The organism is Streptomyces sp. NPDC104761 (genome assembly GCF_055583445.1).
Window position 1 is genome coordinate 96,638 of sequence record NZ_JBVJNZ010000004.1, and the last position, 51,518, is coordinate 148,155.

42 protein-coding genes and 2 tRNA genes are annotated in these 51,518 nt (G+C 71.1%); 21 read left to right on the top strand and 23 right to left on the bottom strand.

What is annotated here, in order from left to right:
- Positions 1–107: 107 nt before the first annotated feature.
- Positions 108–707, bottom strand: a complete 600-nt coding sequence (locus tag ACZ63F_RS13340) for a TetR/AcrR family transcriptional regulator (protein WP_469710678.1) — start codon at positions 705–707, stop codon at positions 108–110.
- 210 nt (positions 708–917) lie between these two features.
- Between ACZ63F_RS13340 and ACZ63F_RS13345 the strand changes: the two genes are divergently transcribed.
- Positions 918–2,360 (top strand): FAD-dependent monooxygenase, encoded by a 1,443-nt coding sequence (locus ACZ63F_RS13345; protein WP_469710681.1) that lies wholly within the window; start codon positions 918–920, stop codon positions 2,358–2,360.
- Between the two features lie 37 nt (positions 2,361–2,397).
- Here ACZ63F_RS13345 and ACZ63F_RS13350 read toward each other — a convergent pair whose 3' ends face one another.
- From ACZ63F_RS13350 to ACZ63F_RS13365, 4 genes are all read right to left on the bottom strand, one after another.
- Positions 2,398–2,856 carry a DUF5707 domain-containing protein gene (locus ACZ63F_RS13350; protein ID WP_469710683.1) on the bottom strand — a complete coding sequence of 153 codons (459 nt, stop codon included), beginning with the start codon at positions 2,854–2,856 and terminating at the stop codon, positions 2,398–2,400.
- 210 nt (positions 2,857–3,066) lie between these two features.
- Entirely contained in the window at positions 3,067–5,640 is a 2,574-nt protein-coding gene (gene pepN, locus ACZ63F_RS13355) for an aminopeptidase N (protein ID WP_469710685.1), read from the bottom strand.
- A gap of 100 nt (positions 5,641–5,740) precedes the next feature.
- Positions 5,741–6,529 carry an SDR family NAD(P)-dependent oxidoreductase gene (locus ACZ63F_RS13360; protein ID WP_469710687.1) on the bottom strand — a complete coding sequence of 263 codons (789 nt, stop codon included), beginning with the start codon at positions 6,527–6,529 and terminating at the stop codon, positions 5,741–5,743.
- Between the two features lie 159 nt (positions 6,530–6,688).
- Positions 6,689–7,705, bottom strand: coding sequence for an aspartate-semialdehyde dehydrogenase (locus ACZ63F_RS13365; RefSeq protein ID WP_469710690.1), 1,017 nt, complete (start codon positions 7,703–7,705; stop codon positions 6,689–6,691).
- 318 nt (positions 7,706–8,023) lie between these two features.
- Here ACZ63F_RS13365 and ACZ63F_RS13370 point away from each other — a divergent pair, with 318 nt between their 5' ends.
- Entirely contained in the window at positions 8,024–8,551 is a 528-nt protein-coding gene (locus ACZ63F_RS13370) for an RNA polymerase sigma factor (protein ID WP_093502985.1), read from the top strand.
- A gap of 2 nt (positions 8,552–8,553) precedes the next feature.
- Positions 8,554–9,336, top strand: coding sequence for a hypothetical protein (locus ACZ63F_RS13375; protein ID WP_469710691.1), 783 nt, complete (start codon positions 8,554–8,556; stop codon positions 9,334–9,336).
- Positions 9,337–9,426: 90 nt separating this feature from the next.
- Here ACZ63F_RS13375 and ACZ63F_RS13380 read toward each other — a convergent pair whose 3' ends face one another.
- Positions 9,427–12,744, bottom strand: a complete 3,318-nt coding sequence (locus tag ACZ63F_RS13380; RefSeq protein ID WP_469710693.1) for a S8 family serine peptidase — start codon at positions 12,742–12,744, stop codon at positions 9,427–9,429.
- Positions 12,745–12,955: 211 nt separating this feature from the next.
- Between ACZ63F_RS13380 and ACZ63F_RS13385 the strand changes: the two genes are divergently transcribed.
- The 4 genes from ACZ63F_RS13385 to ACZ63F_RS13400 all read left to right on the top strand — a co-directional run bounded on the left by ACZ63F_RS13385 (position 12,956) and on the right by ACZ63F_RS13400 (position 17,238).
- Positions 12,956–13,420: an NUDIX hydrolase gene (locus ACZ63F_RS13385; RefSeq protein WP_469710696.1), complete on the top strand. Its 465-nt coding sequence runs from the start codon at positions 12,956–12,958 to the stop codon at positions 13,418–13,420.
- A gap of 244 nt (positions 13,421–13,664) precedes the next feature.
- Complete coding sequence (locus tag ACZ63F_RS13390; RefSeq protein ID WP_469710698.1) at positions 13,665–15,440, top strand: TIGR03767 family metallophosphoesterase; 1,776 nt, start codon at positions 13,665–13,667, stop codon at positions 15,438–15,440.
- A 29-nt stretch (positions 15,441–15,469) separates the two neighbouring features.
- Complete coding sequence (locus ACZ63F_RS13395) at positions 15,470–15,715, top strand: hypothetical protein (RefSeq protein ID WP_469710699.1); 246 nt, start codon at positions 15,470–15,472, stop codon at positions 15,713–15,715.
- Positions 15,716–16,026: 311 nt separating this feature from the next.
- The gene (locus tag ACZ63F_RS13400; RefSeq protein ID WP_469711373.1) at positions 16,027–17,238 is read left to right on the top strand and encodes a glycosyltransferase; all 1,212 of its coding nucleotides are present in this window, start codon (positions 16,027–16,029) and stop codon (positions 17,236–17,238) included.
- A 224-nt stretch (positions 17,239–17,462) separates the two neighbouring features.
- Here the strand turns inward: ACZ63F_RS13400 and ACZ63F_RS13405 are convergent, their stop codons facing one another.
- Both ACZ63F_RS13405 and pepN (ACZ63F_RS13410) read right to left on the bottom strand, forming a co-directional pair.
- Complete coding sequence (locus ACZ63F_RS13405) at positions 17,463–18,500, bottom strand: hypothetical protein (RefSeq protein ID WP_469710701.1); 1,038 nt, start codon at positions 18,498–18,500, stop codon at positions 17,463–17,465.
- Between the two features lie 207 nt (positions 18,501–18,707).
- Positions 18,708–21,293: an aminopeptidase N gene (pepN, locus tag ACZ63F_RS13410; protein ID WP_469710704.1), complete on the bottom strand. Its 2,586-nt coding sequence runs from the start codon at positions 21,291–21,293 to the stop codon at positions 18,708–18,710.
- A gap of 147 nt (positions 21,294–21,440) precedes the next feature.
- Here pepN (ACZ63F_RS13410) and ACZ63F_RS13415 point away from each other — a divergent pair, with 147 nt between their 5' ends.
- Positions 21,441–22,103 carry a mycothiol-dependent nitroreductase Rv2466c family protein gene (locus tag ACZ63F_RS13415; protein ID WP_469710706.1) on the top strand — a complete coding sequence of 221 codons (663 nt, stop codon included), beginning with the start codon at positions 21,441–21,443 and terminating at the stop codon, positions 22,101–22,103.
- A gap of 6 nt (positions 22,104–22,109) precedes the next feature.
- Here the strand turns inward: ACZ63F_RS13415 and ACZ63F_RS13420 are convergent, their stop codons facing one another.
- The 8 genes from ACZ63F_RS13420 to ACZ63F_RS13455 form a co-directional block, all read right to left on the bottom strand.
- Complete coding sequence (locus tag ACZ63F_RS13420; RefSeq protein ID WP_391374782.1) at positions 22,110–22,334, bottom strand: hypothetical protein; 225 nt, start codon at positions 22,332–22,334, stop codon at positions 22,110–22,112.
- Positions 22,335–22,635: 301 nt separating this feature from the next.
- On the bottom strand, positions 22,636–23,283 hold the full coding sequence (locus tag ACZ63F_RS13425; RefSeq protein WP_469710709.1) for a superoxide dismutase: 648 nt from the start codon (positions 23,281–23,283) through the stop codon (positions 22,636–22,638).
- Between the two features lie 148 nt (positions 23,284–23,431).
- Entirely contained in the window at positions 23,432–24,322 is an 891-nt protein-coding gene (locus ACZ63F_RS13430) for a TauD/TfdA dioxygenase family protein (RefSeq protein ID WP_351959197.1), read from the bottom strand.
- Positions 24,323–24,361: 39 nt separating this feature from the next.
- On the bottom strand, positions 24,362–25,702 hold the full coding sequence (locus ACZ63F_RS13435) for an LLM class flavin-dependent oxidoreductase (protein WP_469710711.1): 1,341 nt from the start codon (positions 25,700–25,702) through the stop codon (positions 24,362–24,364).
- 112 nt (positions 25,703–25,814) lie between these two features.
- Positions 25,815–26,528 carry an ABC transporter ATP-binding protein gene (locus tag ACZ63F_RS13440; protein WP_469710713.1) on the bottom strand — a complete coding sequence of 238 codons (714 nt, stop codon included), beginning with the start codon at positions 26,526–26,528 and terminating at the stop codon, positions 25,815–25,817.
- Entirely contained in the window at positions 26,504–27,349 is an 846-nt protein-coding gene (locus ACZ63F_RS13445; protein WP_469710715.1) for an ABC transporter permease, read from the bottom strand. The genes ACZ63F_RS13440 and ACZ63F_RS13445 overlap by 25 nt, the downstream gene beginning before the upstream one ends.
- Positions 27,346–28,413 carry an ABC transporter substrate-binding protein gene (locus ACZ63F_RS13450; RefSeq protein WP_469710717.1) on the bottom strand — a complete coding sequence of 356 codons (1,068 nt, stop codon included), beginning with the start codon at positions 28,411–28,413 and terminating at the stop codon, positions 27,346–27,348. The genes ACZ63F_RS13445 and ACZ63F_RS13450 overlap by 4 nt, the downstream gene beginning before the upstream one ends.
- A gap of 195 nt (positions 28,414–28,608) precedes the next feature.
- A complete protein-coding gene (locus ACZ63F_RS13455) occupies positions 28,609–29,817 on the bottom strand; it encodes an ROK family protein (protein WP_469710719.1) in 1,209 nt (402 codons plus the stop codon).
- Positions 29,818–30,252: 435 nt separating this feature from the next.
- On the opposite strand from ACZ63F_RS13455, the gene ACZ63F_RS13460 reads away from it, so the two are divergent.
- Entirely contained in the window at positions 30,253–30,837 is a 585-nt protein-coding gene (locus ACZ63F_RS13460) for a biotin transporter BioY (RefSeq protein WP_469710721.1), read from the top strand.
- A gap of 66 nt (positions 30,838–30,903) precedes the next feature.
- Here ACZ63F_RS13460 and ACZ63F_RS13465 read toward each other — a convergent pair whose 3' ends face one another.
- Positions 30,904–31,635 carry an LPXTG cell wall anchor domain-containing protein gene (locus tag ACZ63F_RS13465; protein WP_469710723.1) on the bottom strand — a complete coding sequence of 244 codons (732 nt, stop codon included), beginning with the start codon at positions 31,633–31,635 and terminating at the stop codon, positions 30,904–30,906.
- 306 nt (positions 31,636–31,941) lie between these two features.
- Between ACZ63F_RS13465 and ACZ63F_RS13470 the strand changes: the two genes are divergently transcribed.
- Entirely contained in the window at positions 31,942–33,579 is a 1,638-nt protein-coding gene (locus ACZ63F_RS13470; RefSeq protein WP_469711375.1) for a protein kinase domain-containing protein, read from the top strand.
- A gap of 3 nt (positions 33,580–33,582) precedes the next feature.
- On the opposite strand, the gene ACZ63F_RS13475 is transcribed toward ACZ63F_RS13470, so the two are convergent.
- The gene (locus tag ACZ63F_RS13475; RefSeq protein WP_352361028.1) at positions 33,583–35,028 is read right to left on the bottom strand and encodes an amino acid permease; all 1,446 of its coding nucleotides are present in this window, start codon (positions 35,026–35,028) and stop codon (positions 33,583–33,585) included.
- A 217-nt stretch (positions 35,029–35,245) separates the two neighbouring features.
- Here ACZ63F_RS13475 and ACZ63F_RS13480 point away from each other — a divergent pair, with 217 nt between their 5' ends.
- Together ACZ63F_RS13480 and ACZ63F_RS13485 are read left to right on the top strand one after the other, a co-directional pair.
- Positions 35,246–35,731, top strand: a complete 486-nt coding sequence (locus tag ACZ63F_RS13480) for a ribose-5-phosphate isomerase (RefSeq protein WP_469710725.1) — start codon at positions 35,246–35,248, stop codon at positions 35,729–35,731.
- A 320-nt stretch (positions 35,732–36,051) separates the two neighbouring features.
- Entirely contained in the window at positions 36,052–36,855 is an 804-nt protein-coding gene (locus ACZ63F_RS13485; RefSeq protein ID WP_469710727.1) for an Fpg/Nei family DNA glycosylase, read from the top strand.
- 7 nt (positions 36,856–36,862) lie between these two features.
- On the opposite strand, the gene ACZ63F_RS13490 is transcribed toward ACZ63F_RS13485, so the two are convergent.
- Positions 36,863–38,104, bottom strand: a complete 1,242-nt coding sequence (locus ACZ63F_RS13490) for a GNAT family N-acetyltransferase (RefSeq protein ID WP_469710730.1) — start codon at positions 38,102–38,104, stop codon at positions 36,863–36,865.
- A gap of 174 nt (positions 38,105–38,278) precedes the next feature.
- Between ACZ63F_RS13490 and ACZ63F_RS13495 the strand changes: the two genes are divergently transcribed.
- Together ACZ63F_RS13495 and ACZ63F_RS13500 are read left to right on the top strand one after the other, a co-directional pair.
- Positions 38,279–39,442 (top strand): PP2C family protein-serine/threonine phosphatase, encoded by a 1,164-nt coding sequence (locus ACZ63F_RS13495; protein ID WP_352361020.1) that lies wholly within the window; start codon positions 38,279–38,281, stop codon positions 39,440–39,442.
- A gap of 377 nt (positions 39,443–39,819) precedes the next feature.
- Positions 39,820–40,272 carry an HD domain-containing protein gene (locus ACZ63F_RS13500; protein ID WP_469710732.1) on the top strand — a complete coding sequence of 151 codons (453 nt, stop codon included), beginning with the start codon at positions 39,820–39,822 and terminating at the stop codon, positions 40,270–40,272.
- Positions 40,273–40,285: 13 nt separating this feature from the next.
- Here the strand turns inward: ACZ63F_RS13500 and ACZ63F_RS13505 are convergent, their stop codons facing one another.
- Complete coding sequence (locus ACZ63F_RS13505; RefSeq protein ID WP_469710734.1) at positions 40,286–41,404, bottom strand: acyltransferase family protein; 1,119 nt, start codon at positions 41,402–41,404, stop codon at positions 40,286–40,288.
- 458 nt (positions 41,405–41,862) lie between these two features.
- Between ACZ63F_RS13505 and ACZ63F_RS13510 the strand changes: the two genes are divergently transcribed.
- Positions 41,863–42,057 (top strand): hypothetical protein, encoded by a 195-nt coding sequence (locus tag ACZ63F_RS13510; RefSeq protein WP_089107496.1) that lies wholly within the window; start codon positions 41,863–41,865, stop codon positions 42,055–42,057.
- Positions 42,058–42,153: 96 nt separating this feature from the next.
- Here the strand turns inward: ACZ63F_RS13510 and ACZ63F_RS13515 are convergent, their stop codons facing one another.
- Both ACZ63F_RS13515 and ACZ63F_RS13520 read right to left on the bottom strand, forming a co-directional pair.
- Positions 42,154–42,366 carry a hypothetical protein gene (locus ACZ63F_RS13515; RefSeq protein WP_352361015.1) on the bottom strand — a complete coding sequence of 71 codons (213 nt, stop codon included), beginning with the start codon at positions 42,364–42,366 and terminating at the stop codon, positions 42,154–42,156.
- 96 nt (positions 42,367–42,462) lie between these two features.
- A tRNA-Gly gene (locus ACZ63F_RS13520) sits at positions 42,463–42,533 on the bottom strand.
- 176 nt (positions 42,534–42,709) lie between these two features.
- On the opposite strand from ACZ63F_RS13520, the gene ACZ63F_RS13525 reads away from it, so the two are divergent.
- The 5 genes from ACZ63F_RS13525 (at position 42,710) to clpX (ending at position 47,547) form a co-directional block, all read left to right on the top strand.
- Positions 42,710–42,786: transfer RNA gene (locus tag ACZ63F_RS13525), tRNA-Pro, on the top strand.
- Between the two features lie 186 nt (positions 42,787–42,972).
- Positions 42,973–44,367 (top strand): trigger factor, encoded by a 1,395-nt coding sequence (tig, locus tag ACZ63F_RS13530; RefSeq protein ID WP_469710737.1) that lies wholly within the window; start codon positions 42,973–42,975, stop codon positions 44,365–44,367.
- A 346-nt stretch (positions 44,368–44,713) separates the two neighbouring features.
- Positions 44,714–45,319, top strand: a complete 606-nt coding sequence (locus tag ACZ63F_RS13535) for an ATP-dependent Clp protease proteolytic subunit (RefSeq protein ID WP_093503033.1) — start codon at positions 44,714–44,716, stop codon at positions 45,317–45,319.
- A gap of 73 nt (positions 45,320–45,392) precedes the next feature.
- Positions 45,393–46,058, top strand: a complete 666-nt coding sequence (locus ACZ63F_RS13540) for an ATP-dependent Clp protease proteolytic subunit (RefSeq protein WP_351959215.1) — start codon at positions 45,393–45,395, stop codon at positions 46,056–46,058.
- A gap of 202 nt (positions 46,059–46,260) precedes the next feature.
- Positions 46,261–47,547: an ATP-dependent Clp protease ATP-binding subunit ClpX gene (gene clpX, locus ACZ63F_RS13545; RefSeq protein ID WP_093503035.1), complete on the top strand. Its 1,287-nt coding sequence runs from the start codon at positions 46,261–46,263 to the stop codon at positions 47,545–47,547.
- A gap of 97 nt (positions 47,548–47,644) precedes the next feature.
- Here the strand turns inward: clpX and ACZ63F_RS13550 are convergent, their stop codons facing one another.
- Complete coding sequence (locus ACZ63F_RS13550; protein ID WP_469710739.1) at positions 47,645–48,625, bottom strand: hypothetical protein; 981 nt, start codon at positions 48,623–48,625, stop codon at positions 47,645–47,647.
- A gap of 137 nt (positions 48,626–48,762) precedes the next feature.
- On the opposite strand from ACZ63F_RS13550, the gene ACZ63F_RS13555 reads away from it, so the two are divergent.
- A complete protein-coding gene (locus ACZ63F_RS13555; protein WP_469710741.1) occupies positions 48,763–51,393 on the top strand; it encodes a valine--tRNA ligase in 2,631 nt (876 codons plus the stop codon).
- Positions 51,394–51,518: the final 125 nt, after the last annotated feature.

Below are 51,518 nucleotides of genomic sequence, written 5' to 3' on the forward strand. Positions count from 1 at the left end.
CGTCCCCCCCCCCCCCCCCCCCCCCCCCCCCCCCCCCCCCCCCCCCCCCCCCCCCCCCCCCCCCCCCCCCCCCCCCCCCCCCCCCCCCCCCCCCCTCGGCGCGTTCCTCAGGGGCTCGGCGCGGTCAGATACCGCTGCACGGTCGGCCCGAGCCACGCCACGATCTCCTCCCGGGCCAACGCCGCGACCGGCGGCAGCCGCACCACGTAACGGGTCAGGGCGAGCCCCATCAGCTGTGCCGCGCACAGCCCCGCCCGCGCCGCCACCTGCTCCGGATCCGGGCACACCCGCTGCGCCACCGGCACCACCTGCTCCCGGAAGATGCCCTGCAGGCGTTCGGCCCCCGCCGTGTTGGTGACGGCGACCCGCAGCACCGCGGTGAGTTCCTCGTTCGCCTCCCAGACGTCCAGGAAGTGGTTCGTCAGTGCCCGCCCCACCTCGGAGTGCGGCACCTGGGACAGGTCGGGCATCCGCAGGTCCAGCGCGACGGCCGCCGCGAAGAGGCCGTCCTTGCTCCCGAAGTAGCGCATGACCATCGAGGGGTCGATGCGGGCGTCCTTGGCGATGGCGCGGATGGTGGCGCGTTCGTAGCCGTCGGCCGCGAAGCGTTCGCGGGCGGCGGCCAGGATGGCGGAGCGGCTGGCGTCGGAGCGGCGTGCCGTCGGGCCGTGCGCAGGAGCTGTGCTCCTACTGGGGGTGCCGGTCATGCCAACGAGCGTAGGCCAACAAATGTGGGCCAACAAGTGTTGACCGCGGAATCGCCCTGACCTAGGCTTGCCGACGAGCGTTGGTCAACGGCTGTTGGCCAACAAGCGTTGGTCAACAAGCGTTGGTCAATATGTGTTGGTCAATATGCGTTGGATATGTGTTTGTCGGCAGATGTTGGCAAACCAGCGCGCCGGCACCAGGAGGCCCCCATGAACGGCACGACTGGCACCCCCGAGAACTCCCGAGTGATCGTCGTGGGCTCCGGCCCCACCGGCCTGCTCCTCGCCGGTGACCTCGCCGCCGCCGGCGTCCCGGTCACGCTCCTCGAAAAGCGCCCCCACAAGATCAGCAACCTCTCCCGCGCCTTCGTCCTGCACGCGCGCGCCCTGGAGCAGCTCGACGCCCGGGGTCTCGCCGACGACCTGGAGGCCGTCGGCCGGCCCATCACCAGGATGAACCTCTTCGACGGGCTCACCCTGGACCTCGGCGTCCTTCCCTCCCGCTTCAACCACGTCCTCGTCCTCCCGCAGTACGAGGTGGAGAAGGTGCTGGAGCGCCGGGCCGCCGAGGCGGGTGTCGACTTCCGCCACGACTGCGAGGTGACCGGCCTGACCCAGGACGCGGACGGCGTGACCGTGCGCGTCAAGGGCCGGGAGGACGTGCGCGCCGCGTACGTCGTCGGCACCGACGGCATGCGCAGTGTGGTGCGGGAGGCGGTCGGGCTGCCGTTCCCCGGAAGGTCGGCGATCCGGTCCGTGGTCCTCGCCGACGTGCTGCTCGGCGAGCAGCCCGAAACGCTGCTGACGGCCGCCGCGGTCGGCGACGCGTTCGCGTTCCTGGCGCCGTTCGGCGACGGCTACCACCGGGTCATCTGCTGGCACCGCGGCCGTGACGTCCCCGACCACGAGCCGGTGGACCTCGACGAGATCAAGGAGATCACCCGCCTCGCCCTGGGCCGGGACTACGGGATGCACGACGCCCGCTGGATGTCCCGCTTCCACAGCGACGAGCGCCAGGCGCCCAGCTACCGGGTCGGCCGGGTCTTTCTGGCCGGCGACGCGGCGCACGTGCACACCCCGGCCGGCGGCCAGGGCATGAACACCGGTCTCCAGGACGCGGCCAACCTGAGCTGGAAGCTCGCCGCCGTGCTGCACGGCCACGCCGGCCCGGACCTGCTCGACACCTACCAGAGCGAACGGCACCCCGTCGGCCGGACGGTCCTGCGCAGCAGCGGCGCGATCGTCCGCCTCGCGATGGCCAAGGGCTGGCAGCTGCCCGTGCGGGCCGCGCTCGCCACCGCGCTCGACCACCTGGCCCCGGCCCGCCGTAAGGCGGTCGGCCAGGTCACCGGCATCGGCTACCGGTACCCCGCCCCCAGGGGCGCGCACCGCCTCACCGGCGCCCGCGTCCCGGACCTCGCCCTGGCCGGCGGCGGCCGCCTCTACGAGGCCCTGCGCGGGGGCCGGTTCGTGCTCGTCGCCCCGGGCCCGTACGACCCGGGTACGGAACGCGCCGACCGCCTGACCGCGGCCCGCTGGGCGAGCGACCGGCGCACGACCCTGCTGGTACGCCCCGACGGATACGTGGCCTGGGCCGGCGAGGACGCCCAGGCGCCGGACGTCGAGAAGGCGCTGGCCACCCACGTCGGCTGAGCGCCGGGTGGGCGCCGGCTGAGCGCCGGGCGACGGTTCACGCGAGGGTGAAGTCCGCCGCCTCGGTGTCGAGGGTGGTGTGCCCGTCCTTCGCCGTGGCCAGCACGGCGATGTGCCAGGCGCCGTGCGCGGACGACGCGACGTCGGCGGCGGACACCGCCTCCCCGTACCCGCACCGGACGGTGTGACCGCCGGCCGGCGTGCAGGTCGCCGACTCCACCGAGGCCATGTCCTTGGCGGTCAGCGGCTTGCCGGCGAACTCGGACCGCTCGGGCCACGCCAGCACCTTCAGGCTCCGCACACCGGAGGGCGCGGTGACCTCGGTGGTGAAGGAGAGCGAGCCCTTGTGACCGGCCCCGGGGGCGGTGTAGCGGACGGTGCTGTGCGCCAGGGCGGGCGCCGGGTCCTGCTCGCCGGCGTAGGCGAGGGCGAAGGCCCCGGCACCTCCGAGCACGACGACACCGGCCACCACGGACAGGGCGATACGACGGGACATGGCGAGTTCTCCATAGCTGGCTTGGGCCGGCTCGGGCTGCCCGAGCCGGACGGACCGGCGCCGACTGCCGCGCCGTTGCGTCGATCCTCGCAACGCGCGACCGCCCCGGGCGTGAGCACGGATACTCAACTCGCCCTGGGTGATGGGTACCTCGTACACAGGGCGGGGCGCCCGGCGGAGATCCCACCGGGCGCCCCGACGCGGTACCGCTTACTGGGCCGCCGCGTCCGCCGCCTGGGCCTTCAGGGCGCGCTCGACGCCCGCGCGGGACTCCGAGACGAGCCGGGCCAGGGCCGCGTTCGGCTGGGCCGCGGCCAGCCAGGTGTCCGTCTTGGCCAGGGTCTCCTCGGAGACCTGGAGGGACGGGTAGAGGCCGACCGCGATCTGCTGGGCGATCTCGTGCGAGCGGGAGTCCCACACCGACTTCAGGACCTCGAAGTACCTGTCGGTGTACGGCGCCAGCAGCTCACGCTGGTCGGTCTGGACGAAGCCGCCGATCACCGCCTCCTGCACGGCGTTGGGCAGCTTGTCGGAGTCGATGACCGACGCCCAGGCCTCCGCCTTCGCCTCCTCGGTCGGGCGGGCGGCGCGGGCGGTGGCCGCGTGCCGCTCACCGGCGGCGGTCCTGTCCCGCTCGTACTCGCCCGCGATCTCCGCCTCGTCGAAGCGGCCGACCGCGGCCAGCCGCTCCACGAACGCCCAGCGCAGCTCGGTGTCGACGGCCAGGCCCTCGATGGTGTGGGTGCCCTCCAGCAGGCCGTCCAGGAGGTCCAGCTGCTCCGGGGTGCGGGCGGTGGCCGCGAAGGCGCGCGCCCAGGCCAGCTGGTGGTCGCTGCCCGGCGTGGCGGACCGCAGGTGGGCCAGCGTGGCGTCGGTCCAGCGGGTGAGCAGGGCCTCGCGGGCGGTCGGGTCGGCATACAGCTCGATGGCGAGCTTCACCTGGCGGTGCAGCGACTGCACGACACCGATGTCGGACTCCTTGCCGATGCCCGACAGCACGAGGGACAGGTACTCCCGGGTGGGGAGTTCCGCGTCCCGGGTCATGTCCCAGGCCGAGGCCCAGCACAGCGCGCGCGGCAGCGAGGACTCGAAGTCGCCGAGGTGCTCCGTGACGACGTGCAGGGACTCCTCGTCCAGGCGGACCTTGGCGTACGACAGGTCGTCGTCGTTGAGCAGGAACACCGCGGGGCGGCGGCGGCCGGACAGCTGCGGTACGGCGGTCAGCGCGCCGTCCACGTCCAGCTCGATCCGGTCGGTGCGGACCAGCTTGCCGGTCGCCTCGTCGAGGTCGTACAGGCCGATCGCGATCCGGTGCGGGCGCAGCGTGGGCTCGCCCTTGGCGCCGGCCGGCAGCGCCGGGGCCTCCTGGCGGATGGCGAAGGAGGTGACGACACCGTCGGCGTCGGTCTCCACCTCCGGGCGCAGGACGTTGATGCCGGCCGTCTGCAGCCACTTCTGCGACCAGGTGCCCAGGTCACGCCCGGAGGTCTCCTCCAGGGCGCCCAGCAGGTCGGACAGGCGCGTGTTGCCGAACGCGTGCCGCTTGAAGTACGCCTGCACGCCCTTGAAGAACTCGTCCATGCCGACGTACGCGACCAGCTGCTTCAGGACGCTCGCGCCCTTGGCGTACGTGATGCCGTCGAAGTTGACGAGCACGTCGTCGAGATCCCGGATCTCGGCCATGATCGGGTGCGTGGAGGGCAGCTGGTCCTGCCGGTACGCCCAGGTCTTCATGGAGTTCGCGAACGTCGTCCACGAGTGCGGCCAGCGCGAGCCGGGAGCGTACGCCTGGCAGGCGATGGAGGTGTAGGTGGCGAACGACTCGTTCAGCCACAGGTCGTTCCACCACTCCATGGTGACCAGGTCGCCGAACCACATGTGGGCCAGCTCGTGCAGGATGGTCTCGGCCCGCGTCTCGTACGCCGCGTCGGTCACCTTGGACCGGAAGACGTACTGGTCGCGGATGGTCACCGCGCCCGCGTTCTCCATCGCGCCCGCGTTGAACTCCGGCACGAACAGCTGGTCGTACTTGGTGAACGGGTACGCGTAGTCGAACTTCTCCTGGAACCAGTCGAAGCCCTGCCGGGTCACCTCGAAGATCGCGTCCGAGTCGAGGAACTCGGCGAGCGAGGGCCGGCAGTAGATGCCGAGCGGCACGCTCTGGCCGTCCTTCTCGTACACGCTGTGCACCGAGTGGTACGGGCCGACGATCAGGGCGGTGATGTACGACGAGATGCGGGGCGTCGGCTCGAAGACCCAGACGTCGTCCTTGGGCTCGGGCGTCGGCGAGTTCGAGACGACCGTCCAGCCGCTCGGCGCCTTCACCGTGAACTGGAAGGTCGCCTTGAGGTCCGGCTGCTCGAAGCTGGCGAAGACCCGGCGGGCGTCCGGCACCTCGAACTGGGTGTAGAGGTAGGCCTGCTCGTCGACCGGGTCGACGAACCGGTGCAGACCCTCACCCGTGTTGGTGTACGCGCAGTCGGCCACGACCCGCAGGACGTTGCGGCCCTCCAGCAGCCCCGGCAGCGCGATCCGGGAGTCCGCGAAGACCTCGGCGGGGTCGAGGGCGTCACCGTTCAGGGTGACCTCGTGGACCGCGGGGGCCACCAGGTCGATGAAGGACGCGGCGCCGGATTCGGCGACGTCGAAGCGCACCGTGGTCACGGACCGGTAGGTACCGCCCTCCTGCGCGCCGGAGAGGTCGAGATCGATCTCGTACGAGTCAACGGTGAGCAGCTTCGCCCGCTGCTGCGCCTCTTCGCGAGTCAGGTTTGTGCCAGGCACGCGGTCATCTCCTCGTTATGTGTGGGTTGCGCCATCCTTCCACGGGACCGGGGAGGAGGGCGACGAGGGAAAACCCCAGAGATCGCGCGGGCCGCTGCCGTCAGGCCGCCGTCGTGCCGCCGTCGACCGGCACCGCCGCGCCGGTGACGAAGGAGGCGCGGTCGCTGCACAGCCAGAGCGCGGCCTCGGCGACCTCGTCGGGTCCCGCCATGCGCTTCTGGAGCGTCTCGTCCTCGAACCGCTCCCGCAGCTCCGGCATGGTCCGCACGGCCCGGTCCATCATCTCGGTGCGGGTGCTGCCCACCACCAGTGCGTTGACGCGGATGCCGCGCTGCGCGTACTCGGCCGCGGCGGCCCGGGTGAGCCCGAGGACCGCGTGCTTGGCCGCCACGTACGCCGCCGACGCCCCGGTGGCCCGCTGCCCCGCGACACTCGACGTGTTGACGATCGTGCCGCCGCCGGCCCCCAGCATCTCGGGGATCTGGAAGCGCAGACAGTTCCACACCCCGCGCACGTTGACGTCCATGGTCTGCTCGTAGACGTCCTGGCCGGTCTCGTGCAGCTCGGTGCCGGCGGTGCCGAACCCGGCGTTGTTGAAGGCGCAGTCCAGGCGTCCGAAGGCGTCGACGGCCGACCGGACGACCCGCTCGACGTCCTCGGCCGAGGCCACGTCCGCCGGCACGGCCAGCGCCCGACCGCCGCCGGCGGAGATCTCCTCGGCGAGCGCCCGCAGCCGCTCCGCCCGTCGCGCCGTCACCACCACGGCCGCCCCCTCCCGCGCGAACAACCGCGCGGCAGCCGCCCCGATCCCGCTGGAGGCCCCGGTGATCATGGCGACCTTGCCGTCGAGGACGCGTGAGCTGCCGCAGGCAGACCGGGTTTCGCTCATATGTGAATCCCCTGGAGAACGAACGTTGGCATCAGCGCCCCTGAAAGGGGCGCTGGGGGCACCCCCGGCCGAAGGCTGGGGGAGGAACTGCGCGACCAGCCAGGACGGCGCAGCACCCGCCCGACGACGGAACGCGGCTCCCCCCGAGGCGCCCGGCCCCTAAGAAGCCAGCTCCTCCGCCACCAGCTCAGCGATCTGCACGGCGTTCAGCGCAGCCCCCTTGCGGAGGTTGTCGTTGGAGACGAACAACGCGATCCCGTTCTCCACCGTCTCGTCGCGCCGGATCCGGCCGACGTACGACGGGTCGCGCCCGGCCGCCTGCAGCGGGGTCGGGATGTCGGACAGCTCGACACCCGGGGCGTCCGCGAGCAGCTCGGTCGCCCGCTCCGGGGAGATCGGCCGGGCGAACCGGGCGTTGATCTGGAGGGAGTGCCCGGAGAACACCGGGACGCGCACGCAGGTGCCGGAGACCTTCAGCTCGGGGAGCTCCAGGATCTTCCGGGACTCGTTGCGCAGCTTCTGCTCCTCGTCGGTCTCGTTCAGCCCGTCGTCGACGAGGTTGCCGGCGAACGGCAGCACGTTGAAGGCGATGGGCCGCTTGTAGACCTGCGGCTCGGGGAAGTCGACCGCGGTGCCGTCGTGGGTGAGCTTCTCCGCGTCGGCGGCGACCTTCTGCACCTGGCCGTGCAGCTCCGCGACGCCCGCCAGACCTGACCCGGACACCGCCTGGTAGGTGGTGGCGACCAGCGCCTGAAGACCGGCCTCCCGGTCCAGCACCTTCAGGACCGGCATTGCGGCCATGGTCGTGCAGTTCGGGTTGGCGATGATGCCCTTGGGGCGGTCGGCGATCGCGTGCGGGTTCACCTCGGAGACGACCAGCGGGACCTCGGGGTCCTTGCGCCATGCGGAGGAGTTGTCGATCACGACGGCACCCTGGGCGGCGACCTTCTCCGCGAGCGCCTTCGAGGTGGCCCCGCCCGCCGAGAACAGCACGATGTCCAGGCCCGTGTAGTCGGCGGTCGCCGCGTCCTCCACGGTCACACCGTCGAGCACGGTCCCGGCCGAGCGGGCCGAGGCGAACAGGCGCAGTTCCGTGGTCGGGAAGTTCCGCTCCGCGAGGATCCTGCGCATGACCGTGCCGACCTGACCGGTGGCTCCGACGATTCCGACCCTCACAGCGACTCCCTCTGCATACGTTGACGTGTGTCTACGGCCTTTCCATCATGCGGCCGACCAGGGCCAGCCTGTCCAATTCTTTGCGCGCCATGCCCGCCGACCGGACCAGCCGGCCCGCGGAACTCCCGCCCGCACCCCCGCTGAGCTGCAGAAATTACCTCCGCCCGGCCGTCGTACCGCAAGCTGTGCTGCGCCGCCCGCCGGTGTGACGTACGCCTCGGGAGTCCCCCGGGACACCGCGCGGAAGATTTCCGGGAACCGGGCGAACGTTTCCGGGGGCTGCGGCGTCGTAGGAGAAACGCGGTGAGGGGGTGGGTTGTGCTGCGCAGAAAGGCCCGCCGCGACCGGGGGGACCAGCACGGTGATCCCCTGGACGCGGACCAGGAGCGCCGGGTGCGGGCGGTGCTCGCGCTGGGCGGCGTACCGCAGGCGGACCTGCCGGACGGGGTACAGCAGGTACGTCTGCGGTTGCTGGAGCGGGCCGCGAGCGGCCAGGAGGCGCCGCGGGACGTGTCGGCGTGGGCGGCGGTCGTCGCCTCCCGGCTCGCCATGGACTGGCACCGTGCCAAGCGCCGCCAGGAACGCCTCGGCGAACGGCTGGCCTCCCTCCGCCAGCCCGACCACGCCGTCGGCGAGGACAGCAGGCTGCTCTCCGTCGCCGTCGCCCGCGGTCTGGACGAGCTGCCGGACGCCCAGCGCCAGATCCTCGTCCTGCGCTTCTACGCCGACCTGCCGGTACGCGACATAGCCGGGGAGCTGGGCATCCCCGAGGGCACGGTGAAGAGCCGGCTGCACACGGCGGTACGGGCCCTGCGCGCCCGCCTGCACGAGGACGAGGTGGTGTGACCATGCCCGCCGACCACATGCCCGCCGGACACGGCGGCGATCCGGGTGAGCCGGACGGCACCGACGCCCTGTTCGCGGTGCTCGCGGACGAGCCGCTCACCGCCGAGCAGCGCGCCGACCCCGCCTTCATGGCCGAGCACCGGGCGGCCGCCGCCGATGTCGCGCTCCTGCGCGAGCACCTCGGGATCATCGGGGACACCCTGGCCGCGCCACCCCCGCGCCCGGAGCCCCGGCCCCGGCCGGCCGGACGCCGCCGCCCCTGGCAGCACCCCGGCGTCCGCGCCCTCGGTCTCGCCGGCGCCCTCGCGGCCGCGTTCGCGGGGGCCGTGTTCGGCATCGGATGGCTCGCGGCGAACGGCGGTTCCGGCTCCCTGTCGGGCAGTGCCAGTTCCGACAAGGCCGCGAGCAGCGCGGCCGGCTCGGCCGGTCAGGGCGGCAAGGAGCAGGCCGGCGGCCCCGGCTACCTCGCCTGCGCCCGGCTGGTCGTCGAGGGCACGGTCACCGGGGTGCGGCAGCTCCCCGACTCCGGCCGGGAACGGGTCACCCTGCGCGTGACCCGCGCCTACAAACCGGCGAAGACCGCCGACGAGGTGGAGTTCCTCCTCGACTCCGGCACCGACGCCCGGATCCGCACCGGCGCCCGCCTCCTGGTGGGCGTCAGGGCCGGGCAGCAGGTGCCCGACCGGTACGCGGTCGGGGAGGCCCGGATCGCCGCGGAGCGGTCCTGGATCGTCCGCGACCTGCCCGCATCGCGGACCATGACGTGCCCGGACAGCGGATCATGACGTGCGCGGACAGCGGATCATGACGTGCCCGGACAGCTGAAAGGGCGGGCGCCCCGCAGGACGCCCGCCCTTCCCGTGCGTGTCACCCCGTTACGGCGTGACCTTCTCGATCTGCACGCTGCCGGTGCCCGCGACCGTGCCGCGCGCGTTGACCAGCTGCACCCGGCCGAAGAACTCACGTCCCTCGGGGGCCGCCGCGGCCGCCGTGACCTGCCCGGTCACCGTGGCCGAGGCACCCGTGCCGAGCTTGACCGGCGTCGAGTCGGCGACCGTGACGGAGCCGAGCGCGGCGGAGAAGAACACGTCCCGGTAGTCGTAGTCGGTGGAACCTGCCGGGACCGAGTAGCCGACGACCTTGATCGTGTAGGTCCCCGCGGCCGGCGAGGCGATCGAGACCGCCTCCTCCGAGTCGCCGTCGGCGGACTGCGCGACCTGCTTGCCGGACGCGTCGTACACGGTCAGGTCCAGGTCGGCCGAGGTGTCCGACACGTTGCCGATCGCCACGTCCAGGGAGTTCGCGCCCGCCGGCACGGTCACCGTCGTGGTCTGGGTCTCGCCCTCCTTGATGGCCGGGCGGGTCGTCTTCGACGAGCCGAGCGGGCCGCCGACCAGCGTGCCGTCGAGGGCGGCGAACTTGTTGGTGACCTTCCAGGAGGCGGTGACCGGGGTGCCGACCTTCGCCTCGGGCAGGGTCACGGTCGCCGGGTCGAAGGCCGCGCCGAGCACGGTGACGCCCAGCTGGTACGGGTTGTCGAGCAGCGGCGAGGTGCGGCGCGCCTCGACCTCGATCTCCCAGACCCCGGCCTGCGGGTCGGCGTACGAACGGACGTCGGGCGTGCAGCCGTTGCCGTTCAGGTAGTTGTTGTAGCAGTACGGGGTACCGGTGTTGTCGACCGGAGTGCCGTACGGGTGGATGGCGATGAACCGCGTCTGGCTCTTGTCGGCGAGCCCGCTCATCGCGACCTCGAGGGAGGTGGCGCCCTCGGGCACGGTCACGAAGTACGAGGTGGAGCTGTTGCGCTGCACCGAACCCGACGCCGAGTAGGTGTAGTGGACCGGGTCCGACACCACGACCGTGGTCAGGATCTGCTTGTCGACGCCTTCGGTCCGCGGGTCGTCGACCTCGAGGATCGCGGACTTGATGCCCGAACTCTTCGGCTTGGCCTGCACCTTGACCGTCACCGGCTGGTTCAGCGGCAGCGTCACCTCGTCGGAGCCGAGGATCTTGAAGGTGTGCCCGGCGTTGTTCGCCAGGTGCAGCTCGTGCCGGACCGCCTTGTCCGCGCCGGAGGTACGGGTGATCGTGACGTCGTACGTCTTCTTCTGCCCGGCCTTCAGGCCGCCTTCACGGTCGTACAGGCCGGTGCCGTAGCCCGGGGTCTTCAGCGCGTAGTCGATCGCGGTGTCGACGGGCGCCTTCACGGTGTAGTCGTGCGCGGTGGCGTGGTGGCGGATGGACTCCCACGCGTCGACGATGTCGATGCGGCCCGCGCCCTCCTCGTACGCCTGGACACCCTTGATGTGGTGGGCGGTCGAGGTCAGCGCGGTGCGCAGGTCGGCGGGGGAGAGGGCGATGCCCTTCTCCTTGGCCGCGCTCAGCAGCAGCGCGCTCGCGCCCGCCGCCTGCGGGGACGCCATCGAGGTGCCCTGGAGCATCGAGTAGCCGGCCGGGAGGGAGTAGCCCGCCTCGGCGACCGGGGAGCCGGGCAGCCAGGTCTGGGTGGAGTTGATCGCGGCGCCGGGCGCGACCAGCGTCGGCGTGAAGCCGCCGTCCTCGCGCGGACCGCGCGAGGAGAAGGGCAGCAGCTGGTACTTGGTCGTCACCTGGGAGCCGTAGTTGGCGGCCCAGGTGTCCTTGGAGATGGCCGCTCCGACCGAGATGACCTTGTCGGCCAGCCCCGGGTCGCCGATGGTGTTCGCACCCGGGCCGGAGTTGCCGGCCGAGATCACCAGCTGCACGCCGTAGGTGTCGATGAGCCGCGTGTACAGCTCGGCGCGGGCGTTGTTGCCGTCGTTCAGCGCCGGGAGGCCGCCGATCGACATGTTGACGATGTCGACGCCCCGGTTGGCGACCATGTCGATCATGCCCTCGGTGAGGGCGACGTTGGTGCAGCCGCCGGTCCAGGTGCAGGCCCGGGAGGAGACGATCTTCGCGCCGGGGGCCGCGCCGTTCATCTTCCCGCCGAACAGGCCGTTGGCGGCGGTGATGCCGGCGACGTGGGTGCCGTGCTCGGACTCGATGACGCCGATGTTGACGAAGTCCGCCTTCTTGCCGACCCAGTCCCCGCCGTACGGGTCCATGGGGACGTCCTTGCGGATCTGCACGACGAACGGCTGCCGCTCGACGACGTCGGTCGCCGGGTTGTCGGTGCCGAAGTAGCCGATCTGGTAGCCGTCCTTGTACGGCTTCATCGGCGTGTCGTCGGAGAAGTCGTTGTTGTTGTTCAGGTCGACGGTGACCGTGCCGGCCGCCGGGTCGTAGAGCACGCCCCAGCTGTCGGTGGTGTCCCCGTCGCGGTTGGCGTCACCGGCCGCGTCGCCGCCGGTGGTGTACGACTCCTTGAAGGTGCTGATCTCGTACGACCCGGCGGGCGCCGTCCAGGTCTTGCCCCCGTAGGTGAAGCTCGGCCCGGACACGGCCGTGACCATCGGACGCCAGGTCTGGTCGCTGTCGACGATGGGGTCGGTCGAGGTCACCCAGTCGACGATCTTCCGCTCGCCGGTGGTGGTCTTCTGCAGCGCCGGGTGGCCGAGGTCCACGCCGGAGTCGAGGATGCCGATGGTGATGCCCCGGCCGTCCGCCTTCGGGTGCTCCTTGACGAAGTCGACGGCGCCCGTCTCGAAGGACGGGTTGTACGGGTTCTCGGCGGGGGTGTTCTTGTCCGGCCCCGCGTAAGGGGAACCGGACTTGCCGGACTTGGCTGCCGTGGCGCCGGTCCCGCTCACCGCCGGGTCGTCGAGCTGGATCTCCTGGCGCAGGTCGATCGCGTGCACCGAGGACAGCTTCGCGGCGGCGGCGATCGCCGCGTCCGCCCGCCCGGTGGGGACGGTCGCCCGGACGTAGCCGAGCCTGTCGTACGTACGGCCCACCGAGCCGCCCTTGACCGCGTCCAGCTCCTCGGCGACCTGGCCGGTCTGCCCCGGCGCGGTCGCGATCATCATCGTGACGTTCTTGGCGCCTGCGGCCTTGGCCTCGGCGAGCAGTTCGGCGTCGTCCGAACCGAGCTTGTCGTGGGCCGACTTGGTGCCGGGGTCGGCGGTGCCGGCGGACGCGGCGGCCGGGGTCGCGGCGGCGGCCAGGGGTATCGGCCCGGCGGCGGCGAGCGCGGCCACGACGCCGACGGCGAGGGCCATGCGGCCCAGGCGTCTGTGGCCCGGTATCGGGTCGTGCTGGGGGCTGAGGGTCATCTGCATCCCTTGTAGGTAAAGGAACGAGCATGGAGCGGCCGGAACTTGGTCAAGAACCGGCGTGTAGGCGCACAGCTTTACCCAAGGGAACGGCTTTTTGGGAACGTTGACCGAATCGAAATGAACGTATGGGGAAAACCCCCTATCTGTGTCCTTGCTGTGAAAGGAAATCCCGTTGGCCGCGGGCCGTCGTCGGCCCTACCGTGCCGACGTGCGCGAGAAGCTCAGGGTGGCGGCCTACGCCGTGTGTGTCCGTGACGGTCAGATCCTGCTCGCCCGGTCACCGGCCGACGACGGCACACCCGAGTGGGTGCTGCCCGGCGGCGGCATGGAGCACGGCGAGGACCCCTACGACACCGTCCGCCGCGAACTCCTGGAGGAGACCGGCTACCGCATCGAGGTCACCGGCCTGCTCGGCATCGACTCCAACCGCGTCCGCTTCCCCCGCGCGGGTCTGCGGCGCCCCGCCACCGACCACCACGGGGTGCGGATCGTCTACACCGGAGAGATCGTCGGCGGCGAGCTCAGGAACGAGGTCGGCGGCTCGACCGACATGGCCGCCTGGCAGCACCTCGACGCCGTACCGTCCCTCAGGCGCGTCCCGCTGATCGACACCGCCCTGCGGCTGTGGCGGGAGCGGCCGGCCGCCGGACGGTTTGCACAAGAGCAGTCGTAAGCGCCGGAGACCCTCCCCTACCCCGGCAGATGAACGCGGAGTAGCCGGGCCCCGGCGGCCCGCAATCCGCTCCATGACCGGTCCCCACCTCGGCTGATCCACGTACGGTGATCGGCGCTGCGCGTTGCCGCCGCGTTCACGCGCAGGTCACCCCCGGTGCCAACGATCCACAGTGAGCGGGAAGTTCGCGGAAGCGATCGCCCGCGACCACTGCCGACGCGTTCGTACTCGGGGAGATCGCGCCATGTCGCGCATACGCTCTGTCGCCACCTCCGCGGCCCACAAGGGCCGCGAGGCACTGGAGATCAACCGCCGTACCGTGCTCGCCGCCGCCGGAGCCGTCTCGCTCTCCGCGGGCATCGGCTACGCACTGCGTCCCACCGACAGCGAGGCCGCCCCCGCCGCGGCCGAGGAGCAGCCGGTCGCCGAGGGCCGCAAGGCCCCCGTGGCGGCCCTCGCCCCGTACACCAAGGGGACCACCCTCGCCTCCGTCGCCGCGCCCCGCAACAGCTCCGGCTACCGGCGGCTCGGCGACGGCGCCGGCTGGTCGCGCGTGCTGCGCTCCGACCTGGCCGCCGCCAAGTCCGGCCGGGAGAGCCGCCGTACCGCACTCGCCGCGTTCGTGCAGTTCACCGACCTGCACCTGATGGACGTCCAGCACCCGCTGCGCCTGGAGTACGTGCGCGTCCACGACCGGCACGCCTGGCGCCCGCACGAGGCGCTCACCGTGCCCGGCGCCGTCTCGCTCGTCGAGCGGGTCAACGCGCTGCGCGGCGCCCCGGTCACCGGCTCGCCGCTGCACTTCGTGATGACGACCGGCGACAACACCGACAACAACGCCCACTCCGAACTGGAGTGGTTCATGAAGGTGATGAGCGGCGGCCGGATCACCCCCAACACCGGCGACCCCCACCACTACGAGGGCGTCCAGAACAGCGGGATGAAGCTGTACTGGCAGGCCTCCTCGACCGTCCGCGACCAGGACAAGGCGCTCGGCTTCCCGCACCTCGCGGGCTACCTGGCCGCCGCGATCCGCGAGGTGCGGAGCCCCGGCCTCAACCTGCCCTGGTACTCCACGGTCGGCAACCACGACGCCCTGCCGCTCGGCTGCTACGGCTCGCACGCCGACCCCTACCTGGTCGCGGCCGCGGTCGCCGGCAAGAAGCTGATGTCGGTCGGCGACGCCGAGGCCAAGAAGCTCCAGGACTCCATCCGCAACGCCCAGGACCCGAAGGGCAGCGGTTACCGCGACTTCCTCAAGGCGCACGCCCGGTCGATGCGCTCGGTCACCGCGGACGAGAAGCGCGCCCCCTACACCTCCGCGGACTACCTCAAGGCCCACCTGGACCCGGCCTACCAGGGCCTCGGCCCGGTCGGCCACGGCTACTCCAGCGCCAACGTGGCGGCGGGCACCCAGTACTACGCCTTCCGCATCTCCGACGACGTCATCGGCATCAGCCTGGACACGACGGACGCGGGCGGCCACTACGACGGATCGATCGGCTCGGTCCAGCTGGCCTGGCTGGAGAAGACCCTGCGGGAGAACAAGGACTCCTACGCGGTCGTCTTCAGCCACCACACCGGCAAGTCGATGACCAACACCCGTCCCGACCCGGCCCACCCGAGCGACCGCCGCCACACCGGCGCCGAGCTGATCACCGTGCTCAACCGCCACGCCAACGTGCTGGCCTGGGTGAACGGTCACATCCACCGCAACCTCATCACCCCGCACAAGGCGTCCAACGGCAACGCGTTCTGGGAGATCACCACCGCCTCGCACGTCGACTACCCGCACCTCGCGAGGATCGTCGAGCTGGTGGACAACAAGGACGGCACGATCTCGCTCTTCACCACCCTGATCGAGTCCGCCGCCCCGCACCGCACCGACTTCGCCGACCTCTCCCAGACCGGCCTCGCCGCCCTCTACCGCGAGCTGGCCTTCAACGCCCCCGGCGCCGGCAAGGCCCTCGCCGGCGAGACGACGGACCGGAACACGGAGCTGGTCCTGAAGAAGGCCTGAAAAGTCCCCGGCGGCGATGTCGAGAACCCGTGGCCGGCTCCGTCCCAGGGACGAAGGCGGCCACGAGGCGGACGGCCGCCGGGCCGCCCCTCGCCGCCCTCGCCGAGCTGGACCCGGGCCTGCCCCGGTACCCCGCGGTCGCCGTCGGTGAGGCCGACGGCCCCCGGCTGTACGCCGAGGCCGCCCGCACGGCCGCGAACCTCGCCGAACGCGACCACCTGACCCGCAGGGCCGCCCGTCTCAACGCCCGCCCCGACGCCGAGCGCGGCCCGTGACATCGTCGCGCGTCCGGGGGGCTCCGCTTGCCGATTTTTTGCCGTCGGCCGCACCCGTCCGGAGGGTGCGGGGGAATCGAATGCCCTCACAAAAGCCCAGGTCAGGAGGGTGGCGGCGAGGGAAGCGGAATGATGTTGGCGGCAGTGCGCCCGGAGCTGATCCTGTAAACGCAGCCGACTTCGACACGAGACATTCCGTTCATCCGAATGAAACGTCCGTACCGCCTCATATCGGCTAACCCGCGGATCCCGGGGATGGCTCGATCTGGTGCAAGGCAGGTGTTCGTGTGGGCGCTCGGCTCGGACTTCGTGTGCTCTCGGTCTACGAGGGCTTTTTCTCCGGGGGAGCCCGGATCGTGCACAGTGATGTACTGCTGGGCCTGGTGGAGGGCGGACAGCAGTGGCATCGGGTGCTGAGTCTGCACGGTGAGGTCCACCGAGAAGCCACCACGCAGCGCATGGAGGACGACGCGTGTTACCAGGCCCTTACGGCCGGTGGCATCGAGGTCACCTCCCTCGGCCGCACGGCGGGACTCGTGGACGGCACCGTCGCGGCGTCGGTTTTCAGCGGCCCGGAGCTGGCCGACACGGCACGGGCGATGGCCGGCGCGGACGTCATCCTGTCGCTGAAGGAGCAGCCGCTCGCGCTGCTCAACCAGGCCGGGCTGCCGCGCCGACCCGTCGTCGTCTGCCTGCACCGGTCCGACCCGGAGAACCAGGGCCGGGCACTCGACGAACTCAAGGCCGCCATCGCGGACGGCACGGTGGCCGCCTGCGTGTGCTGCGCCGAGTCCACCCGGGACGCGTACGAGGCCGCCGGGATCCCCGGCGAGCTGCTGCACGTGATCCCGAACGGCGTCGACCTGCTCCGCTTCCGGCCGGACGCTGCGCTGCGGCTCGCCTTCCGCGAGTCCCTCGGCATCCCCGTCACGGCTCCGGACGCTCCCGTCGTCGTGTTCGCCGCCCGGTACGCCGGCATGAAGAACGTGCCGCTCTTCCTGCGGGCGGCGCGGGCCTGGCTGGCCCGCGAGGGCGGCGGCCACGTGGTGATGTGCGGGGCCGGGATGACCGAGGACAACCCCGCCCTGTGGGCCGACATCGAGGTCGCCTTCGGAGCCGACCGGGCGGCCCTCGGCGACCGGCTGCACCTGCTCGGCGTACGGCACGACATGGAGACCGTGTACGCCGGCTCCGACGTCGTCGCCCTCACCTCCGTCTCCGGCGAGGCGGCGCCGCTCTGCCTCATCGAGGGCATGATGTGCGGTGCCGTCCCGGTCACGACGGACGTCGGCGACAGCGCCTCGATCGTCGAGGGGCACGGGTTCGTGACGCCCTTCGACCCCGACGCGATCGCCTTCGCCTGGTCGGCGGCGGTGGCCGACCGCGAGCTGTTCGCTCCCGCGCTGGCGGCGAGCCGCGAGCGGTTCAGCCGGACCCGGATGATCGCCGCCTACGCCGACCTGCTCGATCACGTCGTCGGTGACGTGCGCGACGAGCTGCGGCCGGGCGTCGGCGGGCAGTAGCGCCTGCCCGCGGCGGCGGACGCGTGAGAAGAGGCCGTCGGTCCCCCTCCGAACCGGCGGCCTCTTCTGGTCCCGTGACCCGTGCCCGAGCGCTGCCGCGTGCCGTCGGCCGGCTGCGGCGCCGTCGTGGCCGGTCGCGCAGTTCCTCCCCCAGCCTTCGGCCGGGGGTGCCCCCGGCGCCCCTGCAGGGCACCTTCGGGGGGTGCTGTTCCGGGGGGCGCTCTTCAGCGCGGCAGGACCACCACGTACGCGGCCGGGTCGCGGTCGTCCGCTGCCATCAGGGCCGTGCGGACCACCGCCGCCTGCTGTTCCATCCCTTCGCGGAGCTTTCGCGGGGTGAGGTACACGACCGTGATGCCGAGCCGTTCCAGGTGCTCGCGCTTGCGGGCGTACTCGGACCACAGGGCGTCCTCGTCGTGGCGCGGTGCGCGGGTGTCCAGTTCGACGGCGACGCCCTGCTCCGGCCAGTAGGCGTCGACGCCGCCCAGGTGCGGGCCGCCCGGCAGCCTCAGGTCCACGTTCCAGACCGGGTCGGGAAGGCCGTACTCGTGGACCATCCGGTACAGGCGGTCCTCGGCGATGGCCCGGCCCTCGGCGACCAGGGAGTCGACGGCGTCCACCACGTGGGGGCGGGAGAGCAGTTTCGCCTGGTTCAGCTCCCGGACCACCGCCGCCGGTTCGCAGTGGCCGCCGCGCACCGCCTCGGTCAGCAGCCGCCGTACCGCCTCCGCGTCGGTCAGGTCCGCCACCGCGTCCGCGAGGGCGCGGGGGACCGGGGCGACCGGGAGGCCCGTGACCTGCTCGGGGGTGGGCAGGGCCGGGGTGCGGAGCACGCGGACGTAGGAGGTGGAGCGCAGCCGGCGCATCCTGGGGACCAGGACGTCCACGTGGTCCAGGGCGGGCAGCGGCGGGGTGGCGGAGAAGCCGTGCAGGGTCAGCGCCGCCAGGCCCGTGATCACGGCGTCCGCGTAGAGCGGGCGGTGCGGGGAGTCCGGGGTCGGCTGCGCCGGGACGCCCGGGGCCGGCTCGCGCGCCGTGAACAGGAGCGCGCCGTGCAGGCGTTCCTCGCTGGTCGGCGGGCCGGGGTGGAGCAGGACCACACCCGGGAGCAGCTGCTGCCAGGGGCCGCCAGGCCGGCACTGATCGGCGATCTCGGTGGCCGCGACGCCGTGCGAGCGGAGCTGGGCCGTCGTCAGGACCCGGCGGTGGACGTCGGACAGGTGGCGGAGGGGGCGGGGGGAGAGCGGGGTGTTGTGGGTCATGGCCTCGGGATTCCCGGGGCCGGCGGGGTCCTTAACCGGTGTTACGCGTTCGTCGAAAAATGCGGACAACACGGTACTAAAGGACGGGTGTTCGGATGCCGAGTAGGGGGCCAAAACCCCTGGTCCGGATGGGTGGGGACCAGGGGTTACGGCCATGATGGAATGAATTGCGTAACGGTCACCCGGCGAGTGACCTCTGGCCAAAGGTCAGCTCGCGGCGGCCTCGGCGGCGCGCGCGTCGCACTCCTGTCCGCGCAACGCCCGCGCCAGGTCGTCGCGGGCCTCCAGGACCAGCCGGCGCAGCGCCGGCGGCGCGTCGGCGTGCGCCGTCAGCCACGCGTCCGTCGCCGCCAGGGTCTGCGGACGGTCCTGGTAGGAGGGGTACAGGCCCCGCACCACGTCCATGCCGATCTGGATCGAGCGGTCCTCCCAGATCCCGGCGATGACCTCGAAGTACTTGTCGGCGTACGGAGCCAGCAGCTCCCGCTGCGAGGCCTGGGCGAAGCCCGCGATCGTCGCCTCCACCAGCGCGTTGGACAGCGCCTGCGACTCCACGACCTGCGCCCACGCCTGCGCCTTCACCGCCGCCGACGGACGGGCGGCCAGGCACCGCACCTGGTGGCGCTTGCCGGACGCCGTGTCGTCCCGGGCCAGTTCGGCCGCCAGGAGCGACTCGTCGGCCACGCCGTGCGCGGCGAGTGGTTCGAGGAACGCCCAGCGCAGCTCCTGGTCGACGTCCAGGCCGTCGATCACCGCCGCCCCCGACAGGAGGTCCTGGAGCAGCCGGAGGTCGGCACCGTCCGCCGCCGTCGACGCGAAGAACCGCGCCCAGGCCAGCTGGTGCTCGCTGCCAGGCGCCGCCTGCCGCAGCTCCCGCAGGGCGCCCTCGGCGAGCAGCCGCCCGGCCGCCTCCCGGCCCTCGGGCGCCACGTAGTGGACCAGCGCCGACTCCGCCCACGCCTGGAGCATCTGCAGCACGCCGATGTCCGACTCGCGGCTCGCGAACCGCAGGACCAGGCCGACGAAGTCCCGGGCGGGCAGCAGCGCGTCCCGGGTCAGGTTCCACAGCGCCGACCAGCACAGCGCCCGGGCCAGCGGGTCGGTGAGCGAGCCGAGCCGCTCGCGCAGGGTGGCCAGCGAGGTCTCGTCGAAGCGGATCTTGCAGTAGGTGAGGTCGTCGTCGTTGACCAGGACCAGCTCCGGGGCGTCGGCACCGGCCAGCTCGGTGATCACCGTGCGGGGGCCGTCCACGTCCGCCTCGGCACGCGCGTACCGGACCAGGTCGCCGCCCTCCAGCCGGTACAGGCCGATCGCCACCCGGTGCGGGCGCAGCTCGGGGTGCGACTCGGCCGCTTCCTGCAGCACCGCCAGCTCGGCCACCCTGCCGTCCCCGTCCAGCAGCACCTGCGGGGTCAGCGAGTTCACCCCCGCCGTCTGCAGCCACTTGCCGGCCCAGGCGGCCATGTCCCGGCCGCTGGTCTCGGCCAGGACCGACAGCAGGTCGCCGAGGCGGGTGTTGCCGTACGCGTTGCGCTTGAAGTAGCGGCGGGCGCCCTCCAGGAACGCGTCCTGGCCGACGTAGGCCACCAGCTGCTTGAGGACCGAGGCGCCCTTGGCGTAGGTGATGCCGTCGAAGTTGAGCTTGGCGTCCTGGAGGTCGCGGATGTCGGCCGTGACCGGATGCGTGGAGGGCAGCTGGTCGGCGCGGTACGCCCAGGCCTTGCGGCGGTTGGCGAAGGTGGTCCAGGCGTTCTTGAAACGGGTCGCGCCGACGTTCGCGAACGTGCCCATGAAGTCCGCGAAGGACTCCTTCAGCCACAGGTCGTCCCACCACACCATGGTGACCAGATCGCCGAACCACATGTGGGCCATCTCGTGCAGGATCACGTTGGCGCGCGCCTCGTACGACGCCTGCGTCACCTTGCCCCGGAAGATGTACTCCTCCCGGAAGGTCACCAGACCCGGGTTCTCCATCGCCCCGAGGTTGTACTCGGGCACGAACGCCTGGTCGTACTTGCCGAACGGGTAGGGGTAGTCGAAGTGCTCGTGGAAGAAGTCCAGCCCCTGCTTGGTGACGAGGAAGACGTCGTCCGCGTCGAAGTAGGGGGCGAGGCCCTTGCGGCACATCGCGCCGAGCGGGATCTCCAGCGTCGAACCGTCCGGCAGGGTGCGCGAGTACGAGTCCGTCACGTAGTGGTAGGGGCCCGCCACCACACACGTGATGTACGTCGAGATGGGCTTGGTCTCCGCGAACCGCCACACCCCGTCGGCGAGTTCACCGGCGCCGTTGCTCCACACCGTCCACCCCTCGGGCGCCCGCACCTCGAAGCGGAACGGCGCCTTGAGGTCCGGCTGCTCGAAGTTCGCGAAGACCCGGCGGGAGTCGGCCGGCTCGTACTGCGTGTAGAGGTAGACCTCGCCGTCCTCGGGGTCGACGAAGCGGTGCAGGCCCTCGCCGGTGCGGGAGTAGGCGCAGCGGGCGTCCACCACCAGCTCGTTCTCCGCGGCCAGGTCCTCCAGGGCGATCCGGGTGCCGTCGAAGACCTCGCCCGGGTCGAGGTCCTTGCCGTTCAGGGTCACGGCGGTCACGCCCGGCGCGATCAGGTCGGCGAAGCTCGACGCGCCCGGCTCGTTGCACCGGAAGCGGATCGTGGTCACCGAGCGGAAGGTGCGCGGCTCGTCCTGGCCCTCCCCGACGGCGGACCGTACGTCCAGCGACACGTCGTACCCGTCGACCGACAGCAGGGCGGCCCGCTCCCGGGCCTCGTCGCGGGACAGATTCTCACCGGGCACGGGCGGCACTCCTTCGGGTCGGTACACGTCGTCGTCGGTAGCCGGAACAGCACCGATCCTCCCACGTGCCCCTGACGGCGGGCACCCGGGAATGAGGTGGCCGGTGACGGTGTTGCCGCAGGAAAAGGCCGTATTCCGAGGAGAACCATGTCCGAGACCGTGACCAGCTCCGGCAAGACCCCCGTCGACTTCTGGTTCGACCCGCTGTGCCCCTGGGCCTGGATGACCTCCCGGTGGGTCCTGGAAGTGGAGAAGGTCCGGGACATCGAGGTCCGCTGGCACATCATGAGCCTCGCCGTCCTCAACGAGCCCAAGCTCGACGAGCTGCCCGAGGAGTACCGCGAGATGCTCGCGGTCAAGGCGTGGCAGCCGGTCCGCGTGGTCACCGCGGCCTGGCAGAAGCACGGCGCCGACATCCTCGGCCCGCTGTACACCGCGCTCGGCACCCGGATCCACAACAACGGCGAGGGCCCCACGGTGGAGGCCATCGCGGGCGCCCTCGCGGACGTCGGCCTGCCGGCCGACCTGATCGACTACGCCGAACAGGAGGACTTCGAGTTCGACGCCGAACTGCGCGCCTCCCACAAGGAGGGCATCGACAAGGTCGGCCAGGACGTCGGCACCCCGGTCATCGCGGTCCCCGGCTCCGACGGCGAGCAGATCGCCTTCTTCGGCCCGGTCGTCACCCCCGCCCCCAAGGGCGAGGAGGCGGCCCGCCTGTGGGACGGCACCCTCGCGGTCGCCTCCGTCCCCGGCTTCTACGAGATCAAGCGGACCCGCACCAAGGGCCCCGACTTCAGCAACCTGTAGGGATCGCTAGAAGCCTTCGGGCAGATTGGCCCCCACCTGCCAGTTGTCCTTGCGCTGGATACGGCGGCAGCCAGGCGCCGTGCAGCGGTGGTAGGCCTGGGGGCGGAAGCGTTCGGCCCGCTCGCCGGGGTACTTGCTCACCGCCGCCTCGGCGGCCGGGATCTCGTCGGGTTTCAGGTCCCGGAACTCCTTGAGGGGCCCCTTGCAGTTCGGGCATCGGACGTCGGCCACGTACGCCTCCTCGCATCGGGAACGAATCGGGAACGAGGAGCATAGGAGGACCGGCACACCGGTGATGAGTCCGGAATCCGTCCGATCGGGGCGGATTCCGGACATCACGGCCCGGTACCCCTCCTCGCGGAGCGGTGGCGGAGGCGGGCGTCCGCCAGTTCCTCGACGTCGTGCAGAGAGCCCCCGCGCACCGGAGAGCCCCCGCGAGTCACGTCCTCGCGGGGGCTCCCCTCTCTCCGCCTGCCCCCGGTGAACGGTGAGAAGACGATCACGAGGCAGGACGTATCGGTGGCCCGGCGGCTCAGGGGGCGAGCAGCAGGCTGTCGCCGCGCTCCCTGGCGGCGGCGTGCCGGCGGGCCACGTCCTGCCAGTCGACCACGGCCCACATCGCGTCGATGAAGTCGACCTTCTGGTTCTTGTACTGCAGGTAGAAGGCGTGCTCCCAGGCGTCGAAGACCAGGATCGGAGTGGACCCCTGGCCGACGTTGCCCTGGTGGTCGTAGACCTGCTCCACGATCAGCCGCCCGCTGACCGGCTCGTACGCCAGGACGCCCCAGCCGGAGCCCTGGGTGGTGGCCGCCGCCTTGGTGAGCTGGGCCTTGAATCCCGCGAACGAGCCGAATGACTCGGTGATCGCGTCCGCCAGGTCGCCCACGCCGTCCGCCGCCAGCGGCTCGCCACCGCCGTCCTTCGGGCCGGTCATGTTCCGCCAGTAGATGCTGTGCAGGATGTGGCCGGAGAGGTGGAACGCCAGGTTCTTCTCCAGCCCGTTGACCGACCCCCAGCTCCCCGTGTCCCGCGCCTCCGCCAGCTGCTCCAGGGTGTCGTTGGCGCCCTTCACGTACGCCGCGTGGTGCTTGTCGTGGTGCAGCTCGATGATCTCGGCGCTGATCACGGGTGCGAGCGCCGAGTAGTCGTACGGCAGTTCAGGGAGCGTGTAGACGGGCATGGGTGTGGATCCCCTCCGAACCTCTTATTGCAAAAGGCTTGCAACTACACATTAGCAACAACAAGCCGGACGGGGGCAAGAAGCGAGGCCCCCACGTGTCGTCATGTGAGGGCCTCGCGGGAGCGGACGCGCCGTCAGCGCACCGTGGTCACGCGGCCACGGAGGTGTAATGAGAGGCGTCGCCCTCGATCGAGTAGCTCTCCTTGCCCTCGATGCCGACCGGGACGTCACCGGCGACGGTGACGCGGTTGAGGCGGCGCGGCGCGCCGTCGTAGTTGTCGACGGCGTAGTGCTGGGTGATGCGGTTGTCGAACAGGACCAGCTGGTTCGGGGACCAGCGGTGACGCAGGATGTTCTCGGGACGGGTGACGTACGCCTGGAGCAGGTCGAGGATCCTGCGGGACTCGTCCTTGGACAGCCCGACGATCCGCTGCGCGAACCCCCCGATGAACAGCCCGCGTTCACCGGTCAGCGGGTGCACCCGGACGACCGGGTGGACCGTGCGGAACTTGATCGACGTGAACTGGGCGCGCTGCGCGGCCTTCTCCGCGTCGATCTCCTCGTCCGGCACGGCGTAGTCGTAGTCGTTGGTGTGCTCCGCCCACAGCGTGTCGGCCAGCGCCCGCAGCGGCTCCGGGAGCTGGCGGTAGGCGGCGGCCGAACTGGTGATCAGCGTCTCGCCGCCGTACGGCGGGACCGTGAGCGAGCGCAGGGTGCTGGCCTGGGGCGGGTTCAGGACGAACGTCACGTCGGTGTGCCAGTGGTTGGCCCGGCCGCGCTCGCTGTCGACGGGCAGCACGTTCGGGGCGCCGTCGACGGCGGGCACCGTCGGGTGGGCGGTGGTGAGGTCGCCGAAGTGCCGGGCGAAGGCCTCCTGGCCCTCGTCGTCGAGGCGGACGTCGTCGAAGACCAGGGCCTTGTGGACGTTCAGGGCCTCGCGGACCGCGGCGACCTGCTCCTCGTCGAGCGGCTTGGCGATGTCCACGCCCAGGACCTGGGCGCCGATGTTCGCGGTGACCTTGCGGATCTCGATGGACATGCGGGGGCGTCCTTTCGGTTCTCGGATTCTCTGCGGGTTTCAGGCGGTGGCGAGTGCGGGGGTGACGTACTGGTTGGCGGGGCGGGGCAGGCCGTAGCGCTCCCGCAGGGTGCGGCGCGGGCCGTAGTCGGTGCGCAGCAGGCCGCGGGCGCGCAGGATCGGGACGACGTGGTCGACGAAGGACTCCAGGCCGGAGGGCAGCACGGGCGGCATGATGTTGAAGCCGTCGGCGGCGCCCTGGGTGAACCAGGTCTCGATCGCGTCGGCGACCTGCTCGGGCGTTCCGGCGAAGGTCAGGTGGCCGCGGCCGCCGCCGAGCCGGCCGATCAGCTGCCGCACGGTGAGCCGCTCCCGGCGGGCGAGCCCGACCACCAGGGTGTAGCGGCTCTTGGCACCCTCGATGGCGTCCTCGGGCGGGAGGCCGGCGGGGAGTTCGGCGTCCAACTCCAGGGTGCCGGCCGGGACATGGAGCAGTCGTTCCAGGTTGGCCACCCCGTGCCGGTGCACGATGTGGTCCTCCAGGACCTGCTCGAGCGCCCGCGCCTCGGCCTCGGTCGAGCCGATGACGGGGACGATGCCGGGCAGCACCTTGACGTGGTCCGGATCGCGGCCCGCCGCGGCCGTACGTGCCTTGAGGTCGGCGTAGAAAGCCCGCGCCTCCTCGACGGTCTGCTGCGCGGTGAACACGGCCTCCGCGTACCGGGCCGCGAACGCCCTGCCGTCCTCGCTCGACCCGGCCTGCACCAGCAGCGGGTAACCCTGCGGGCTGCGGGGCACGTTCAGGGCGCCCTCGACACTGAGGTACGTGCCCCGGTGCCGGGGCGGGTGGATCTTCGCGTCGTCGCCCCAGACGCCGGCCGCCTTGTCGGCGACGATCGCGTCGTCCTCCCAGCTGTCCCAGAGCTTCAGCGCCACGTCGAGGAACTCGGCGGCCCGCGCGTACCGCTCGGCGTGCGCGGGTTCCTCGTCGACGCCGAAGTTGCGGGCCGCCTCCGCGCCCGCCGTGGTGACGATGTTCCAGCCGGCCCGGCCGCCGCTGCTGATGTCCAGCGAGGCGAACCTGCGCGCCAGGTTGTAGGGGGAGTTGTAGGAGGTGGACGCGGTGGCGATCAGGCCGATGTGCTCGGTGGCCGTGGCCAGCGCGGTCAGCAGGGTGAGCGGCTCCAGCGCTCCGGCCGGCCGCTGCCCGATGCTGCCCCACAGGTGCGGGCCGTCGGCCAGGAAGAGCGAGTCGAAGGTGCCGCGCTCGGCGGTCCGGGCGAGCCCGACGTAGTGCCCGAGATCGACGTGCGCGTACGGGTCGCTCTCCGGGAGACGCCAGGAGGCCTCGTGGTGACCGGTGTTCATGAGGAAGGCGTTGAGATGGAGCTGGCGGGTCATGCGGGGTCCTTTACGTGGTTTTCAGAGCCCGTGCGGCGGTCGAGGACGAGGCCGGAGGCCGAAGCGGGGGTCCGGGGGCGGCGGCCCCCGGGGCGGCCACCGCGACCGGCGGTCACGCGGCGTCCTCCGTGACGCCCAGCGCGGCCAGCAGCCGGCCCCGGTACTGGCCGCGCGGCCGGTCGTGGTCCACGGTCAGGTCGAGGCCGATCCGGCCCCGGTCCAGGACAAGGACCCGGTCGGCGAGGACGATCGCCTCGTCGACGTCGTGGGTGACGAGCAGGACGGACGGGTGGTGCCGTTTCCACAGCTCGCGCAGCAGGTGGTGCATCCTGATCCGGGTGAGCGCGTCCAGGGCGCCGAACGGCTCGTCGGCGAGGAGCAGTTCGGGCTCGCGGACCAGGGACCGGGCGAGCGCGGCCCGCTGCGCCTCGCCGCCGGACAGCTCGCCCGGCCAGGCCCGTTCGCGGCCGCCGAGGCCGACCTCCTCGAGCGCGGCGCGACCCCGGTCGAGCGCGTCCTTGCCGTCCAGGCCCAGCACCACGTTGTCCAGCACCCGGCGCCAGGGCAGCAGCCGGGAGTCCTGGAAGACCACCGAGACCCGTTCCGGCGCGCTGAGCTCCCCGCTGCCGGCGACCCCGTGGTCGAGTCCCGCGACGGCCCGCAGCAGGGTGCTCTTGCCGGAGCCGCTGTGCCCGAGCAGGGCGGTGAACTGCCCGGCCGGGACGTCGAGGTCGATACCGTCGAGAACCGTACGGTCCCCGAACGACCGGGTCAGGTCCCGGAGCCGGACGGCGGGGCGGGTCAGCTGCTCAGTGTGCGGCGCCATGACAGCACCCTCCGTTCGATCAGCCGGACCACGGAGTCCGAGACGAGGCCGAAGACGCCGTAGATCAGCAGGCCGACGAGGATGATGTCGCTGCGCCCGTAGTTCTGGGCCTGGAACATCATGTAGCCGAGACCGCTGGTGGCGTTGATCTGCTCCAGGACGACCAGGCCGAGCCAGGAGCCGGTGACGCCGAGCCGGAGCCCCACGAAGAATCCGGGCAGCGCGCCGGGGATCACGACCTCCCGGATGAACCGGAGCCTCGACAGGTCCAGCACCTCGGCGAGTTCGACGTACCGGCTGTCGATGGCGGACAGCGCGGCATGGGTGTTCAGGTAGATCGGTATGTAGACGACGATCGCGATGATGGCGATCTTGAAGGTCTCGCCGATACCCAGCCAGAGGATGAACAGCGGGATCAGGCCGAGGGTCGGGATCGCCCGGTTGATCTGCACGGTCCCGTCGATCAGCGCCTCGCCGGTGCGGCTGAGCCCGGAGGCCAGGGCCAGCAGCACCCCGGCGGTCAGGCCGATCGCGAAGCCGTACCCGGCCCGCTCCACGGAGGTCAGGACGTCGGTGCGCAGCGTCCCGGCGGTCCACAGGTGGACGGCCGTGTCCAGGACGGTCCAGGGCGCGGGGATCGCGCCGGGATCGAGTTGCCCGGCGGCGGAGGCGATCGCCCAGGCGGCGAGGACGACGAGCGGCCCGGCCAGCCGGGCGGCGGGCAGCCGGCGGCCGGGGGAGAGCCGGCGGCGCGGCCGGACCCGGCGCGCCTCGTCCTGCGCGACGGGAACCGGCACCGTGCCGGTGGTCACGGCGGTCATTTCCGGTACTCCGCCGGTACGGCCTTGGCGGCGAGGGACTCGAAGCGGTGGTCGAAGAGCGAGGAGACGTCGGTCTTCTTCACGAAGCCGCCCTCCGCGAGCAGGTCGGCGGTCTCCTGCTCCCACTTGATCGCCTCGTCCCAGCTCGGCGGGAACAGCGGCTTGTTGGCGCGCCTGGTGATGCCCTGGGCCTGCGCGAGGGTCAGGTTCTGGGTCTTGACGTAGAACTCCTCGTTCCAGGTGTCCGGGTTCTCCCACTGCCAGACCAGGCCCCTGGCCCACTCGGGGATGTACGCGGCGACCGCGGCCGCCCTGGCCTTGTCGTTCAGCACCGCCTGCGGCGCCCACAGCAGGTTGAGCAGGTCGACGACGTCGGTGGCGATGGTGTGCGCGCCCTCCGGGCCGTACTGCTGGAGGTAGGCCGGCGCCTGGGAGTTGGCCAGCGGGGCCACGTCCACCTGGCCGGACTGCAGGGCGGTGAGGAACTGGTTGCTGGTCAGCGGGACCAGCTTCACGTCGTCGTAGGCGAGCCCGGCCTGCTTCAGCGCCCGCAGCAGGACCACGCCCTGCGCCTGACCCTGCGAGAAGGCGAGTTTCCTTCCCTTGAATTCGGCGACCGTGCGTATGTCGCTGCCGGGCTTGGTGGCGAACAGGTAGTTCGGCTTGCGGGTCAGCTCGATCGCCACGATTTTTGCGGCGAAACCCTGGAACTGCGCCTGGATCGGCGGAATTCCCGCGTTGTTGGCGAGGTCGAGGGACTTGGCGCGGAACGCGTTGATGACGTCGGGACCGGCCCCGATGTTCACCCAGCTCGACACGGTGAACGGCAGCGCGGGCAGCTTCGCCAGCTTGAACTGCAGCTGCTGCTGGCCCAGATAGGAGGCGATCTTCAGGCTGGTGCCGGCCGGGACCTTGTCGGCCAGCGGAGCGGTCGAGGCGCCCGCGGTGTCGGCGGCGGCACTGCCACCCGCGCAGCCGCTCAGCCCGGCCACGGCCGCCGAGGCGCCGAGCAGGGAGGTGAGGAAGAGCCGGCGGTCGATGCCGGAGGAGGACGCAGAAGGCATGGGAGTGCTCCGGGGAGAAAAGCAGCAGAAAGGCAGGGCGAATTCCCGGCGGCGGAGGGCCGGAAAGAGAGATCTCACGCAGAGGGAAAAACGCGCCCGAGGCGCGTCAAGACGTCAGCAACAGAGGGTGCGACAGGTCATGGGATGGATGTTCCTTGCCGTGCGCGACGGCTGTCAATATTCCGAGTTTCTGAATTAAATAAGCTCTGGTGACAGGGCCGGAGCCGCGGCGGGCGAGGCGCTCAGCGGGTCCCGGTACAGCACGTCGAGGACCACCGACCCGCCCGCCACCGCCAGCACCGAGGACCCGAAACTGGTCGGCGCCACCACGGCCGCCCGCTCCGTGCCGACCGCCTCGCGCAGCGCGCGCAGACAGTCCTCGCGGTACAGCACGCCGACCTCGGTGACGACCACGCTCTCCGGGTTGAGGACGTCGAGCAGCAGCGCCGCCGCCCGCCCGGTCAGCCGCGCACGCCCCACCAGCAGCCGTACGGCCGCCGGATCGCCCGCCGCGGCCGCCGCGAGGACGTCCATCGGGTTGCCGCTGTCCGTCACCCCGGCCGCCCGGGCCCGCCGCACCAGGGTGCGTTCGCTGAGCTCCACCTGGAGGCAGCCGGTGCGTCCGCAGCCGCACGGCTCGGTGCCGCCCGGCACCGGGAGATGGCCGATCATGCCGGCCTGGGAGCGCGGGCCGTGGTGCACCTCGTCGCCGGTGGCGAAGGCCGCGTCGACCACGTTGCCGACGAACAGGTGCAGCACGCTCCGGCTGCCCCGGGCGCGCCCGAAGAGCCGCTCCCCGTTGACCAACGCGCGCGCGTGGCCGTCCACATGGACCGGCAGCCCGGTGTGCGCGCCGAGCAGCTCGCGCACCGGCACCTCGCGCCAGCCGAGCAGCGGGTGCTCGACGACGGTTCCGGAGTCCCGGTCCACCCAGCCGCCGACGGCGACGCCGACGCCCAGCGGCCGACTGCCGGGCACCTCGTCGAGCAGCGCGGCGAATCCGGCGGCGGCCCGCGCCAGCACCGCGCGCGGATCGGTGTCCCGGTGCTTCAACTCCCGCCGCAGGACGACCCGGCCACGCAGATCGAGCAGCGCGACCGTGGTGTACGGGACGGCCACGTGCACTCCGCCGACCACGAACCGCGAGTCGTCCAGGTCGACCGGCACGTGGGGGCGGCCCACGCCCTTGGCGCGCTGCGGCGCCTCGGTCTCCCGGATCAGGCCGAGTTCGGTGAAGCGGGCGCAGTAGTCGGTGACGGAGGCCGGGGACAGCCCGGTCAGCCGGGCGATGGTGGAGCGGGCGACCGGCCCGTGTTCGAGGACCGAGCGGAGGACCACGCTGGCGCTGGTCCGCCGCCGGTCACGGGGTGCGGAGGTGAGCGGGGGTGCCGCGGTACGGGGCATGGGAAACCGTCCTCGGGAACGGGGCCGACACGTCTCTCGGGTCGAGGCGCGCTGGACCGGTCTCCCGCCGCGCGGCCTCAGGGCGTACGGCGACAGGTGGCAGCACCCTGGCGCCGCAGGTCGACATAGCGACGCGACGTGAAGTTCCGGGACTGGGCGACCATGTCCGGAAGCGTAGGCCAGAAACCTTGAATCCCACCAGAGCGCTGGGATTCGATTGGTGGAACTCCACAGGCCTGTTCAATGCCGTTGACGTGACCGAAACATCTCTGCCTCAGTGATCGGTGTCACCCCGTACCGCGTGTAACCCACACCCTTTGTGGGGAGCCCACCAAGTGCCGCTTCCGGCCTTTGTCGACCGCTGACGTGTCCGGCTCAGACGGGCCGGGATAGCGTCACAGAGTCCCTTGCCTGCCCCCTTCCCGCGGAGTCCCCATGAGCACCGCCACCGCCGCCGCGTCGACCCGCACCGGCACCGTCCTCGCCGACCTCCTGCCCGCGTCCCGGGTGCGCGACGCGGCCCTCGTGGCCGGCGGCGCCGCGCTCACCGGCCTCGCCGCCCAGATCGCGGTCCCGGTGCCCGGCTCCCCGGTCCCGGTGACCGGCCAGACCTTCGCCGCCCTGCTCGTCGGCACCGCCCTCGGCGCCCGCCGCGGCCTGCTCTCCCTCACCCTGTACGCGCTGGCCGGCCTCGCGGGCCTGCCGTGGTTCGCTAGCGGCACCTCCGGCGTCTCGGTCTCCTTCGGGTACATCCTCGGCATGATGCTCGCCTCCGCCGTCGTCGGCGCCCTGGCCCGGCGCGGCGCCGACCGCGGCGTACTGCGCATGGCGGGCACGATGCTGCTCGGCGAGGCGCTCATCTACGCCGTCGGCGTGCCGTACCTGGCCTACGCCGCGGACATGTCCGCGTCCGCGGCGATCGCGGCCGGCCTCACCCCGTTCCTGATCGGCGACGCGGTGAAGGCGGCCCTGGCGATGGGCGCGGTGCCCGCCGCGTGGAAGCTCGTCGGCAAGCGCTGACCCCCGCACCACCACAGCGGGGCCCGGGACGCTTCGGCACCCCGGGCCCCGCTGTCGTACCGGCTGCTACGACTGCCGTCGCGGCCGCCGCTGCGACCACCACACCCCCGCCGCCCCGGCCGCGATCAGCGCCGCGCCGGCCGCCCCGAGCGGCAGCACGTCACGGCCCGCGCCGGTCTTCGGCAGCTGGTCGCCGCTCGGCCCCACCGGCTTGTTGTCGGTGCCGAGCAGCAGCGGGGTGGCCGGGGCGTTCGGCGACGGGTTCGTCGTACCGAACGGCACCGGGCCCTGCTGCCAGAACGTCTTCTTCCCGTCCGCGCTCTGCACGGGAAGGCAGATCTTCCCGGTTTTGCCGAGGTCGAACGTCGCGTCGACCGCGTACGACGCCGACCGGCCGGCGCCCAGCGCGCCCACGGGACAGCTGAAGGCGCTGTTCGAACCGGCCGGCAGGTCTTTCGCGGCGACGGCGTCGCACCCCTGTACCCCGGTGACCTTCAGCCCGTCGAAACCGACCACCAAAAGCCGGATGCTGTCGCTTTCCTTGGTCCCTTCGTTCTTCACGGTGGCGGTGATCGCCGTTTTCTGTGAACTGTTGTCGACCGAGATCCTCGCGGGCAGTTCCGTTGTCAGCCGCACCCCGTCCGGTGCCTGGTCGACCGCTTTTCCCCCCTTGCCGCTGCCCGGCCCCTGGTCGTCGGCGACGGCCGTGGACGGCAGGATCATCACGGCCGAGAAAGATGCCGTGACCAGCGATCCCGTGACCACGGTCAGCCGCCGGAGCGTACGACGAGAACTCATGTTCGTCCCCCTTGCAACCCCCTGGACCGCGCCTGAATTCGCGGTCACTTGAAGAGGTACCACAAGATTTCTCCGCACTATGCTGGGACGGCCGTAAGTGTGACCATTGTGTGTCGGCAGGGGCGGCCGTTGAGGGGGTGCAGCGAATTGCCGGGGAATTCAGAGAACTCAGGGGATTCAGTTGGCGCGGGGAGTCCGGGGAATCCGGAGAACGCGGGGAATCCGGAGAACGCGGGGCCGGGCGGTGTTCCCGGTCTGCTGGTGACCGGCCGCTACCGGCTGGCCGAGAGTATCGGGCAGGGCGGCATGGGGCGGGTGTGGCGGGCCGCCGACGAGACGCTCGACCGGCAGGTCGCCGTCAAGGAGATGCGGATCGACGGCCTCGACGCCGAGGACACCCGCACCCGCCGCGAACGCACCCTGCGCGAGGCCCGGGCCACCGCCCGGATCGACCACCCCAACGTCGTGCGGGTCTACGACGTCGTCGACGAGGGCGAACGCCTGTGGATCGTCATGGAGCTGGTCAACGGCCGTTCCCTGGAGTGGATCATGGCCGAGGAGGGGCCGCTGAGCCCGCGCGCGGCCGCCCGGATCGGCCTCGGCCTGGTCGGGGCGCTGCGCCAGGTGCACGCCGGGGGAGTGCTGCACCGCGACATCAAACCCGGCAACGTCCTCGTCGAGAACACCGCGGGCCGGGTCGTCCTCACCGACTTCGGTATCGCCGCGATCCAGGACGCCAAGGCGCTCACCATGGTCGGCATGCTCGTCGGCTCCCCCGACTACATGGCGCCCGAACGCGTCTCCGGCCGCCCGCAGGGCCCGCCCTCCGACCTCTGGTCGCTCGGCGCGACCCTGTGTGCGGCCCTCGGCGGCCGCTCCCCCTTCTCCCGCGACACCACCCTGGCCACCCTGCACGCCGTCCTCTACGAGGAACCCGAACTCCCGGCCACGGCAGGCCCGTTGCACGACCTGCTGGCAGCACTGCTGGCGAAGGACCCGGCCGCGCGCCCCGGCCTCAAGGAAGTGGAACGGGAACTGCGCCCGGTGGCCCACCCGGCCCCCGTGGAACGCCCGACCCCGACGTACGTGACGCGCCCTCCCGCTCCGGAGGACCAACGCCCGCAGCCGCAGCCTACGGTGAGCACGTCGACGGAGGCGGCCTCGGAACCCCGCGCAGAGGTCCGTTCGGAAATCCCGTCGGGCAACGCGACGGGCCCGACCCGTTCCCAGGTGGGCCCCACATGGCAACGCCCTGAACCACAGCGCCCCGAAAGGGGCGCGGGGAACGGCGCGACCAGCCCCCACGCACCCGCAGCGCCTCACCACCGCAAGGCCCCCAAACGCACGACTCTCCTCGCCGTACTGGGAACCGCAGCGGTAGCCACCGCCCTCGCCGTCCTCCTCACCACCACAACAGGCGGCAGCGACAGCAACAAAGCGACCGGCACCACCTCAACCCCCTCGACACGGACGCCCACTTCATCGGCGCCCACAGTCGAGGGCACCGCCCGCCCCCGCTCCCTCCCGCCCGGCACCCACGAGGAGGCCGGCGGTTTCGCCTGGGCGCCGCCCACCGGCTGGCGCAGGGACGTCAAGACGGGTGCCGAGGTCCACTACACCTCCCCCGACGGCAGCCAGGAACTCGTCGCCAAGTCCTCGCTCGCCCGCGGCGACCTCATGGACAGCTGGCGCGCCTCCGAACAGAGCGCCCATCAGGGCCGGGACTACACCAAGATCCGGCTGGCCGAGACGGCCTTCCGCGGCTATCCGGCCGTGGTCTGGGAGTACACCTTCACCCTCAGGGGCACCCCCTGGCACGCACGGCTGCTGGGCTTCGACGCCGGCGGCAAGTCGTACCAGATCAACACCTGGTACCAGCCGGCGGCCGAAGCCCAGGCCGTACGGACCTACGAGAAGGTGAAGGAGAGCTTCACCCTGCTGTGAGGATCAGCCGACGGACACCTGGTCGGCGGGCTCGGTGACCGCCTCCTTCGCCCGGCCGCCGGTCACCTTCTCCTTCACCACCGCGACGGCGACCACCGCCGCCGCGACCAGCAGCGAGAGCAGCACGGTGGTACGGCCGCTGCTCTCGCCCTCCGTGTCGGTCAGCATGTAGCCGAGGACGAACACGATCAGACCGGCTGTCGCCCAGGTCAGGTACGGGTACAGCCACATCTTCACGACGAGCTTCTCCGGCGCCTCGGCCTGGATGATCTTCCGCATGCGCAGCTGCGAGAAGCAGATGACGAGCCAGACGAACAGGGCCACAGCGCCGCTGGAGTTGACCAGGAAGAGGAAGACGGAGTCCGGGAACTTGTAGTTGAAGAACACGGCGACGAACCCGAACAGCACGGACGCGACGATCGCGGCCATCGGCACCCCGCGGGCGGTGGTCCGGGCGAACGCCTTCGGGGCGTCACCCCGCTGCCCGAGCGAGAAGGCCATCCGGGAGGCCGTGTACAGACCGGAGTTGAGACAGGACAGCACCGACGTCAGCACGATGACGTTCATGATCTGGCCGGCGTGCGCGATGCCGAGGGAGTCGAGGGCGGCGACGTAGGAGCCCTTCTCCTTGATGGACGGGTCGTTCCACGGCACCAGCGAGACCACGATCAGGATCGAGCCGAGGTAGAAGACGCCGATCCGCCAGATGATGCTGTTCGTGGACTTGGTGACCGCGCGCTGCGGGTCCTCGGACTCACCCGCGGCCAGGGTGGCGATCTCGCTGCCCATGAAGGAGAAGACGACGAGCAGCACGCCGGTGAGGATGGCGCCGGGCCCGTGCGGCAGGAACCCGCCGTGGCCGGTGAGGTTGGAGAAGCTCGCCCTGTCGGTGTCCGCGCCGGGCAGTACGCCCAGCACCGCGAGCAGGCCGACGACGATGAACGCGCCGATCGCGACGACCTTGATGCCGGCGAACCAGAACTCGAACTCGCCGTAGGAGCCGACGGAGACCAGGTTGGTGGCGGTGAGCACCGCCATCACGATGAGCGCCCAGCCCCACTGCGGTACGGCCGGGATCCAGCCTGCCAGGATCGTGGCGCCGGCGGTCGCCTCGACCGCCAGCACCACCACCCAGAAGAACCAGTACAGCCAGCCGATGGAGAACCCGGCCCAGCGGCCGAGCGCGCGGTCCGCGTGTGCGGAGAACGATCCGGAGGTGGGGTTGGCGGCGGACATCTCGCCGAGCATCCGCATCACCAGCACCACGAGCGTGCCGACGAGCGCGTACGACAGCAGGATGCCGGGGCCTGCGGTGGCGATGCCGGTGCTGGAACCGACGAAGAGGCCGGCGCCGATGACACCGCCGATGGCGATCATCGACAGATGCCGGTTCTTGAGTCCTGCCTGGAGACCGTCCCGGGGACCGTCGTGGGGGCCGTTGCCAGTCATGGGGGGAATTCCTTTGTGCCGGGTGAGCGGGCTCTCGCACGAGCGGCGTACGAGTTGGTCCAGTGAAACGGAGGTGGACTGATTCCTGAACCTTTGAATCCAGATCGTTACTTGAGGTTTTCCTGAGGTTCTGTAGTGTTACTCACAAATTCCGGCAGGCTTTCGGGTATGCGGCCCCGGCCCTGCCGGGTGTTCCCGCCCGTGTCACACTCGTCCCATGCGCGTGTATCTCGGCTCCGACCATGCGGGCTTCGAACTCAAGAACCACCTCGTCGAGTGGCTGAAGGCGGCGGGCCACGACCCCGTGGACTGCGGCCCCCACATCTACGACGCCGACGACGACTACCCGCCCTTCTGCCTCCGCGCGGCCGAGCGGACGGCCGCCGACCCCGCCGCCCTCGGCATCGTGATCGGCGGCTCCGGCAACGGTGAGCAGATCGCCGCGAACAAGGTGAAGGGCGTGCGGGCGGCGCTCGCCTGGAGCGAGGAGACCGCGTCGCTCGGCCGACAGCACAACAACGCGAACGTCGTCGCGGTGGGCGCGCGCATGCACACGCAGGACGAGGCGACGAAGTTCGTCGAGACCTTCCTGAACACGCCGTTCTCCGAGGGCGAGCGGCACATCCGCCGCATCGACATGCTGTCCGCGTACGAGGCCACGGGCGACCTCCCGCCCATCCCGGCGCACCACCCGCAGCCGTAGCCTCTGCCCACCCACCCACCCACCCGCCCGACTCGGTCGCCCGAGAGGCGGGGCAGGGGGCAGCCGGTAGTCGTTCGCCCGCGGGCGCGCGGGGGCTGATCGCGCAGTTCCCCGCGCGCCTTGCGGGGCGCTCCCGCGGGCGCAGCCGACAAAGTTCCGTGCCTCATACGGGGTGCTGCCTCCGGCGGAGCCGACAAAGTTCCGTGCCTCTTACTGGGCGCTGAGCCCGGGCTCCGTGCCCGGGGGCTTCCGGTCCTTCGACGTGCACCTCTCCACTGACCGAGTCGGGTGGGTGGGTGGGTGGGAAAGGAATCACCTCAGTGCCAGAAGGGCACACGATCCACCGGCTCGCGCTGGACTACCGTCGGCTCACCGGGCCCGTACGGGTCACCAGCCCGCAGGGCAAGTTCTCCGACGCCGCGGAACTGATCGACGGCGCCCCCCTCACCCGTACCGAGGCCCACGGCAAGCACCTCTTCCTCGGCTTCCGCGACAGCGACTGGGTTCACATCCACCTCGGCCTCTTCGGCAAGGTCACCTTCGGCGACGCCCCCGCACCCCCGGCCACCGACACCGTCCGCCTGCGCCTGGCGAACCCCACGGCCTACGTCGACCTGCGCGGCCCCACCACCTGCGCCCTGATCACCGACGCCGAGAAGACCGCCGTACACGCCCGCCTCGGCCCCGACCCGCTCCGTGCCGACGCCGACCCGGACGCGGCGTACCGCAGGATCTCCCGCAGCCGTACGACGATCGCAGCCCTGCTGATGGACCAGAAGGTCATCGCCGGGGTCGGGAACGTCTACCGCGCCGAGGTCCTGTTCCGGCACGGGATCGACCCGTACCGCGCGGGCAGGGACATCACCCCCGCCGAGTGGGACGCCGTCTGGGCCGACCTCGTCGGGCTCATGCGCGAGGGCGTCCGCGACAACCGCATCGACACCGTGCGGCCCGAGCACACCCCGGAGGCGATGGGCCGCCCGCCGCGCGTCGACGACCACGGCGGTGAGGTGTACGTCTACCGCCGGGCCACCCTGCCCTGCCACCTCTGCGGCTCCGAGATCCGCACCGCGGGCCTCGCCGCCCGCAACCTCTTCTGGTGCCCCACCTGCCAGAAACGCTGAGCGCGCACTAGAAGCCGTGCGGCAGCCACGGCAGCACCGGTGACCCGAAGGCCACCGACGCCTCCGCCAGTGCCCCCGGCCGCAGTTCGCCCACCCGCCCGGCCCGCGCCAGCGACAGCAGGGACACGCCACCGAGGTAGGCCGCCCCCAACTCCCGCACCGACAGCGTCAGCTCGGCCGCGTCCGTCGTACGCTCGCAGGACGCCCCCTTGGCGTCCCCGGTCAGTCGCCAACGCCCGGCGTTCCAGGGGCAGAAGGCGTCCGCCACCTCCAGCACCACGTCCACCGGCGCCTGGTAGGTCCGCGCCGCGAGCGCCGCACCGACGTCGACGAGCCGGACGTACGCCGCGTCCCGCACCCGCGTCCGGCACCGCCGGATGTCGGAGACCAGGTACTGCCAGGCTTCGTCGACCGGCCGGTTGCGCACCGTCAGCGTCGTCATCAGGTCGATCTCGGACAGGAACCGCCACAGCGCCGCGTCGCTCGCCGGGTCGAGCGCGGCGAGGTCCTCCAGCGTCACCGTGCCGTCGTGCCCGCTCGCCGACCAGCCCATCTTCGTACGGAACCGGGCGTACCCCGTGACCCTCCCGTCCCGCTCGGCGACCACGCACTGCAGCGCCGACGCCCCGCCCCGCTCGCTCTCCGGGTCCAGCAGCCCCGCCCGCTCCCAACCGGGCTGCCGGGCCAGCATCCCGGGCCGCAGCGGCACCAGCTCCGCATAGACCGCCTCGCACGCGCCGAGCACCTCGGCCGGATCGGCGTACCGCAGCCGTACGTCACCGGTGCCGGCCGGCACCTCAAGCGTCACCCGGCCGGTGTCGATCTCGGCCTGCAGCTGGAAGGTCGCGGCGCCGTACCCGAAGCGGCCGTAGATCGCCGGCTCGGAGGCGGTCAGCGCGGCCAGCGGCTCGCCCCACTCCCGGATGTCGTCCAGCTGACGGCGCATCATCGACGTCAGCACCCCGCGCCGCCGGTGCGTCGCGGCGACGCTCACCATGGTGATCCCGGCGGTGGGCAGCAGGGCACCGCCCGGCACGGTCATCCGGAACCGGAACGCCCCCGCCGTCCCGACGAGTTCGGACCCGTCCCAGACGGCCAGCGAGCGCTCGTAGTCGGTGAGGGACCGGTCCAGGTCGCGCTCCTCGGTCGATGCCGGACCGGCGCCGAAGGCCCGCACCAGGTGGTCCCACCAGCCGTCGAACTCCTCGGGACGCAGCACCTTCAACTGGGTCGCACGCTCGGTCGCCATACGCCATGACTACCAGGGCATTGCAGGGCGAGCCAGCGAATTTCTCCCGGACGGCGACGCGGGGGCTTCCGGTGAAGTTCACTGTGAAGTCGCACCCGAAGGTGAGCCTCGGACGGGGGACAAGTGGGACCTCCCGTGCCAAGCAGCTGGTTCGATGGATAGGGTCCCGAACTAATGGCAGTAGACCGAGAGCGGCGCGCGAAGGCCGACACCCTCCCGGCCCGGTGGAAAGTGCAGTGGCACCGGGTCCGCGTCGGCGTGCGCAGAAGCGCCGTGGACTACTTCCGCGGCGACGGCTCCGACTGGATCGCGCTGATCGGGCTGCTCCTGACCGTCCCGGTCCTCGCGGCCATGACCCTCGCCAACTCGGTCTGGTTCTCGCCCGCCGCGCTGGTCCTGCCGATCATCGCGGGCGGCCTGCTGCTGCGCCCGGCGAGCCTGCTCGGTCTGTACGCGGCGGCCGCCACCGCCCTGATCGTGGAGTCGGTACGGCTCGGCCCCTACACCGAGGGCCCCTCACGGGTCACCCCGGGCGTGGTCCTGACCGTCGCCGCCTGCGGTTTCTTCGGTCTGCTCACCGCCCAGTTCCGCAGCCGGGTCGGCGTGCCCTGGCGGCGCGGCGGCACCATGCTCTTCGACCTGCGCGAACGCATCCGGGTGCAGAGCAAGCTGCCGAAGCTGCCGCCGGGCTGGCACCGCGAGATGGCCCTGCGGCCGGCCGGCGGGCAGTCCTTCTCCGGCGACTTCGTGGTCGCGGCCCGCACGAACAACGGCCGCACGATGGAGGTCGTCCTCACCGACGTCTCCGGCAAGGGCATGGACGCGGCGTCCCGTGCCCTGCTCCTGTCCGGCGCCTTCGGCGGCCTCCTCGGCTCCCTCCCTCCGCACGCCTTCCTCCCCGCCGCCAACGGCTATCTGCTCCGCCAGGACTGGGACGAGGGCTTCGCGACCTCCATACACCTGGTCCTGGACCTCGACTCCGGCGACTACGAGCTGTACTCCGCGGGCCATCCGCCCGGCCTCCAGCTCAGCGCCGGCAGCGGCCGCTGGGAGGAGAAGGCCGCCGAGGGCCCCCTCCTCGGCGTGTACGACGGTGCCCAGTTCGACCCCGTCAAGGGCTCGCTGCGGCCCGGCGACGTCCTCATGATCTTCACGGACGGCCTGGTGGAGACCGCCGACCGCGACATCGTCGAAGGCATGGACCGCCTCACTGGTGAAGCCGACCGCTACGTCGCCGGCGGTTTCCACGGCGCCGCCTGGCACCTCATCGAGGCGGTCGCGAAGGACGTCAACGACGACAGGGCACTGCTGCTGATCTGCCGAGAGGCGGCACGATGAGCGCGGACCGTCGCCGTCCGCGGGCACGTCGCGACTGCCCGCCCAGTTCCCCGCACCCCTGACGACCCACTCCCAGCCGGCCCCCTGCAGGGGCGTGCAGGTGTGCTGCCCACGGCCGCGGGGGCTTGTGGGGCGACGTGGCTGCGGGTGTGTCGTGGCTGGTCGCGCAGTTCCCCGCGCCCCTGACGGGGCGCTGCCGTCGGCCGTAGCGACGCCGCTGCGGGTGTGTCGGGGCCGGTCGCGCAGTTCCTCGCGTCCCTTGGGGCTGCACAGCTGCGGGCAGTCGTGCCGCTGGGGCGGCACGGGTGGGCGCGGCGGCACTCTGCAAGTGCCGGTGAGGGAGACCCCCCGCCCCCCGGCCACGAGATACTCGCACCGTGAACCCGACCCCGCTCTCCCTCGCCGACGTCGAGAGACTCGCCCGTGACGCCCACGCGGCGCAGACCGACAAGGCAGGGCGGCCCTACGCCGAGCACCTCGCCGCCGTGGCCGACGGCGTCCGCGCCCGTGGCGGCGACCCGGACCAGATCGCCGCCGCCTGGCTGCACGACGCCGTCGAGGATCACGCCCTCACCGAGGAGTGGCTGGACACGGCCCCCCTCAGCCCCCGCACGAAGGCGGTCGTGCGCGCCCTCACCAAGCACCCCGGCGAGCCCCTGGAGTCGTACGCCCGGCGCGTCCTCGCCACCCCCGGCGCCCTCCTCGTCAAGGAAGCCGACCTCGCGCACAACGCCGACCCCGGCCGGCTCGCCGTACTGGACGAGGCCACCCGGAGCCGGCTGACCGAGAAGTACGCCCGGATGCGCGCCCTCCTCGGCCTCCCCGCCTAGGCGGAACCCGGCGTCACACGCCGGCCATCTCCCGGCTCCGCGGCTCCCGCTCCCGGGCCGTCTCCGCCGCGTCCCGCCGGAACGCCCAGTCCATCCGCGGCTCCATGGAGAACCGGAACACCCGCCGCACCGGCGAGGTGCACAGCAGCGTCACGCACCCGCCCGCGAGCGCCGTGACGAGGATCTCGCCGAGCGGCCCGTGCAGCCACCTCGGGTCGAACCAGCCCGCGTGCACGCCGTACTTCACGACGAAGCCGTGCAGGAGGTAGCCGTACAGCGTGCCCGCGCCCAGCGTCGTGAACCACGTCCGCCGGCCCGGTACCCAGGAGAAGAAGCCGGCCGTCAGCACCATCGAGCAGCCGAACATGGCGAGCACCATCACCGGCCCGCACCACCACGGCGCGCCCAGCTCCTGCGCGGAGTCCCGGTGGTAGAACCACGCGGTGTTCATCCGCGGCACCGACCACCACGCGAACGCCAGCGCGAAGGCGAACACCGGCACCGCGGCGATCCGTACCGGCCACCGGCGCACCAGCCGGAAGTGCTCGGGCCGCAGGCACAGGCCGAGCACGAAGTACGGCAGGAACTGCAGTACCCGCTGGAGGTCGAGGTCGTCACCGATGCTCGGGGACACGGACGCCAGCATCGCGATGCCGAAGGCGACCGGAAGGGGATGGCGGACGGCCCGCCACAGGGGCGTGGTCAGCCGCCAGACGAACAGCGCGCACAGGAACCAGGTCAGGTACCAGGGGTCGAGCAGGCTGATGTCCTGGCCGGAGTCGCCGACCACGAAGCGCTGGAAGAGCGAGTAGGCCGTCTCGAACAGAACATAGGGGACGACGACACCGGTGACCAGCCGCTTCAGCCGGTCGGGGCGCATGTCGAAGTTCCGGGAGAAGTAGCCGGAGATGATGATGAAGGCCGGCATGTGGAAGGCGTACACGAGGCAGTACGCCGCCTCCAGGACGCGGCTGTCGCCCTTCAGCGGCTCCCAGGAGTGACCCATCGCGACGAGCACGATCGCCAGGTACTTGGCGTTGTCGAAGAACGCGTCGCGGGGTCTGTCCGCCGGCGGCCGGGCCGGGGGACGCGGTGTTCGGTTCTGGCCGGGGGACGTGGCGGCGGCAAACATCTGAGGCACCCTAGCGTCGCCTGTGGGATTCCGTAAAACCGCCGAGGCGATTCCTGGTAATCAACGAGAACCGAATCTTGATCGCGGGGGGATTTACCGGCGTCGATGCCTGCGTGTTTGCAGTTCCATGCGGCACTTACACCCGTGATGTCCGCATTCATCCCTACCTATTGGTGCATAACGAGCGTGGGTTGCCGCGCCTTGCCGTGCCTGTGTCAATAATTCGAATTGGCTGCGCGCGAGTTGTGTGGACATGGAAACCATGTCTGTCAATTGCCGTGTGACCGCAGGCGGGTGGGGCCTCGAAATGCAGTGCGGGCAGTTGTCGGTGTGCGGCGAGTTGTCGACGTTGTGTCACGAACCGCATAGTGCGGCCGGGTTGGTGGCACGATGGATCTGGCGGGGTGCGGGGCCGTACCCCAGGCCGGAGAGCGGACCGACCGAGGGTGTGATCAGTTGTGGCCATTTCACTGTCTGTGGTGTTGCTGTTGGCGATCATCCTTGTGGTGATGATGAGAGGGGGGAACATCAAGGCGGGCCCCGCGATCGTCGCCGTCCTGTTCGGCTTCTTCCTCGCGTCGACCGGGATGGCCCCCTCCATCCAGCGCTTCCTCGACTCGCTGGCGCAGACCATAAACTCGATCAACTTCTGACCCCGGGGGCGGCCGGCGGCACGCGGCCCGCGCCACGACGGCGGCAGTGACCCGAGGCGCACGCGTGCCCGCCGCCACCCCGTGCGCTCTGTCCGCCTACCCGCGGGGAACGGGGACCTGCTTCCAGCCGTCGACCGACCTCGTGACGAACAGGACCCGATAGACCTCGCGGGTCCACACGGTGGCACCCTCCCCGTGCTCGGGCAGCTCCCGGAACGCCTCTTCCTCCGAGTCGTAGCTGTACCTACGACCCTTCGCGTCCTTGACCATCCACTCTCTGCCGGGCAGCCCCGCCGCTCCCATGGCCACGATGGCTTCGCCTCCCCTGCCGATCCGGTCCCGGCTACGACTGAGGCCCAGGTCTCCGGGTGAATCCACCCGGAGACCTGGGCCTGAGCCATGCGGAGCGGGCGACGGGAATCGAACCCGCGTAGTCAGTTTGGAAGACTGAAGCTCTACCATTGAGCTACGCCCGCACAACACGCGCCGCAGGTCGGGGACCGCGGCACCGAAGGCATCGTAGCGGGTCGTCCGGCGCGTAGGCCAACGCGAACCGGGCGGCGCGGATGCGGCGGCCGGACGAAGCCCGTGCGGGTGAACAAAGCGGCCGACGCGGGCGGCCCGGGCATGTACCCTACGTGTCGCACCGAAACGGGGTGTGGCGCAGCTTGGTAGCGCGTCCGCTTTGGGAGCGGAAGGCCGTGGGTTCAAATCCCGCCACCCCGACCACCACCTGACGGCGTCCGTCTTGATCGCCTTTTGGGCCGCTGAGCCGCTGCGGTTACTATGCAAGCTGCGCGCCCGTGTGTCCCGGCCCCTGTACGGCGGCCTGCGAACTCCTCCGGGCGGCGAAACTCCGCCGGGCCCCTCTGGCACCGGCAGAACCCGAGAAGTCAGCCACAAGGAGACCGAACCGTGAAGAGCGCCGTGGAGACCCTGAACCCGACCCGGGTTCGGCTCACTGTCGAGGTGCCCTTCGAGGAGCTCAAGGACAGCCTCGACGCGGCGTACAAGAAGATCAACCAGCAGGTCACGGTGAAGGGCTTCCGCAAGGGCAAGATCCCGGCCCGCGTCATCGACCAGCGGTTCGGCCGCGGTGCGGTCCTGGAGGAGGCGGTCAACGACGCGCTTCCGAAGTTCTACACCGAAGCGGTCAACGAGGCCGAGCTGAACCCGCTGGGCCAGCCCGAGGTCGACATCACGGAGCTGAAGGACGGCGAGACGCTGAACTTCACCGCCGAGGTCGACGTCCGCCCGGCCCTGGAGATCCCGGACTACTCCGGCATCGAGGTCGAGGTCGACGCCGTCGAGGTGTCGGACGAGGACGTCGAGAAGTCCGTGGAGCAGCTCCGCGAGCGCTTCGCCTCCACCTCCCCGGTAGAGCGGGCCGCCGAGGACGGCGACGTCGTGACCATCGACCTGGAGGCCAAGGTCGACGGCGAGGTCCTGGAGGACGGCATTGCCAGCGGCGTCTCCTACACCATCGGCTCCGGCGAGCTGCTGGACGGCATCGACGACGCCGTGAAGGGCCTTGAGGCCGGTGGCGAGGCCACCTTCTCCTCCGAGCTCAAGGGCGGCTCCGCGGCCGGCCGCGAGGCCGAGGTCACCGTCAAGGTCACCCAGGTCGCCGCCCGCGAACTCCCGGAGCTGGACGACGAGTTCGCGCAGCTCGCCTCCGAGTTCGACACCCTGGACGAGCTCAAGGCCGACAGCCGCAAGCGCCTCGCCGACATGAAGACGTACGACCAGGCCACGCAGGCCCAGGAGCGCGTCCTGGAGAAGCTCCTGGAGCTCGTCGAGGTGCCCGTCCCCGAGAAGCTGCTCGAGGACGAGATCAACACCCGCAAGCACAACCTGGAGCACCACCAGCTCGGCCAGATGGGCCTCGACCTCGCGAAGTACCTGGAGATCCAGGGCAAGACCGAGGAGGAGTTCGAGACCGAGACCCGCGAGGCCGCGATCAAGGGCATCAAGACCCAGTTCGTCCTCGACGAGCTGGTCAAGGTCGAGAAGCTGAACGTCAACCAGGAGGAGCTCACCGAGCACCTCATGCGGCGCGCGGCCTCCTCCGGCATGTCCCCCGACCAGTTCGCCCAGGCCGTCGTCGAGGGCGGCCAGGTTCCGCTCCTGGTCGGCGAGGTCGCCCGCGGCAAGGCCCTGGCCGTCGTGGTCGAGGCCGCCACGGTGAAGGACACCAACGGCGAGATCGTCGACCTGGACGACGAGGACGAGGACGAGACCGCGACGGAGGCCCCTGAGGCCACCGCCGAGGCCACCGACGCCGCGGACGAGGACAAGGCCGAGGGCTGAGCCCTACGGCGCCCACAACGGCGCACAGGGGCTCCTGGGACCATCCCGGGAGCCCCTTTGCCGTATGCGCCGGGGAAGCCCACCCAGGGGCGCGGGGAACTGCGCGAGCGGCCCCCACACAGCCGCACGCGCCCCCGTACCGCATCCCGAACGGCGCTACGCCCCCGGCGAACAGCCCTGTTACCGGGATTCCCCGAAGGGACCATCGCGTTAGGGTCCATGAGTACGAGGGCAAGGGGACCGGAGTCCGTCAGGACTGCAGCCCCCGGCCAAGCCCCCGGCTAGGGAAACGTGAGACGGCCCGGCGCCGTCGTACAGACGAGCAGGTGGATACGTGACGAATCTGATGCCCTCCGCCGCCGGCGAGCCTTCCATCGGTGGTGGCCTCGGTGACCAGGTCTACAACCGGCTGCTCGGTGAGCGGATCATCTTCCTCGGCCAGCAGGTGGACGACGACATCGCGAACAAGATCACCGCGCAGCTGCTGCTGCTCGCGGCCGATCCCGGCAAGGACATCTACCTCTACATCAACAGCCCCGGTGGCTCGGTGACGGCCGGCATGGCGATCTACGACACCATGCAGTACATCCCGAACGACGTGGTGACCATCGCGATGGGCATGGCGGCCTCGATGGGCCAGTTCCTGCTCACCGGCGGCGCCGCCGGCAAGCGCTTCGCGCTGCCGCACGCCGACATCATGATGCACCAGGGCTCCGCGGGCCTCGGCGGTACCGTCTCGGACATCAAGATCCAGGCCGAGTACCTGCTGCGCACCAAGAAGCGCATGTCCGAGCTGACCGCGCAGCACTCCGGCCAGACCGTCGAGGCCATCATCCGCGACGGCGACCGCGACCGCTGGTTCACCCCGGAAGAGGCCAAGGAGTACGGTCTCATTGACGAGATCATCACGCATGCCTCCGGTGTTCCGGGAGGCGGCGGCACCGGCGCCTGAGACCAGGCCCGGCCACGCCACGCTCCGCCGAGACTCCAGCCCCCCGAACGCCACCAGGACGGTGAACACCCTCATGAGCAACATCCCCGGCACGGCTGACGCCCGCTACGACGGGCCCCGGCCCGACGCCCGCTACGTCATCCCGCGCTTCGTCGAGCGCACCTCCCAGGGCATCCGCGAGTACGACCCGTACGCGAAGCTCTTCGAGGAGCGCGTGATCTTCCTCGGCGTCCAGATCGACGACGCCTCCGCCAACGACGTCATGGCGCAGCTGCTGTGCCTGGAGTCGATGGACCCCGACCGGGACATCTCGATCTACATCAACAGCCCGGGCGGCGACATGACCGCCCTCACGGCGATCTACGACACGATGCAGTTCGTGAAGCCCGACATCCAGACGGTCTGCATGGGCCAGGCGGCCTCCGCCGCGGCCATCCTGCTCGCCGCCGGCACGCCCGGCAAGCGCATGGCGCTGCCGAACTCCCGCGTGCTGATCCACCAGCCGGCCGGTTCCACCGGCCGCGGCCAGCTCTCCGACCTGGAGATCATCGCCAAGGAGTTCACGCGGATGCGTGACCAGCTGGAGACCATGCTGGCCAAGCACTCCAACCGCGCGATCGAGCAGGTCCGCGAGGACATCGAGCGCGACAAGATCCTCACGGCCGAGGAAGCGCTGGAGTACGGCATCGTGGACCAGATCATCTCCACCCGGAAGATGAACAACACCGACGTCCGCTGACGGAGGCCGCTGACAGAGAATGTATTCTCTGCCGCCCTTGGCACGGTTCGACCGCGCGCACGGCAAGGTGCACGTCAAAGTGAACCGTGCCAAGGGGGGCCCGTACGAGGGGCCCGGCAAGGTACCGTCGACATAAGGCAGCACCAGGAGCCGCTGGATTCGAGAGAGTCCAGGCGTCTCCCAGGCGAAGGGGAAGCACACCGTGGCACGCATCGGTGACGGCGGCGATCTGCTCAAGTGCTCGTTCTGCGGCAAGAGCCAGAAGCAGGTCAAGAAGCTCATCGCAGGGCCCGGTGTGTACATCTGCGACGAGTGCATCGACCTCTGCAACGAGATCATCGAGGAGGAGCTCGCCGAGACGAGCGAGGTGCGCTGGGAGGAACTCCCCAAGCCCCGCGAGATCTACGAGTTCCTGGAGGGCTACGTGGTGGGCCAGGAGCCCGCCAAGAAAGCCCTCTCGGTCGCGGTGTACAACCACTACAAGCGCGTCCAGGCAGGGGAGAACGGCGGCGCCCAAGGCCGCGACGACGCCATCGAGTTGGCGAAGTCCAACATCCTCCTGCTGGGCCCGACCGGCTCCGGCAAGACGCTCCTCGCGCAGACCCTGGCCCGCATGCTGAACGTGCCGTTCGCGATCGCCGACGCCACCGCGCTGACGGAGGCCGGTTACGTGGGCGAGGACGTCGAGAACATCCTCCTCAAGCTGATCCAGGCCGCCGACTACGACGTCAAGAAGGCCGAGACCGGGATCATCTACATCGACGAGATCGACAAGGTCGCGCGGAAGAGTGAAAATCCGTCGATCACGCGGGACGTCTCCGGCGAGGGCGTGCAGCAGGCCCTGCTGAAGATCCTGGAGGGCACCACGGCCTCGGTCCCGCCGCAGGGCGGCCGCAAGCACCCGCACCAGGAGTTCATCCAGATCGACACGACGAACGTGCTGTTCATCGTGGGCGGTGCGTTCGCCGGCCTGGAGAAGATCATCGAGTCCAGGGCGGGCGCCAAGGGCATCGGCTTCGGCGCGACCATCCGCTCCAAGCGCGAACTGCAGTCCAAGGACCAGTTCGAGGACGTCATGCCCGAGGACCTGGTCAAGTTCGGCATGATCCCGGAGTTCATCGGCCGTCTCCCGGTCATCACCTCGGTCCACAACCTGGACCGCGAGGCCCTCCTCCAGATCCTGATCGAGCCGCGCAACGCGCTCGTCAAGCAGTACCAGCGCCTCTTCGAACTCGACGGCGTGGAGCTGGACTTCGAGCGCGAGGCCCTGGAGGCCATCGCCGACCAGGCGATCCTCCGCCAGACCGGCGCCCGCGGCCTGCGCGCCATCATGGAAGAGGTCCTCATGTCGGTGATGTACGAGGTCCCGTCCCGCAAGGACGTGGCCCGCGTCGTCATCACGGCCGACGTCGTCCACTCCAACGTCAACCCGACCCTGATCCCGCGCGACGCCCGCGGCCGGGGCGCGGGGGAGCAGAAGTCGGCGTAACCCCCGTACGACGAACGACGGAAGGGGCCCGGTCACTCGACCGGGCCCCTTCCGTCGTTGCCGGGCGTCCGCCGGGTGACGGCGGACGCCGACGTCGCTAGAGCTTGACGCGGACTTCGTTCCGCAGCTTGGCCGTGATGTCGGCATTGCCGGCGATCAGGCTGCTGTCGCTCCCGCTCAGATTCGCGTAGCTGAACGCCGTGACGAAGGCGACGGTGCTGTGGTCGCCCCAGATGCACATGGGCGTCTTGAGTGTCGTCGGCTCGCCGGCGGAGGCACCGGAACTGTTGTCGATCTGTATCAGCTGGCACTTCATGACGCCGTTGCTGAAGCCCGCCGGGCTGACCGTCTCGGGGCTGCCGACCAGCTTGCTCTTGTCCGAGGAACCGCTCTTCTCGTACTCGGACTTGACCTTGGCGAACATGGCGTCGACGACCGCCTCCGGGTCGTCGATCGTCCCGTACACCCCGGCGAACGAGAGGCTCTTCGTCGTCAGACCCGAGCCGCTCCCGTACCCGGCGCTGACGGACTTCGGGTTCTTCACGCCCATCTTCTCGAAGTCCGAGACGTCCGAGTCGGTCAGCCCGCCCGGGCCGTCGGAGCTGTCCGACTTCTTGTACGTCCCGTTGACGACCGTCGCGGGCGTCGTCAGCTTGTGCGCGCCGTCGTCCTTGATGCCGTCGCCACCACCGCCCCCGGCGAGCACGAAGTACGCGCCGACCGCGACCGCGGCCACCACCGCCACCGCGCCGACGACCAGCCCCGTCCTCTTCTTGCCGGCCCCGGGAGCCGGCGGCTGCGGAACGCCGTAGGGCTGCTGGCCGTACGGGGGCTGCTGGCCGTACGGGTTCGGCTGCGGGGGAACGCCCTGCTGTGGATAGCCGTAGCCCGGCTGCGGCGGCTGCTGCCCGTAGGGACCCGGCTGCGGCGGGGCCGCCGGCGGAGCCTGCTGCGGGTAGCCGTAGCCGGGCTGCGGCGCCTGCGGCGGCCCGCCGTACGGACCCGGCTGCTGCCCGTACGGTCCCGGCTGCTGCTGGGGCGGCGGCCCGCCGTACGGGCCCGGCTGCTGGTAGCTCATCTCTGGGTTCCCCTCCAGATGCTTATGTGTTCCTGACATCCTGGCGCAGTCACAGGGGACTCATGGCACGGGGGCGCCCACCGTTACGGAACAAACGCGTTTCGGGACAGCCCTGAGACACCTCTAAACTGGGCCGCGTGACCGAGAATGCTCAGCAGCAGCCCACAGCGCCCAGCACCGAACTGCCGACCCAGTACGCGCCGGCCGACGTAGAGGGGCCGCTGTACGAGCGCTGGGTAGAGCGCGGTTACTTCGCGGCCGACGCCAAGAGCGACAAGCCCGCGTACACCATCGTCATCCCCCCGCCGAACGTCACGGGTTCACTGCACCTGGGCCACGCCTTCCAGCACACGCTGATGGACGCGCTGACCCGCCGCAAGCGCATGCAGGGCTTCGAGTCGCTGTGGCTGCCCGGCATGGACCACGCCGGCATCGCCACCCAGAACAAGGTCGAGCAGCAGCTCGCCGAGGAGGGCAAGTCCCGCCACGACCTGGGCCGCGAGGAGTTCGTCGAGCGGGTCTGGCAGTGGAAGGAAGAGTACGGCGGCAGGATCCTCGGCCAGATGCGCCGCCTCGGCGACGGCGTCGACTGGGACCGCGAGCGCTTCACCATGGACGAGGGCCTGTCCAAGGCCGTCCAGACCATCTTCAAGAAGCTCTACGACGACGAGCTGATCTACCGCGCCGAGCGCATCATCAACTGGTGCCCGCGCTGCCTGACGGCCATCTCGGACATCGAGGTGGAGTACCAGGAGGACGACGGCGAGCTGGTCTCCATCAAGTACGGCGAGGGCGACGAGACGCTGGTCGTCGCCACCACGCGTGCGGAGACGATGCTCGGCGACACCGCCGTCGCCGTCCACCCCGACGACGAGCGCTACAGGCACCTGGTCGGCAAGCGGATCAAGCTGCCGCTGACGGACCGTACGATCCCCGTCGTCGCCGACACGCACGTCGACCCCGAGTTCGGCACGGGCGCCGTCAAGGTCACCCCGGCCCACGACCCGAACGACTTCGCGATCGGCCAGCGGCACGGCCTGGAGTCCATCACCGTGATGGACGAGCGCGCCGTCATCACGGTCCACGGCCCGTTCGAGGGCCTGGACCGCTTCGAGGCGCGGTCCGCGATCGTCGCGGCGCTGCGCTCGCAGGGCCGGATCGTCGCCGAGAAGCGGCCCTACGTCCACAGCGTCGGGCACTGCTCGCGCTGCAAGACCACCATCGAGCCGCGCCTGTCCATGCAGTGGTGGGTCAAGGTCGGCCCGCTCGCGCAGGCCGCCGGTGACGCGGTCCGCGACGGCCGGGTGAAGATCCACCCCGAGGACATGTCGAAGCGGTACTTCGACTGGGTCGACAACATGCACGACTGGTGCATCTCGCGCCAGCTGTGGTGGGGCCACCGCATCCCGGTCTGGTACGGCCCCGAGGGCCAGGTCGTCTGCGTCGGCCCCGACGAGCAGCCGCCCGGCACCGAGGCGGAGGGCTGGAAGCAGGACACCGACGTCCTCGACACCTGGTTCTCCTCCGGCCTGTGGCCGTTCTCCACCCTCGGCTGGCCCGAACAGACCGCGGACCTGCGCAAGTTCTACCCGACCGACGTCCTGCTCACCGGCCACGACATCATCTTCTTCTGGGTCGCCCGGATGATGATGTTCGGTCTCTACGCCATGGACGGCGAGGTCCCCTTCCGCACCATCGCGCTGACCGGCCTGGTCCGTGACGAGCGCGGCAAGAAGATGTCGAAGTCCTTCGGCAACGTCGTCGACCCGCTGGACTGGATGGACAAGTACGGCTCCGACGCCGTCCGCTTCACCCTGGCCCGCGGCGCCAACCCCGGCACCGACGTCCCGATCGGCGAGGACTGGGTCCAGGCCTCCCGCAACTTCGCCAACAAGATCTGGAACGCGACCCGCTTCGCCCTGATGAACGGCGCCACCGTCGAGGGCCCGCTCCCGGACCCGGCCGAGATGTCGGCGACGGACCGCTGGATCCTCTCCCGCCTGAACAAGACGGTCGCCGAAGTCGACGCGTTCTACGACGACTTCCAGTTCGCCAAGCTGTCCGACTCCCTCTTCCACTTCGCGTGGGACGAGGTCTTCGACTGGTACGTCGAGCTGTCCAAGACGACGTTCCAGGCGGGCGGCCGGGGCGCCGAGGTCTCCCGGCGCGTCCTGGGCGAGGTCCTGGACGTCACCCTGAAGCTGCTGCACCCGGTCGTCCCGTTCGTCACGGACACCCTGTGGACGACGCTGACCGGCGGCGAGTCGGTCGTGATCGCCGACTGGCCGGCCGACAGCGCCTTCCGGGACGAGGCGGCGGAGCGGGAGATCGAGAGCCTCCAGTCCGTCATCACCGAGGTCCGCCGCTTCCGTGCCGACCAGGGCCTGCAGCCCGGCCAGCGGGTCCCGGCCCGCCTGTCCCTCGACGGCACGGCACTCGCCCCGCACGAGGCGGCCATCCGCCAGCTGCTGCGCCTGCAGCCCGAGGGCGACGCCTTCGCGGCCACGGCGACCCTCCCGGTGGCCGGCGCCACGGTCGCCCTCGACCTGTCCGGCACCATCGACGTCGCCGCCGAGCGCAAGCGCCTCGCGAAGGACCTCGCGGCCGCCGAGAAGGAGAAGGCGCAGGCGACGGGCAAGCTCGGCAACGAGGCGTTCCTGGGGAAGGCCCCGGACACCGTGGTGGAGAAGATCCGCACCCGGCTCGCCAAGGCCGAGGAGGACATCGCCCGCATCCAGGCCCAGCTGGAGCGCCTGCCGCAGGCGTGACCGGAGCGTCCCGCGAAGGCGTGCGGGGGGGCCCCCCCCCCAGGGCACCCGAACACCTCCAGCCCATCCTGGGGCCCTCCCCGACGATTTCCCTCCCCCCCCCCGCGCACTTCTCTGGAACCCCG

Bases quoted from the DNA above. Each gene is read 5' to 3' on its own strand.
- ACZ63F_RS13340 (WP_469710678.1), bottom strand. From the start codon at position 707: ATGACCGGCACCCCCAGTAGGAGCACAGCTCCTGCGCACGGCCCGACG.
- ACZ63F_RS13345 (WP_469710681.1), top strand. From the start codon at position 918: ATGAACGGCACGACTGGCACCCCCGAGAACTCCCGAGTGATCGTCGTG.
- ACZ63F_RS13350 (WP_469710683.1), bottom strand. From the start codon at position 2,856: ATGTCCCGTCGTATCGCCCTGTCCGTGGTGGCCGGTGTCGTCGTGCTC.
- ACZ63F_RS13360 (WP_469710687.1), bottom strand. From the start codon at position 6,529: ATGAGCGAAACCCGGTCTGCCTGCGGCAGCTCACGCGTCCTCGACGGC.
- ACZ63F_RS13375 (WP_469710691.1), top strand. From the start codon at position 8,554: ATGCCCGCCGACCACATGCCCGCCGGACACGGCGGCGATCCGGGTGAG.
- ACZ63F_RS13380 (WP_469710693.1), bottom strand. From the start codon at position 12,744: ATGACCCTCAGCCCCCAGCACGACCCGATACCGGGCCACAGACGCCTG.
- ACZ63F_RS13390 (WP_469710698.1), top strand. From the start codon at position 13,665: ATGTCGCGCATACGCTCTGTCGCCACCTCCGCGGCCCACAAGGGCCGC.
- ACZ63F_RS13405 (WP_469710701.1), bottom strand. From the start codon at position 18,500: ATGACCCACAACACCCCGCTCTCCCCCCGCCCCCTCCGCCACCTGTCC.
- ACZ63F_RS13415 (WP_469710706.1), top strand. From the start codon at position 21,441: ATGTCCGAGACCGTGACCAGCTCCGGCAAGACCCCCGTCGACTTCTGG.
- ACZ63F_RS13425 (WP_469710709.1), bottom strand. From the start codon at position 23,283: ATGCCCGTCTACACGCTCCCTGAACTGCCGTACGACTACTCGGCGCTC.
- ACZ63F_RS13430 (WP_351959197.1), bottom strand. From the start codon at position 24,322: ATGTCCATCGAGATCCGCAAGGTCACCGCGAACATCGGCGCCCAGGTC.
- ACZ63F_RS13435 (WP_469710711.1), bottom strand. From the start codon at position 25,702: ATGACCCGCCAGCTCCATCTCAACGCCTTCCTCATGAACACCGGTCAC.
- ACZ63F_RS13440 (WP_469710713.1), bottom strand. From the start codon at position 26,528: ATGGCGCCGCACACTGAGCAGCTGACCCGCCCCGCCGTCCGGCTCCGG.
- ACZ63F_RS13445 (WP_469710715.1), bottom strand. From the start codon at position 27,349: ATGACCGCCGTGACCACCGGCACGGTGCCGGTTCCCGTCGCGCAGGAC.
- ACZ63F_RS13450 (WP_469710717.1), bottom strand. From the start codon at position 28,413: ATGCCTTCTGCGTCCTCCTCCGGCATCGACCGCCGGCTCTTCCTCACC.
- ACZ63F_RS13455 (WP_469710719.1), bottom strand. From the start codon at position 29,817: ATGCCCCGTACCGCGGCACCCCCGCTCACCTCCGCACCCCGTGACCGG.
- ACZ63F_RS13460 (WP_469710721.1), top strand. From the start codon at position 30,253: ATGAGCACCGCCACCGCCGCCGCGTCGACCCGCACCGGCACCGTCCTC.
- ACZ63F_RS13465 (WP_469710723.1), bottom strand. From the start codon at position 31,635: ATGAGTTCTCGTCGTACGCTCCGGCGGCTGACCGTGGTCACGGGATCG.
- ACZ63F_RS13470 (WP_469711375.1), top strand. From the start codon at position 31,942: ATGGGGCGGGTGTGGCGGGCCGCCGACGAGACGCTCGACCGGCAGGTC.
- ACZ63F_RS13475 (WP_352361028.1), bottom strand. From the start codon at position 35,028: ATGACTGGCAACGGCCCCCACGACGGTCCCCGGGACGGTCTCCAGGCA.
- ACZ63F_RS13480 (WP_469710725.1), top strand. From the start codon at position 35,246: ATGCGCGTGTATCTCGGCTCCGACCATGCGGGCTTCGAACTCAAGAAC.
- ACZ63F_RS13490 (WP_469710730.1), bottom strand. From the start codon at position 38,104: ATGGCGACCGAGCGTGCGACCCAGTTGAAGGTGCTGCGTCCCGAGGAG.
- ACZ63F_RS13495 (WP_352361020.1), top strand. From the start codon at position 38,279: ATGGCAGTAGACCGAGAGCGGCGCGCGAAGGCCGACACCCTCCCGGCC.
- ACZ63F_RS13505 (WP_469710734.1), bottom strand. From the start codon at position 41,404: ATGTTTGCCGCCGCCACGTCCCCCGGCCAGAACCGAACACCGCGTCCC.
- ACZ63F_RS13535 (WP_093503033.1), top strand. From the start codon at position 44,714: ATGCCCTCCGCCGCCGGCGAGCCTTCCATCGGTGGTGGCCTCGGTGAC.
- ACZ63F_RS13540 (WP_351959215.1), top strand. From the start codon at position 45,393: ATGAGCAACATCCCCGGCACGGCTGACGCCCGCTACGACGGGCCCCGG.
- ACZ63F_RS13550 (WP_469710739.1), bottom strand. From the start codon at position 48,625: ATGAGCTACCAGCAGCCGGGCCCGTACGGCGGGCCGCCGCCCCAGCAG.